48 protein-coding genes and 3 tRNA genes (1 of these 51 running past the window's edge) are annotated in these 57,671 nt (G+C 37.7%); 19 read left to right on the top strand and 32 right to left on the bottom strand.

Going from position 1 to position 57,671, the window contains the following annotated elements; translation table 11 throughout:
- From dnaB to tgt, 4 genes are all read right to left on the bottom strand, one after another.
- Positions 1 to 642, bottom strand: partial view of a replicative DNA helicase gene (gene dnaB / locus BUA71_RS15020; RefSeq protein WP_072881218.1) — the beginning only. Its footprint begins 921 nt before the window's first position; 642 of the gene's 1,563 nt are visible here — the first part of the coding sequence; it begins with the start codon at positions 640 to 642; its stop codon lies beyond the left edge, outside the window.
- Positions 643 to 809: 167 nt separating this feature from the next.
- A complete protein-coding gene (locus BUA71_RS15015; protein ID WP_072881235.1) occupies positions 810 to 1,763 on the bottom strand; it encodes an acetyl-CoA carboxylase carboxyltransferase subunit alpha in 954 nt (317 codons plus the stop codon).
- Between the two features lie 221 nt (positions 1,764 to 1,984).
- Positions 1,985 to 3,061, bottom strand: coding sequence for an LptF/LptG family permease (locus BUA71_RS15010; protein ID WP_072881216.1), 1,077 nt, complete (start codon positions 3,059 to 3,061; stop codon positions 1,985 to 1,987).
- Positions 3,062 to 3,065: 4 nt separating this feature from the next.
- Positions 3,066 to 4,196: a tRNA guanosine(34) transglycosylase Tgt gene (gene tgt, locus BUA71_RS15005; protein ID WP_072881214.1), complete on the bottom strand. Its 1,131-nt coding sequence runs from the start codon at positions 4,194 to 4,196 to the stop codon at positions 3,066 to 3,068.
- Positions 4,197 to 4,659: 463 nt separating this feature from the next.
- Here tgt and BUA71_RS15000 point away from each other — a divergent pair, with 463 nt between their 5' ends.
- The 3 genes from BUA71_RS15000 (at position 4,660) to BUA71_RS14990 (ending at position 7,339) form a co-directional block, all read left to right on the top strand.
- Complete coding sequence (locus BUA71_RS15000) at positions 4,660 to 5,508, top strand: transketolase (RefSeq protein ID WP_072881212.1); 849 nt, start codon at positions 4,660 to 4,662, stop codon at positions 5,506 to 5,508.
- 134 nt (positions 5,509 to 5,642) lie between these two features.
- Positions 5,643 to 6,596, top strand: a complete 954-nt coding sequence (locus tag BUA71_RS14995; RefSeq protein WP_072881210.1) for a transketolase family protein — start codon at positions 5,643 to 5,645, stop codon at positions 6,594 to 6,596.
- Between the two features lie 149 nt (positions 6,597 to 6,745).
- Entirely contained in the window at positions 6,746 to 7,339 is a 594-nt protein-coding gene (locus BUA71_RS14990) for an outer membrane beta-barrel protein (RefSeq protein WP_072881208.1), read from the top strand.
- A gap of 432 nt (positions 7,340 to 7,771) precedes the next feature.
- On the opposite strand, the gene BUA71_RS14985 is transcribed toward BUA71_RS14990, so the two are convergent.
- Positions 7,772 to 8,677: an FKBP-type peptidyl-prolyl cis-trans isomerase gene (locus BUA71_RS14985; protein WP_072881233.1), complete on the bottom strand. Its 906-nt coding sequence runs from the start codon at positions 8,675 to 8,677 to the stop codon at positions 7,772 to 7,774.
- A gap of 81 nt (positions 8,678 to 8,758) precedes the next feature.
- Between BUA71_RS14985 and BUA71_RS14980 the strand changes: the two genes are divergently transcribed.
- From BUA71_RS14980 to BUA71_RS14970, 3 genes are read left to right on the top strand one after another with little or no spacing between them, the layout of a single operon-like run.
- Positions 8,759 to 9,154 (top strand): RNA-binding S4 domain-containing protein, encoded by a 396-nt coding sequence (locus tag BUA71_RS14980; protein WP_072881205.1) that lies wholly within the window; start codon positions 8,759 to 8,761, stop codon positions 9,152 to 9,154.
- Positions 9,138 to 9,731 carry a methyltransferase domain-containing protein gene (locus BUA71_RS14975; protein WP_072881203.1) on the top strand — a complete coding sequence of 198 codons (594 nt, stop codon included), beginning with the start codon at positions 9,138 to 9,140 and terminating at the stop codon, positions 9,729 to 9,731. Before BUA71_RS14980 ends, BUA71_RS14975 begins: the two co-directional genes overlap by 17 nt.
- Positions 9,732 to 9,771: 40 nt before the next feature.
- Complete coding sequence (locus BUA71_RS14970; RefSeq protein WP_072881201.1) at positions 9,772 to 10,272, top strand: phosphoribosyltransferase family protein; 501 nt, start codon at positions 9,772 to 9,774, stop codon at positions 10,270 to 10,272.
- On the opposite strand, the gene BUA71_RS14965 is transcribed toward BUA71_RS14970, so the two are convergent.
- On the bottom strand, positions 10,264 to 10,785 hold the full coding sequence (locus tag BUA71_RS14965; RefSeq protein WP_072881199.1) for a shikimate kinase: 522 nt from the start codon (positions 10,783 to 10,785) through the stop codon (positions 10,264 to 10,266). The two genes, BUA71_RS14970 and BUA71_RS14965, sit on opposite strands and share 9 nt — an antisense overlap.
- 123 nt (positions 10,786 to 10,908) lie before the next feature.
- On the opposite strand from BUA71_RS14965, the gene BUA71_RS14960 reads away from it, so the two are divergent.
- From BUA71_RS14960 to BUA71_RS14950, 3 genes are all read left to right on the top strand, one after another.
- Positions 10,909 to 10,981: transfer RNA gene (locus BUA71_RS14960), tRNA-Lys, on the top strand.
- Positions 10,982 to 11,154: 173 nt separating this feature from the next.
- Positions 11,155 to 11,227 (top strand) — tRNA-Lys (locus BUA71_RS14955).
- A 349-nt stretch (positions 11,228 to 11,576) separates the two neighbouring features.
- Positions 11,577 to 11,660: transfer RNA gene (locus BUA71_RS14950), tRNA-Leu, on the top strand.
- An 86-nt stretch (positions 11,661 to 11,746) separates the two neighbouring features.
- Here BUA71_RS14950 and BUA71_RS14945 read toward each other — a convergent pair.
- Entirely contained in the window at positions 11,747 to 13,126 is a 1,380-nt protein-coding gene (locus BUA71_RS14945; protein ID WP_072881197.1) for an aldehyde dehydrogenase, read from the bottom strand.
- 2 nt (positions 13,127 to 13,128) lie between these two features.
- The gene (locus tag BUA71_RS14940) at positions 13,129 to 13,932 is read right to left on the bottom strand and encodes an SDR family oxidoreductase (RefSeq protein WP_072881195.1); all 804 of its coding nucleotides are present in this window, start codon (positions 13,930 to 13,932) and stop codon (positions 13,129 to 13,131) included.
- A 104-nt stretch (positions 13,933 to 14,036) separates the two neighbouring features.
- On the opposite strand from BUA71_RS14940, the gene BUA71_RS14935 reads away from it, so the two are divergent.
- The 5 genes from BUA71_RS14935 (at position 14,037) to BUA71_RS14915 (ending at position 18,966) form a co-directional block, all read left to right on the top strand.
- Entirely contained in the window at positions 14,037 to 14,930 is an 894-nt protein-coding gene (locus tag BUA71_RS14935) for a MerR family transcriptional regulator (RefSeq protein WP_072881193.1), read from the top strand.
- 6 nt (positions 14,931 to 14,936) lie between these two features.
- Complete coding sequence (locus BUA71_RS14930; protein ID WP_072881191.1) at positions 14,937 to 16,403, top strand: phytoene desaturase family protein; 1,467 nt, start codon at positions 14,937 to 14,939, stop codon at positions 16,401 to 16,403.
- Positions 16,400 to 17,239 (top strand): phytoene/squalene synthase family protein, encoded by an 840-nt coding sequence (locus BUA71_RS14925; RefSeq protein ID WP_072881189.1) that lies wholly within the window; start codon positions 16,400 to 16,402, stop codon positions 17,237 to 17,239. The genes BUA71_RS14930 and BUA71_RS14925 overlap by 4 nt, the downstream gene beginning before the upstream one ends.
- Before the next feature lies 1 nt (position 17,240).
- A complete protein-coding gene (locus BUA71_RS14920) occupies positions 17,241 to 17,708 on the top strand; it encodes a sterol desaturase family protein (RefSeq protein ID WP_072881187.1) in 468 nt (155 codons plus the stop codon).
- Between the two features lie 121 nt (positions 17,709 to 17,829).
- Positions 17,830 to 18,966: a lycopene cyclase family protein gene (locus BUA71_RS14915; RefSeq protein WP_072881185.1), complete on the top strand. Its 1,137-nt coding sequence runs from the start codon at positions 17,830 to 17,832 to the stop codon at positions 18,964 to 18,966.
- Between the two features lie 13 nt (positions 18,967 to 18,979).
- Here BUA71_RS14915 and BUA71_RS14910 read toward each other — a convergent pair whose 3' ends face one another.
- The 6 genes from BUA71_RS14910 to BUA71_RS14885 form a co-directional block, all read right to left on the bottom strand.
- The gene (locus tag BUA71_RS14910) at positions 18,980 to 19,858 is read right to left on the bottom strand and encodes a restriction endonuclease (RefSeq protein WP_072881182.1); all 879 of its coding nucleotides are present in this window, start codon (positions 19,856 to 19,858) and stop codon (positions 18,980 to 18,982) included.
- Between the two features lie 37 nt (positions 19,859 to 19,895).
- A complete protein-coding gene (locus tag BUA71_RS14905; RefSeq protein ID WP_072881180.1) occupies positions 19,896 to 20,462 on the bottom strand; it encodes a TlpA family protein disulfide reductase in 567 nt (188 codons plus the stop codon).
- A gap of 251 nt (positions 20,463 to 20,713) precedes the next feature.
- The gene (locus BUA71_RS14900; RefSeq protein ID WP_072881178.1) at positions 20,714 to 22,981 is read right to left on the bottom strand and encodes an aconitate hydratase; all 2,268 of its coding nucleotides are present in this window, start codon (positions 22,979 to 22,981) and stop codon (positions 20,714 to 20,716) included.
- A gap of 321 nt (positions 22,982 to 23,302) precedes the next feature.
- Entirely contained in the window at positions 23,303 to 24,256 is a 954-nt protein-coding gene (locus BUA71_RS14895) for an AAA family ATPase (protein ID WP_072881176.1), read from the bottom strand.
- 10 nt (positions 24,257 to 24,266) lie between these two features.
- Complete coding sequence (locus BUA71_RS14890; protein ID WP_072881174.1) at positions 24,267 to 25,724, bottom strand: peptidylprolyl isomerase; 1,458 nt, start codon at positions 25,722 to 25,724, stop codon at positions 24,267 to 24,269.
- Positions 25,687 to 26,553, bottom strand: a complete 867-nt coding sequence (locus BUA71_RS14885; protein ID WP_072881172.1) for a peptidylprolyl isomerase — start codon at positions 26,551 to 26,553, stop codon at positions 25,687 to 25,689. The genes BUA71_RS14890 and BUA71_RS14885 overlap by 38 nt, the downstream gene beginning before the upstream one ends.
- A 256-nt stretch (positions 26,554 to 26,809) precedes the next feature.
- Here BUA71_RS14885 and BUA71_RS14880 point away from each other — a divergent pair, with 256 nt between their 5' ends.
- Positions 26,810 to 27,337 carry an OmpH/Skp family outer membrane protein gene (locus tag BUA71_RS14880; RefSeq protein ID WP_072881170.1) on the top strand — a complete coding sequence of 176 codons (528 nt, stop codon included), beginning with the start codon at positions 26,810 to 26,812 and terminating at the stop codon, positions 27,335 to 27,337.
- 67 nt (positions 27,338 to 27,404) lie between these two features.
- On the opposite strand, the gene guaB is transcribed toward BUA71_RS14880, so the two are convergent.
- The 13 genes from guaB to ggt all read right to left on the bottom strand — a co-directional run bounded on the left by guaB (position 27,405) and on the right by ggt (position 47,026).
- Positions 27,405 to 28,877 carry an IMP dehydrogenase gene (guaB, locus tag BUA71_RS14875; protein WP_072881168.1) on the bottom strand — a complete coding sequence of 491 codons (1,473 nt, stop codon included), beginning with the start codon at positions 28,875 to 28,877 and terminating at the stop codon, positions 27,405 to 27,407.
- A 91-nt stretch (positions 28,878 to 28,968) separates the two neighbouring features.
- Positions 28,969 to 29,955 carry an ABC transporter ATP-binding protein gene (locus tag BUA71_RS14870; protein WP_072881166.1) on the bottom strand — a complete coding sequence of 329 codons (987 nt, stop codon included), beginning with the start codon at positions 29,953 to 29,955 and terminating at the stop codon, positions 28,969 to 28,971.
- Position 29,956: 1 nt separating this feature from the next.
- Positions 29,957 to 31,618 carry an ABC transporter permease gene (locus tag BUA71_RS14865; RefSeq protein WP_072881164.1) on the bottom strand — a complete coding sequence of 554 codons (1,662 nt, stop codon included), beginning with the start codon at positions 31,616 to 31,618 and terminating at the stop codon, positions 29,957 to 29,959.
- The gene (locus BUA71_RS14860; RefSeq protein ID WP_072881162.1) at positions 31,599 to 32,648 is read right to left on the bottom strand and encodes a Fe(3+) ABC transporter substrate-binding protein; all 1,050 of its coding nucleotides are present in this window, start codon (positions 32,646 to 32,648) and stop codon (positions 31,599 to 31,601) included. The genes BUA71_RS14865 and BUA71_RS14860 overlap by 20 nt, the downstream gene beginning before the upstream one ends.
- Positions 32,649 to 32,755: 107 nt before the next feature.
- A complete protein-coding gene (locus BUA71_RS14855; RefSeq protein ID WP_072881160.1) occupies positions 32,756 to 35,188 on the bottom strand; it encodes a TonB-dependent receptor in 2,433 nt (810 codons plus the stop codon).
- Entirely contained in the window at positions 35,169 to 36,533 is a 1,365-nt protein-coding gene (locus BUA71_RS14850) for an HTTM domain-containing protein (RefSeq protein WP_072881158.1), read from the bottom strand. The genes BUA71_RS14855 and BUA71_RS14850 overlap by 20 nt, the downstream gene beginning before the upstream one ends.
- A 7-nt stretch (positions 36,534 to 36,540) precedes the next feature.
- Positions 36,541 to 37,650 carry an imelysin family protein gene (locus BUA71_RS14845; RefSeq protein ID WP_072881156.1) on the bottom strand — a complete coding sequence of 370 codons (1,110 nt, stop codon included), beginning with the start codon at positions 37,648 to 37,650 and terminating at the stop codon, positions 36,541 to 36,543.
- A gap of 59 nt (positions 37,651 to 37,709) precedes the next feature.
- Entirely contained in the window at positions 37,710 to 38,912 is a 1,203-nt protein-coding gene (locus tag BUA71_RS14840) for a DUF4856 domain-containing protein (RefSeq protein WP_072881154.1), read from the bottom strand.
- A 128-nt stretch (positions 38,913 to 39,040) separates the two neighbouring features.
- Positions 39,041 to 39,904: a hydroxymethylglutaryl-CoA lyase gene (locus BUA71_RS14835; RefSeq protein WP_072881231.1), complete on the bottom strand. Its 864-nt coding sequence runs from the start codon at positions 39,902 to 39,904 to the stop codon at positions 39,041 to 39,043.
- A 166-nt stretch (positions 39,905 to 40,070) separates the two neighbouring features.
- Positions 40,071 to 40,685 carry a LysE family translocator gene (locus tag BUA71_RS14830; protein WP_072881152.1) on the bottom strand — a complete coding sequence of 205 codons (615 nt, stop codon included), beginning with the start codon at positions 40,683 to 40,685 and terminating at the stop codon, positions 40,071 to 40,073.
- A gap of 64 nt (positions 40,686 to 40,749) precedes the next feature.
- Positions 40,750 to 41,781: a quinone-dependent dihydroorotate dehydrogenase gene (locus tag BUA71_RS14825; protein WP_072881150.1), complete on the bottom strand. Its 1,032-nt coding sequence runs from the start codon at positions 41,779 to 41,781 to the stop codon at positions 40,750 to 40,752.
- 219 nt (positions 41,782 to 42,000) lie between these two features.
- Positions 42,001 to 44,871, bottom strand: coding sequence for a TonB-dependent receptor (locus BUA71_RS14820; RefSeq protein ID WP_072881230.1), 2,871 nt, complete (start codon positions 44,869 to 44,871; stop codon positions 42,001 to 42,003).
- Positions 44,872 to 45,325: 454 nt separating this feature from the next.
- Positions 45,326 to 47,026 carry a gamma-glutamyltransferase gene (gene ggt, locus BUA71_RS14815; protein WP_072881148.1) on the bottom strand — a complete coding sequence of 567 codons (1,701 nt, stop codon included), beginning with the start codon at positions 47,024 to 47,026 and terminating at the stop codon, positions 45,326 to 45,328.
- Positions 47,027 to 47,119: 93 nt separating this feature from the next.
- Here ggt and pepT point away from each other — a divergent pair, with 93 nt between their 5' ends.
- Positions 47,120 to 48,373 carry a peptidase T gene (gene pepT / locus BUA71_RS14810; protein ID WP_072881146.1) on the top strand — a complete coding sequence of 418 codons (1,254 nt, stop codon included), beginning with the start codon at positions 47,120 to 47,122 and terminating at the stop codon, positions 48,371 to 48,373.
- 91 nt (positions 48,374 to 48,464) lie between these two features.
- Here pepT and BUA71_RS14805 read toward each other — a convergent pair whose 3' ends face one another.
- The 5 genes from BUA71_RS14805 to BUA71_RS14785 all read right to left on the bottom strand — a co-directional run bounded on the left by BUA71_RS14805 (position 48,465) and on the right by BUA71_RS14785 (position 52,366).
- A complete protein-coding gene (locus tag BUA71_RS14805; RefSeq protein ID WP_072881144.1) occupies positions 48,465 to 49,100 on the bottom strand; it encodes a hypothetical protein in 636 nt (211 codons plus the stop codon).
- A 291-nt stretch (positions 49,101 to 49,391) separates the two neighbouring features.
- Positions 49,392 to 49,718 carry a preprotein translocase subunit YajC gene (gene yajC / locus BUA71_RS14800; protein ID WP_072881142.1) on the bottom strand — a complete coding sequence of 109 codons (327 nt, stop codon included), beginning with the start codon at positions 49,716 to 49,718 and terminating at the stop codon, positions 49,392 to 49,394.
- 3 nt (positions 49,719 to 49,721) lie between these two features.
- Complete coding sequence (locus BUA71_RS14795) at positions 49,722 to 50,186, bottom strand: DUF1573 domain-containing protein (RefSeq protein ID WP_072881140.1); 465 nt, start codon at positions 50,184 to 50,186, stop codon at positions 49,722 to 49,724.
- 49 nt (positions 50,187 to 50,235) lie between these two features.
- Entirely contained in the window at positions 50,236 to 51,180 is a 945-nt protein-coding gene (gene nusB / locus BUA71_RS14790) for a transcription antitermination factor NusB (RefSeq protein WP_072881137.1), read from the bottom strand.
- 82 nt (positions 51,181 to 51,262) lie between these two features.
- Complete coding sequence (locus BUA71_RS14785) at positions 51,263 to 52,366, bottom strand: Glu/Leu/Phe/Val family dehydrogenase (protein WP_072881135.1); 1,104 nt, start codon at positions 52,364 to 52,366, stop codon at positions 51,263 to 51,265.
- Positions 52,367 to 52,501: 135 nt separating this feature from the next.
- Between BUA71_RS14785 and BUA71_RS14780 the strand changes: the two genes are divergently transcribed.
- The 3 genes from BUA71_RS14780 to BUA71_RS14770 all read left to right on the top strand — a co-directional run bounded on the left by BUA71_RS14780 (position 52,502) and on the right by BUA71_RS14770 (position 57,465).
- Positions 52,502 to 54,259: an ABC transporter ATP-binding protein gene (locus tag BUA71_RS14780; RefSeq protein WP_072881133.1), complete on the top strand. Its 1,758-nt coding sequence runs from the start codon at positions 52,502 to 52,504 to the stop codon at positions 54,257 to 54,259.
- Positions 54,260 to 54,334: 75 nt separating this feature from the next.
- A complete protein-coding gene (locus tag BUA71_RS14775; protein WP_072881131.1) occupies positions 54,335 to 54,715 on the top strand; it encodes a PUR family DNA/RNA-binding protein in 381 nt (126 codons plus the stop codon).
- 233 nt (positions 54,716 to 54,948) lie between these two features.
- Positions 54,949 to 57,465, top strand: a complete 2,517-nt coding sequence (locus BUA71_RS14770; RefSeq protein ID WP_072881130.1) for a M14 family metallopeptidase — start codon at positions 54,949 to 54,951, stop codon at positions 57,463 to 57,465.
- The last annotated feature ends 206 nt before the right edge of the window (positions 57,466 to 57,671 follow it).

Here is a 57,671-nt window from a genome sequence, read left to right as displayed (position 1 = left end):
ACCAGAGGTTAATTTATCTAATTTATCGAACCCGGAAGGCACTCCACTTAAACCTTCTTTATTAGAAATTTCCTCAATTCTATTTTTAGCCTGGATCACTAAACTCTGTGCAGTTTCTGTTGACTTTTGAATATTACCCTGGGTAACTTCATAAAGTTTAGCCTCTGCACTATCTAAAAGATCAAAAACATCTGTAGATTCATCATAAGCTTCTTCAATTATTTCATTGGAAATTTTAATTAAGCTTCGTTGAATGTATTTCTGAAGAATAATGCGCGCATGAAACTCAATATGCGCTGAGGAAGATACTTTTTGCGTTAATTGAATAAGGTAATAATCCCCTCCAGATTTTTCAAAATTGCCATCCTTCTTCAATTGGTTAGAAACGGTTAATAAGTCTATCGCTTCTGTGTTTTCGAAGAGTTTATGAATGGCTTCAAAAATTAGTTTATGGGAGTTTTTATAGAAAGCATCGGCCGTGAGAATATCTATAATCTCATCTACGCCTTTTTTATCTATCATCATTGCCCCCAGCACAACTTCCTCTAAATCAACAGCTTGAGGAGGGAGTTTTCCCTTCTCAAGACTTATAACGTTGCTTTTTTTAGCAGAGAATTGTTGCGGGGCGGTCATTTTTTCCATACTACTAAAGTATAAAATTAGTTAAGAGCATCTTAATAAAATTGGGTTAACTTAATTAACCGGTAATCAACATTCTAGCTGTTGATAACTTATTTTTAGTGTTGATAAGCGCAAAAAAAACCGAAACCAGGGTTTCGGAAATTTTAGAACTTATGTGAGCGAAGCCTTTAGCTTTTAAAAACGCCCATTTCCAAATACTTATCCATTCTTTTATTTACCAATTCGTTTGGTGATAAGTTTTTAAATTCAGCATAGGCTTTTGAAATGGCTTTTTTAACATTGTCGTAATTTTCTTCCTTATTACTATGTGCACCACCAATGGGTTCTTTTATTATACCATCTATAAGCTTTTGCTTTTTCATATCTTTTGCCGTAAGTTTTAAAGCTTCGGCGGCTTGTTCCTTATATTCCCAGCTACGCCACAGGATAGATGAACAGGACTCTGGCGAGATTACAGAGTACCAGGTATTTTCCAACATCATCACCTTATCGCCAACGCCAATTCCCAGGGCACCACCACTGGCACCTTCGCCAATAATAACTACAATAATTGGTACTTTAAGCCGGGTCATTTCCATGATATTTTTAGCGATAGCTTCTCCCTGCCCGCGTTCCTCGGCTTCCAGACCTGGATATGCTCCTGGAGTATCGATAAAAGTGACTACCGGTAGCCCAAACTTTTCAGCAGATTTCATTAAACGCAAAGCTTTTCTATAACCTTCGGGATTGGCCATCCCAAAATTTCTGTACTGCCTGGTCTTGGTGTTATAGCCCTTTTGTTGACCTATGATCATAAAACTTTGATCATCTATTTTTCCCAAACCACCAATCATCGCTTTATCATCTTTTACATTTCTATCCCCGTGAAGTTCTAAAAATGTATCTCCGCAAATAGCTTTAATATATTCTAAAGTATAAGGACGGTTAGGATGCCTGGAAAGCTGAACCCGCTGCCACGGCGTTAGGTTCTTATATATTTCCTTTCGTATTTCCTGTAATTTCTTTTCGATCTGTTTGCAAGTAGCCGTAACATCTACATCACTTTCTTCCCCTATGTTACAGGCTTTATTGTACTGTTCTTCCAACTCTTTAATGGGTAATTCAAAGTCTAAATATTCCATAAGTTGTTCTCGTTTGTTTTTATTAGCCCACAAATATAACAAACTTTAAAACGAAGAATTAGGCTGAAGGAGTATTAATTTTTCGGAAATTTTTGAAGTAATTATTTCCAGTCTTAAACCGCCTTGAAATTGGAATCGACAAAACAAATGCTTACAGACTTGTTCCTATGAACATTATTTATCTAATATCTATAGACAATTTAAAAATCCCATTTAAGAAACTATCGCTTCGCTTTAAATAGCAAAAACACAGCCAAAATCCCAAAACTAATATTTGGAAACCACACCGCAATTAAGGGAGAAAAGGTAGATTGCTCGGCCATAGTTCCAAAAACTTTATCGAAAAAAATAAAAATAAAAGCCAGGGTAATTCCTACAGCCAGGTTTACTCCCATCCCACCACGGCGTTTTTTAGAAGAGACTGCAACGGCAATAATAGTAAGAATAAAGGCAGATACTGGGGTACTCCATCTTTTATAAGCCACTACTTCATAGCGGTTTATATTTCCAGACCCCCGCCTACGTTCCTGGGCAATAAACTCGTGCAATTCACTATAATTTAAAGTTTCAGCAACATAAGTTTGTGGCGTAAGCTCGCTAAATTCAAATGGAAGAATTGTATCTAATTTACTCTGATGAAGAATAATATCTTCGTCTTCCCCAATTATACGTTTATCGACATTAGTTAAGGTATAAGTGGTATCTTCTTCATTAAACTCTAAACGAGAAGCGCTTATTTTAAACTCAAGCTCATTATCTTTAAAATGTTCTAATGTAAAGTTCCTGGCAGACTTAGCCCGAGGCTGAAAGTGACTTGCATATATTACCTCATCATCATTTATTTGTCGGTAAACATCACTGGTTTCCTGGGTTTGTGCATTCTTTTTTAAATATTCATATTTAAATTCATTGAAACCTTTACTCGCTTTGGGGGCCAGGAACATCGCTAAAAATAAAGCAAAAATACAAACGAGCATAGCCCCAACCAGGTAAGGTCTAAGGAATCTCCAAAAAGAAACCCCGCTACTCAAAAAAGCAATAATCTCGGTATTATTAGCGAGTTTTGAAGTAAACCAAATAACCGATAAAAAAAGAAAAAGTGGAAATAATAAGTTAGCGAAATAGATTGTGAAATCTACATAGTAAAGTGCAACTTCAATAAAAGGAACTTCGTTATCGAGAATTTTTCCAATTTTTTCTGCTAAATTTACTATAATTCCAATAGGAACAAAAAGCAGGAGCATAAGGAAGAAAGTTCCTAAATAGCGCTTTAATATGTACCAATCTAATATTTTCAAATTCTTAGAGGCGTTTATCCATTTGTTTTACCATCATATTCTTCCAACTTGTAAAATCTCCTGCTAAAATATGTTTTCTGGCTTCTCTAACCAACCACATATAAAAGCCAAGATTATGAATAGTGGCAATTTGCTTGCCAAGAAGCTCATTTACACTAAATAAATGTCTCACATAAGCTTTACTATAATCGGTATCTACAAAAGTAATTCCCATTTCGTCTATGGGTGAGAAATCATCTTCCCATTTTTTATTTTTAAGATTTATGGTCCCGTGTGCGGTAAACAGCATCCCATTACGGGCATTTCGGGTGGGCATAACACAATCGAACATATCTACCCCCAGGGCAATATTTTCCAAAATATTTATTGGCGTGCCAACCCCCATTAAGTAACGAGGTTTATCTTCTGGAAGAATATTGGTCACCACCTCGGTCATTTCATACATCTCTTCGGCCGGTTCTCCTACCGAAAGTCCGCCTATTGCATTTCCCTCCGCACCTACCGAAGCAATATATTCCGCAGATTGTTTTCTTAAATCTTTATAAGTACTTCCCTGCACTATGGGGAACAAGGTTTGGTCATAACCATAAAAAGGATCTACTTTTTGTAGGTGGTTTACACATCTATCCAGCCATCTATGCGTCATATGCATAGAGCGTTGGGCATATTTATAATCACAGGGATAGGGAGTACACTCATCAAAGGCCATAATGATATCGGCACCTATGGCACGCTGAATTTCCATTACATTCTCTGGCGTAAAGGTATGCATAGAACCATCGATATGGGATTTAAACCTCACCCCTTCTTCCTTTATTTTTCTTCTTGCTGAAAGGGAATATACCTGGTAGCCACCGCTATCGGTTAGAATATTACGGTCCCAGTTCATAAATTTATGCAACCCGCCGGCTTTTTTTAAAATTTCGATTTTTGGCCTTAAATAGAGGTGATAAGTATTCCCTAAAATGACATCTGGGTTTATGTCTTTCTTTAATTCCCGTTGGTGTACTCCTTTTACAGAAGCTACAGTGCCAACAGGCATAAATATGGGGGTTTCAATCTTACCGTGATCTGTTGTAATAGTACCTGCGCGTGCCTTACTACCGGCATCGGCACCTAATAAATCAAACTTCATATTGCTATTTAAGTGAGCGCAAAGATACTTAAATAAACCACCAAGGGGCAAATCCACGAGGTATTATATAGAAGGATTATTTTGATTTAAGGCATTACCTCGTCCAACATAAATCTCCATTATCGTGTAAAAATGAACCCACTTAAACATAACCGGAATTTATAATTCAGTTTATTTTCATCGGTTTTTAAAGTTCCCAGGTCAAAAAATTAAAACGGAAACGTGCTGAATTCCTTCAAATACGATAAATTTCTTCGGAATAAAACAATCAAAAACTTAAAGTGATTACACTAGCCAGGGATATTAATTTATAAACTCATTCTAAGCCAATTATCACAGCAGGATTTAAAAAATTGTTAGTTACTTTTTAAGATTTCTTAATAACTGCCAGGCGCCCACTTTGAGAAAGCTATTTAATACCCTATTTTTGTCGTAATTAATTTAACAACACAATTTTACATTAATGTCAAAAATCAAAGAATTAGAAGATTTTGCCACCCAGGTACGCCGGGATATCTTAAGGCAGGTACACGCGGTGAATTCAGGTCACCCGGGAGGTTCTCTTGGCTGTACAGAGTTTTTTACAGCTTTGTACCAGGGCGGGGTTATGGAGCATAAGCCAGAATTTAATATGGACGGGAACGAAGAAGACCTGTTTTTTCTCTCCAACGGTCATATTTCTCCTGTATTTTATAGCGTTTTAGCCCGTAGTGGTTATTTCCCGGTTGAAGAATTAAAAACTTTTCGTCATATCGATTCCAGGTTGCAGGGACACCCAACGACTCATGAAGGTTTACCTGGTATTCGGGTAGCTTCAGGATCACTGGGCCAGGGAATGTCTGTTGCACTTGGTGCAGCTCAGGCCAAGAAATTAAACCAGGATGATCATTTGGTTTTCTCATTGCACGGTGATGGGGAATTACAGGAAGGTCAAAACTGGGAAGCTATTATGTATGCCGCTGGTAACAATGTAGATAACCTTATCGCTACGGTAGATCTTAATGGCCAACAAATTGACGGCAGTACAGAAACTGTATTACCTATGGGCAATATGAAAGCTAAATTTGAAGCTTTTGGCTGGGATGTAATGGAAATTGAAGATGGCAATAATATGCAAGCGGTAATAGACGGCTTAAACGAAGCTAAAACCCGCACCGGAAAAGGAAAACCGGTTTGCGTGCTTATGACTACCGTGATGGGGAATGGCGTAGATTTTATGATGCATACCCACGCCTGGCATGGAAAAGCGCCTAACGATGAACAACTGGAAACTGCCTTAGCGCAAAACCCTGAAACTTTAGGAGACTATTAAAGAAATAGCCCCTCCTAACCTCCCCCAAGGGGAGGAATTCAGGATTCGAGAAAATTACTATGAAAATACAAATTATTAATATTTAAAAATAAACTCAGCTCCCCTCCTTTGGAGGGGCTGGGGGAGGCTTTTTTATGAAAATATATACAGATACAGGAAAGAAAGATACACGATCTGGGTTTGGCGCGGGGCTTACAGAGTTAGGCAAAACCAATCCTAACGTGGTAGCCCTTTGTGCAGATCTTATTGGCTCTTTAAAAATGCAGGATTTTATTGATGAAAATCCCGAACGCTTTTTCCAGGTGGGAATTGCCGAAGCAAATATGATGGGCATGGCAGCCGGTCTCACCATTGGTGGGAAAATTCCGTTTGCAGGGACTTTTGCCAACTTTGCCACCGGAAGAGTTTATGACCAGATTCGCCAATCTATTGCATACTCAGGAAAAAACGTGAAAATTTGTGCATCCCATTCCGGGGTTACCCTTGGGGAAGATGGTGCTACCCACCAAATACTGGAAGATCTTGGATTAATGAAGATGTTACCGGGAATGACGGTTATCAATACCTGTGATTTTAACCAGACAAAAGCAGCTACCATTGCCGTAGCAGAACACGATGGCCCAGTTTACCTTCGTTTTGGTAGGCCAAAAGTTGCCAACTTTACTCCTGAAGATCAAAAATTCGAAATAGGAAAAGCAGTACAACTTTATGAAGGAAACGATGTGACAATCATCGCAACCGGCCATTTGGTATGGGAAGCCATACAAGCGGCGCAGCAGCTTTCAGAAAAAGGCATTAGTGCCGATGTGATAAATATTCACACCATTAAACCTTTAGATGAAGAAGCTATTATTAATTCAGTAAAGAAAACCGGATGTGTTGTTACTGCTGAAGAACATAACTACCTTGGTGGACTTGGGGAAAGTGTAGCTCGCACCTTAAGCGAAAATCTTCCCGCTCCACAAGAGTTTGTAGCTACACAGGACACTTTTGGCGAAAGCGGTACCCCAGATCAGCTTATGGAAAAGTATGGGCTAAATGCTAATGCTATCATTAAAGCTACAGAAAAGGTCCTCAAGAGAAAATAATATTTTTAAAAAAAAATTTATTTGGCTGTTTTAAAACTACATAACGCTTTTTAGCAAAATGTAGTTTTGAAACAGTCTTTTTTTTGCAACTCGTAAGAATATCGCGTCATATTTTGCGTTATTATAAACTAATACAAAAACAATCTACAATGAAAAAATTAATGTTTATCGCTGTACTCGTGGTTTCTACACTTAGCGCAACCGCCCAGGAAGTGGACTTTGGGATTAAAGGTGGTTTTAACTATGGTGCAACCGGTGACCTAAAAATGGAAAACGCTTCGAATGACCTGGGAGACATTATTGACGGAAAAGAAAAGTCTGGTTATCATCTTGGTTTTTTTAGCCGTCTTGAAATTTTAGGTATATTTTTACAGCCAGAATTAATGTACACCCGGCTGAATACCGAGTATAAAGACTTTGATTATAAAATTGATAAATTAGATCTTCCGGTGTTGGTGGGTGTAAATGTTTTTGGCCCGTTAAATATTAAAGCCGGACCTTCTTTTCAGTATATTTTAAGCAATGATTTAGAAAACACAGAGCTTAAAATTGGAGAGGTAGAAAATGATATCACAGTAGGATATCAATTAGGTGTAGGTGCAACGCTGGGTAGCTTGGGACTCGATTTGCGCTATGAAGGAGCCTTTAGCGATAACACTGCTTTTAGCGAACAAGCCAGTGAAAATTTCCAAATTGACTCCAGACCTTCACAATGGATCTTGAGTTTGTCCTATGCTTTTTAAATAAGTAATATAGACTTAAATAATTAGGCTTAAAGCTTAGCGATACTTCGCCACAATTTCACCGGTAATTTTTATCTTGAAATTGTGGCTTTTTTATTTAATTATCCAGAATAACAGATCTTTAATTTCACCACCAGGACAGGAAACCACCCAGACATACAAAGATGCTCTTGCAGTTTTTTCTTAGGATTTTGGAGTCTTTGTGATTCTCTGTATCTTAAAAAAATAAGCCCTTCATAAAATATTTAAAGAATAAGATTGGATGCAAAAAAAGTAGCCACTAATTCGAGAATTAGTGGCTACTTTATAATGAGTATCTGGTGCTCTGCTTTCAGCTAAATAAAGAAACCTCAAAAGGCTATTCGTGTTCTTCTTACTTACCGAAAACAAATCACTTTACTTTTAGATAAACGATTCAATTCAGATGCCTTTCTATTGAAAAGTATCTGCGTCCAGGTAATCTGGTGTACCATTTTCATTAGCATCCGGGAACTCTAAACTTCCATCTTGGTCAATAATTATTTCGTCGCGGGTTCGCGTACCATCACCATCATCATCTGCATCTGCATAATTTGGTATACCGTCCCCATCGGTATCATCGTCTCTAAGATTTCTGTTTTCATTTAGATCTTCCATCCAACTTGGAATTCCATCTCCATCGTGATCGGCTTCATTAACGCGATATAAATTGACATTAAAAATTAAAGGACTATAGGCCGGAATACCGGGTTGGCTCGAAGAAAAATAACCTAATCCTGACGGAAAAATAAAAGCACCAATTCCGTAGTCATCAGAAAATGTCACGGTGTTATCTGGATTTACGGTATAACCTGTAGCTCCTTTAAATTCCACAACACCTTCAGAAAAACCTTTTACCAAAGTGGTAAGATCAAACCAAATGGGGGTAGAAGTATTATCAAAAGAACTAAGGTCTAAAAGGTCACCGCGGTAACTCACCAGGGTAGAGTCTGAGAATTTTGGTTGCTCTCCCTCTCCCTCTCTAACTTTAAGCACATACATTTCATACTCTACCTCTTCGTAGGTAATGGTCTTCTTTATTAAATTCTCTTCTTCAGAAAGTGGAGTTTTATCGGCATTATCCCCGGCGATACTATCAAAACGCACCATATAATCGAAATCTTCCGAAGGATTTTCAAACTCCTCATAGTTATAGAAATGAGTGTCGAGGAAATTGTTAATAGAGTCGGCATCTGCCATTTCCTGTTCTTCCCTGTCGCGTTCTTCAATGGTATTACTTCCGCCGTCATCATCGTTGTTGCAGGAAATAAAAGTAAAGCCTAAAATAAAGCTAAGGATAAAAATTCTGTTTAATTGCATTGTCTCTAATTTTGGCGCGCAAGATACAATAATCTTGTATTTTTGTTCCATGATTAACGCAGATTTAAAGAAGAAGATTTTATGAGAGTGGATAAATTTCTATGGTGCGTAAGATATTTTAAAACAAGGAGTATTGCCACCAATGCCTGCAAGAAAGGACACGTGAAAATTGACGGCAGCAGCGTTAAACCTTCTAAAGAGGTTTTTCCGGCCGATAAGATTACGGTTCGAAAAAATCAAATAAATTATCAAATTGAAGTTTTAGACCTCCCTCCCAGCCGGGTTGGTGCAAAACTGGTAAATCTTTACCTGGTAGATAGGACCCCAAAAGAGGCCTTCGAAAAACAGGAGCTTCTTAAATATTCTAAAGATTATTATCGTAAAAAAGGTACAGGCAGGCCTACCAAGAAAGACCGGCGCGATATAGATGAATGGTTTGAAAACACAGATCCCAATCCCGATGACCTCAAATCTTAGTTTTTCTCCTGAATTCTGGTCTAAAAAATACGACAGCGACAAAACCGGTTGGGACGTGGGTGAAATTTCACGGCCGTTAAAAGCATATATTGATCAATTAGAAAATAAGGAATTAAAAATTTTAATCCCTGGTGCCGGAAATTCTTATGAAGCAGAATATTTATTTCTGAATGGATTTGAAAATGTTTTTGTCGCCGATTTAAGTCAAAAACCTTTGCAAAACCTTAAAAACCGAGTTCCCGGTTTTCCGGAAGCCCAATTGTTAAATTGCAACTTTTTTGATCTTGAAGATAAATTTGACCTTATCCTGGAGCAAACGTTTTTTTGTGCTCTCCCGGTAAATTCGAGACCAAATTATGCTAAAAAGATGCACGAATTATTAACCAAAGAAGGCGTTGTAGCTGGATTATTTTTTAATTTTCCGCTCACTGAAAACGGCCCTCCCTTTGGAGGAAATAAAGAAGAATATTTGTCCTATTTTAGTCCATATTTTGAGATTGAAATCCTGGAGCCCTGTTATAACTCAATTAAACCCAGAAAAGGTAATGAATTGTTCTTTAAATTTAAAAACCGGTAAATTTCTATTAGACAGCTATTCCATTTAAAAATTAAAATTTATGAAAGAGCATATACTTATTTTAGATCATCAACAAATTCAGCATAAAATAAAGCGAATTGCCTATCAAGTTTACGAAAGCAATATTGCTGAAAATAAGATTATTCTCGCCGGGATTTCGAAAAAAGGCTATCAACTCGCTTTGGAATTAAAATCGGCTTTAGAAATTATTTCACCTTTAGAAATAGATTTATGCGAGGTTAAGATCAATAAGAAAAACCCATTAGACAAGATCACCACTTCTTTGGCGAGCGATGCTTACAAAGACAAATCGGTGATTTTGGTAGATGATGTGCTCAACTCTGGCACCACCTTAATTTATGGTGTGAGGCACTTTTTAGCAGTGCCCCTTAAACAATTTAAAACTGCCGTGCTGGTAGATAGAAACCATAAAAAATATCCCGTTAAGGCCGATTTTAAAGGAATTTCACTTTCCACTTCCTTAAATGAAACCGTAAAAGTAGATCTCACCAAAGGAAATTTTAAAGCCGAATTACTTTAATTTTTCGGTAATCTTTGTTACCACTTCCGCAACGCGTAGTTCATCTACTTTAATAATAATTTCCGATTGATTGTAGTAAAACGCGCGTTCAAAGAGGTGTTTTCTTATAAATTCTTCTAGTGCTTCGCGGGTTTCCAAATGGCTAATTACCGGTCTTTGCAATTTTTCATGGAAAAGTCTTTCGGTCAACACCGCTACCGAAGCACTCAAATAGATTGTTTTTGTATTTTCCTGTTTATTGATGATCTCAAAATTATCACCGTAGCAGGGAGTTCCCCCTCCCAGGGAAATGACCATTTTATCTTTTTGGGCTAAAATATCTTCCAGAATTTGTCTTTCCAGTTTTCTAAAATATAATTCACCCCGTTCTTCAAAAATAGTATTGATCTTTTTGCCTTGCATCAATTCTATTTGATCATCTAAATCTACATATTTGTATTTCAGTATTTTAGCGAGTTCCCTACCCACTACAGACTTACCGGAACCCATATAGCCCGTTAAAAATATTTTCATCGTTAAAGTACTTATAATTAGGAAGATTCAAAACTAATATAAATTTATCTCAATTTCGCCTTGATAAATAAATTAATGCGTGTATATTTGCACCCGCAATCGCAAAAAAGATTGTGACAAAAAGATCTGGTAGCTCAGTTGGTAGAGCATCTCCCTTTTAAGGAGAGGGTCCTGGGTTCGAGCCCCAGCCAGATCACAAAATTAAGTTCTTATTGTGTTAGGCGAGAAGTTGATCCTGAGCGAAGCCGATAGGCGAAGTCGAAGGAAGCCCCAGCCAGATCACAGAGATGGATGGGCGAGAATCCCGAGTGCTCGGGACCAGCCAGATCACAAAATTAAGTTCTAAGTTACATATTGAAAGTTTTTAAAGATCTGGTAGCTCAGTTGGTAGAGCATCTCCCTTTTAAGGAGAGGGTCCTGGGTTCGAGCCCCAGCCAGATCACAGAGATGGATGGGCGAGAAGCATGTGCTGAGCGCAGTCGAAGTAAGCCCCAGCCAGATCACAAAGTTAAATTCAGATTTTGTTGGGCGAGATGTTTATCCTGAGCGAAGCCGATAGGCGAAGTCGAAGGAAGCCCCAGCCAGATCACAAAGTTAAGTTCTGATTGTGTTAGGCGAGAATCCCGAGTACTCGGGACCAGCCAGTTCACAGCTTTAAAATTCCTACTGTACTTTAAAACTCGTAAACTTTACGAAATTTATAAGATTACAGCTCTGTAAAAAGTTCACGATCGCTAGAGATCAATTTTATTTACTACAGCCCTTTGGAATTTATTCCAGACTTGTTTTAAGCCCGGGTGCTGGAACTGGTAGACAGGCATGGTTGAGGGCCATGTGTCCATTAGGGCGTGCGGGTTCGACTCCCGCTCCGGGCACTTTCTTACTTTATAATTAATTTACATAAACTTATTATCTCTTTATAGAATTTTCCTTATTCAATTTTTAAGTTTTCTAAACCTCTTTATTTTCCAATAATTTTCTTTATCAGGCTAAAAAATTTATAAGGCGGATATTTTACAGGGATGTCCAACTTTGTCGAAGAACTCATTACCCCTCTTTCATGTGTAAAGGCCAAAAAACTTTCTTTACCGTGGTATTTCCCCATTCCGCTATTGCCAACGCCACCAAAGGGTAATTTATGGTTAGCCACGTGTAGCAAAGTATCGTTAATACAAGCTCCGCCAGAACTGGTTTGGTTTAAGACTTTGTTTGCCGTTTTGTTATTTCCGAAGTAATATAAAGCCAGCGGTTTTTCATTATTATTAATGTAGCTAATTGCTTCCTCTAATTCGGTAAATTCCATCACCGGTAAAATTGGCCCAAAGATTTCATCTTGCATTATTTTATCTTCCGCTTTTACTTTATCTAAAATTGCAGGCGCTATATATTTGTTTTTAGCATCCGTTTTTCCGCCGTAATAAGCTTCGGTATCAAGATAAGTTTTTAGTCGCTCCATGGCTTCTGCATTCACAATACGACCGTAATATTTACTGTCTTGTATATCCTCTCCCAGGAACTGCTCAAAAGAGTTCTTGATTTCCTTTAGTAATTCAGCTTTAACTTCCCGGTGTACCAACAAATAATCTGGTGCAATACAAGTTTGTCCCGCATTAATAATCTTTCCCCAGGCAATGCGTTTCCCGGCAATTTTTAGGTTGGCCGATTTATCTACCACGCATGGACTCTTTCCCCCTAGTTCTAAAACAACCCGACTTAGATGTTCTGCGGCGGCCTTCATCACAATTTTACCAACCCGCGGGCTGCCCGTAAAGAACATGATATCAAAAGGATGTTTAAACAATTCCTGATTCACCTCTTTGTCTCCCTGCATCACTTTAACATAGGAAGAATCAAAAATTTCAGTAATCATTTTTTCTATCACCAAAGCTACATTGGGAGTATCTGGAGAAGGTTTTACTATCGCGCAACAACCTGCAGAAATCGCTCCAATTAGTGGGTTTATTGCTAATTGGAAGGGATAGTTCCACGGTGAAATAATTAGGGCTACCCCCAGTGGTTCTTTTAATATTTTAGAACGGGAAGGCTTTAATTGCAAAGGTGTTCCCACTTTTTCTGGTTTTGTCCAGGTTTTTAAATTTTTTAAGTGGTAGGAAATTTCTTCTATAAGCAAACTTGTTTCTGTAAGAAAAGCTTCTTCCTTAGATTTATGCAAATCCTTCCATAAAGCCTCATTGATTTCGTTTTCGTACTTAAGAATAGCATTTTTCAACTTTTTAAGTTGCTCCTTTCTAAAATCCAGTTCTTTAGTTTTATGGCTGGCAAAAAAATCTCGTTGCGCCTTAAAATAACCTGAAATTTGAGTAATTGATGTCTCTTCCATCGCTAATTATTTCTTCCTTTAAAATTATCCATAGTCTTATAAACCCCTATAATTTGACCTACAAACCAATCATAAAACCAAATTGGGAAAAGCCCCTGTGCAAATCTTATAAAACGCATACTAAAAGGTAAACTCAAATGAATTTGGTTCTTTTCTATAGCTTTTATGATTTTCTCTACCACTTTATGTTGATCTAAAATAGGTATTCTGGATTTCACCCCGCGAAACATCCCGGTATTGATGTAATAAGGGGTTATAGTACTCACCTTAACCCCTGTTTTAAGCTGCTCCATTTCCAGTCGTAAACTATCAGACCAACCGGTGGTAGCCCATTTGCTACCGGCATACACTGCCAATTTGGGATTGGAAACCAAACCCGCCAAAGAGGTTATGTTACAAATATGACCAGACTTTCTTTTTATCATTTCAGGTAAAAAAGCAAGTGTGAGTTGCATGGGAGCTACGCTGTTTACCATCATAGTTTTATTAATTTCTTCTGAAGAAAACTCGTGGAAATATCCTCCGTAAACTATGCCCGCATTATTAATAAGAACATCTATACTTCCAACCTCATTTTCCACTTTCCTGGCCATTTCTTTTACGCGCCCGGTATCGCCAATATCCACAACATAACCCTGCACCTCCCCCCACGACTCAAATTCATTAATAGTTTGTTCCAGGCCCGCTTTATCAATATCCCATATCACCAATTTCCCGCCGAGCTCCAGTACTTTCTTGCTCAGTAGCTTTCCTATGCCAGAAGCTCCCCCGGTAATAAGCACAAGTTTAGATGAGATTTTAGTCATAATTTATGTTGTTTAACTTTTTAACTAGTCCATTAAACATTTTAACATTTAAATAGATTATAAAATGTTTAACTTTAATTAGATTTGACTATCATAACCAACCTATGGAACAAATAAAACAAAATTTCAGTATAAAAGACCTTGAAAATTTAAGCGGAATCAAGGCACATACCATAAGGATTTGGGAGAAAAGATACAAAATTTTAACTCCTAACCGAACCTCTACGAATATTAGGACTTATGATAATTCCAATCTTCAGAAGATTCTAAATGTGGCCTTTCTCAACGAAAATGGTTATAAAATCTCAAGGATTTCCAAATTAAGCGATGAGGAAATTTGTGATATGGTGCAAAATATCTCTGCCAGTTCCAGTCGGGAAAACAGGGCGCAAAACGCCTTTCAATTAGCGATGTTAAATTTTGATGAAGAATTATTTAACAAGACTTACAACGACTTGATTAAGGACAAAAGCTTTCGTGAAATCTTTTCCCAGGTTTTTATGCCTCTACTCGAAAAAGTGGGATTTCTATGGCAAACCGATACCATTAAGCCTATTCATGAGCATTACATTGTAGATCTTATTAAACAAAAAATGTATTTGAATATTGCTGAAGCTAAAGAAAAGCTACCGGCAACCACTAAAAATCTTTACGTATTATTCCTACCGGAAAATGAGATTCATGACCTTGGGATAATTTATCTATATTATGAATTAATTTTAAACGGGAATCAAACTATTTACCTGGGGGGCAATTTACCTGTAACAGATCTTAGCTACCTCCTGGAGAGGCGTGAAAAGATAAATTTTGTTAGTTACTTTACTACCAGACCAGAGAATGTTGAAGATTATATAAATGATTTTAAAAGACAGATTGGTGATAACAACGATTACAAGCTTTTGCTATTTGGTCATAAATTGAGGAGCCTGGAGCATAAAAGGTTACCAGATTTCGTCACTACACATACTAATCTAAATCAATTTGTAAGTCAGCTATAAAAATTTATGAAAAAAAATATTGCTATTATTGGATCTGGTTTTGCTTCACTTGCAGCTGCCTGTTACCTGGCTAAAGATGGTCATGGCGTAAAGATTTATGAAAAAAATTCAGAGATTGGTGGTCGTGCGCGACAATTAAAGAAAGACGGATTTTGTTTTGATATAGGTCCTACCTGGTATTGGATGCCAGATGTTTTTGAACGGTTTTTTGCAGATTTTGGTAAAAAACCTTCAGATTATTATGAGTTGGAGAAATTAGATCCTGCCTATAAAGTTTTCTTCGGAAAAGGAGATAGTATTACCATAGGTGACAGCTTAGAGAAAATTTGTGCTGCGTTTGAAGCGGAAGAACCGGGAAGTTCTTTAAAATTAAAACGCTTTATAGCTGAAGCTAAAGATAATTACAACATCGCTATTAAAGATTTAGTGTACAGGCCCGGCGTATCCCCCATGGAATTGATCACGCCCACTACTGCCAAAAAAATAGGACAATTTTTTAGCACTATTTCTAAAGAAGTTAGAAAAGAGTTCGACAATCCCAAGCTGGCGCAAATCCTGGAATTTCCGGTTTTGTTTCTTGGTGCAAAAGCAAGCAATACACCCGCTTTCTATAGTTTTATGAATTATGCCGATTTTGGTTTGGGCACCTGGCACCCCAATGGCGGAATGTACAAAGTTATTGAAGCTATGGAAACCTTAGCAAGATCTTTAGGTGTAGCATTTCAAACTAATGCAGCGGTTTCTAAAATCTTCGTTGAAAATGACGCTGTCACGGGTATGATGGTTAACGATGATAAAATAACTGCCGATTATATTCTTAGCGGTGCCGATTATCACCATACCGAAACACTTTTACCGGCTTATAAAAAACAGTATAAAGAATCTTACTGGGAGCAAAAGACCTTTGCCCCATCGGCCTTATTGTTTTTTGTAGGTTTCGATAGAAAAATTCAAGATGTATCGCATCACACACTTTTCTTCGATTCTAATTTTGAAGCACACGCCAGGGCAATTTACGATGATGCAAGCTGGCCAGATGATCCGCTTTTTTACGCAAGCTTTCCTTCAGTAACAGATGCTTCAGTTGCCCCCAAAGGTAAAGAAGCTGGGATATTTCTAATTCCACTTGCACCAAATTTAGAAGATACGCCAGCATTGAGGGAAAAGTATTTTCAGAAGATCATCACGCGTTTTGAAAATCTTACCAATCAAACAGTTAGCGATAGGATACTGTTTAAAGAATCTTTTTGTGTAAAAGATTTTAAAGAAGCGTACAATTCCTACAAGGGTAATGCTTATGGTTTAGCAAACACGCTTTTACAAACTGCCTTTTTACGGCCTAAGCTAAAAAGTAAGAAAGTACACAAGTTATTTTTTACCGGGCAGCTAAGTGTCCCCGGTCCCGGAGTCCCTCCTTCCCTAATCTCGGGAAAGCTCGCTGCGGGGTTAATTCAAAAAGAAATTAAGCTATGAAATCTATTTTCGATCAGGTCTCGAGAAGTTGCAGCAAAGTGGTAACCCACCATTACAGCACTTCGTTTTCTACAGCGACTAGAATGCTTGCCCCGTCTATTCGCAAGGATATTTATAATATTTATGGTTTTGTGCGCCTGGCCGATGAGATTGTAGATACCTTTCATCATTATAATAAAGAGCAACTTTTTAACGATTTTGAAACCGATCTTTACAAGGCTGTTGAAAATAAGATAAGTTTAAACCCAATTCTAAATGCTTTTCAGGAAACGGTACATAAGTATAATATTGATGAAGCACTTTACCGTTCTTTTATGAAGAGTATGCGATTAGATTTGCATAAATCTGATTATCTTAGTGTGGCCGAATATAAGGAATACATTTATGGAAGCGCAGACGTGGTGGGCTTAATGTGTTTAAAGGTTTTTGTAAACGGGAATCGTGACAAATACGAAGCTTTAAAAGCATCGGCGATGCGCCTGGGTTCTGCTTTCCAAAAAGTTAACTTTCTAAGAGATTTAAAGGCCGATTTTGAAGAACTTAGTCGAAGCTATTTTCCAGGTACAAACCTGGAACGATTAGATGAAGTAAGTAAGCAAAAAATTATAGCCGAGATTGAAGAAGATTTTAAAGAGGGTTTAAGCGGAATTGCACATTTACCTGTTGAAGCCAAATTTGGAGTTTATACAGCATATATTTATTACAGGAAATTATTGCACAAGTTAAAAAAAGTACCTTCTTTAGAAATTAGGAATAGTAGAATTAGGGTTTCCGATTATCAAAAAGCAGGCTTGCTTGCAAAATCTTATATTTCTTATAGACTAAAATTTATTTGAAATGAACATATTAATATGGATTCTGGTTTTTCTGGGTACTTTTGCCGCTATGGAAGGTATGGCCTGGTTTACGCATAAATATATTATGCATGGTTTTTTGTGGAGCTTACACAAAGACCATCACCACAAAGATCACAGCCATTGGTGGGAAAGAAATGATTTTTTCTTTATCTTTTATGCCTTTGTAAGTATTGGTTTTTTCCTGCTATGGCGCTATGATATCTTATGGATAGGATTACCCATTGGTTTAGGTATTTTAGCTTATGGAATTGCATATTTTAGTGTGCACGATATTTTTATACATCAACGCTTTAAATTATTTAGAAATGCCAATAACCGGTATGCGAAAGGTATAAGAAGGGCACACAAAATGCACCATAAACATTTAGGGAAAGATGATGGAGAATGTTTTGGAATGCTCTTCGTACCTTTTAAATATTTTAAAGAATCTAAGCCCACGAAAAAATAAAGAAATGAATTGGTGATCTGCTATCGATAAAAACAAAATTCACATTTATAGCGTTTGATAAGTTTTCGTTTTAACTCGGTGAAAATAACTAATAATCTTAAAAAGCTACCTGCAGCAAATTATGTTAGGACCCACATATTTTTACGTAATCATAGGCGGAGGGCTAGCTGGCCTACAACTCGCCCGGCAACTTAGCCGGGATGTTTTTTTTAAAGGAAAAAAAATTGCAATTATAGATTCAGATTTTTCAGTGCCTATAAAAACCTGGTGTTTTTGGGAAAAAGGCACGGGAAAGTGGGATAAACTTGTTTCCAAATCCTGGAAAAATGGGGATTTTTATGCTGCTGAAGAAAAAGTAGATCTAAATTTATCACCTTATTCCTATAAAATGATCAAAGCTGCAGACTATCACCAACAGCTAAAAAAAGAATTGGAAGAATCTGGTGATATCGTATTTATAACCGATGAAATTACAGAAATAGACCAGGTTACCCTTAAAGCTAAAGGCAGAAATGGAAACTACGGTGCCACGCATTTTTTTGACAGCCGGGTAGATCCTGCCTATTTAGAAAGCAAAAAACACACTACAATCTTTCAACATTTTAAAGGTTTGGAGGTCACTACCAAAGATCCCATTTTTAATCCTGAAGTTTTCACCATGATGGATTACCGAATAAAATATGAGAATGCTACTAGCTTTACTTATATACTTCCGGTTTCCAAAAATAAAGCTTTAGTAGAACATACATTTTTTACACCATTTTTAACTGAAGACAAGGTGTATGACGATTTACTGGAAAAGTACTTTCAGAAGATTCTAAAAACCGATGATTACAACATTGAAAGTACCGAAACGGGCGTCATTCCCATGACCGATTTCCCTTTTGAAGAGGAAAACACCCTGCAGATTACAAAAATAGGCACCGGCGGCGGATGGGTAAAAGCCTCAACGGGATATTCCTTTAAAAATACAGAAAAGCGTATCACCAGGATTATAGAGAATATTAAAAGTGGCAATTTGCCTGGTGAAAACCTAATTAATAAAAGATTCAGGAAATACGATGCTATTTTTCTGGATGTGCTCGCCCAAAATAATCACAAAGGAGAAGAAATTTTTAGTAAGTTTTATAGCAAAAACTCACCTCAGGATATATTTAGGTATTTAGATGAAGAAACCTCTATTCCTGAAGATCTAAAGATTATGTTTTCGCTCTACAGCTTCGATTTTATAAAATCCTTTTTTAGAAAAGGTATATAATACCGAGTTAGTATCATATTTTCGAGAACCACTCGGGAATTATTGCAACTTCTTCGATGAGTTCTGTTTTTACTCCAAGATTAAATTCTTTCAGTTTATCACACAGCATTTCTCCATCAATTAAATCAATTGGAGGAGCTCCGTCCCTAGATGCTTCTTTAATTGCTTCTCTTGTGAAATTACCTGTTGTTATAAAAAGTCCTTTATCCGCTCTTCCTTGCATCGCTCCTCTGAAGTCTCTTACATCTCCCGATCCAACCGCACCTTTATATCTTTTTGATTGAAAAAATACGTGAAAACTTAAAAAACCATTTATTCTCACAATTCCCTTACCATCAATTCCACCATCGCCAGATTTCCCAGTTACTTCCACCTGAACAAATCCACTTTCTCTTAAAATTCTTTGACATAACCTTTCAAATGCCGAAGGCTCTATTTTTAAAATAACAGAAATTAAATCTTCTTTCCAGTCAATTTGGTCTTCAACCTCTTCTTCGACTTCAGATTCTACTTGTTTTTTTGATTTTTTCTTCTCTACTTTTGGCTTTCGTGTTAATTCTCTGACAGTTTTTAAAATATGGGCAGAATCCAATTTTGAGGTGTCTATTTCGTTATCAACTAATGCCCAGACTCCACGAGAGGAATTATCTATTAGCCCATATTTTTTCAGATAAGTTCTAGCCCAAGCTAATCTGTACTCCACTTTAGTTTGAACTCCGTTTTCGTCGTGTGGTATTTCCATAATTTCCTCATCATACCCGGCCACTTCATATACTTTTTCATTTATTTCATCGATGGAACCAGAACCTCCTAAGAGTTTCAATGCCTCCAAAGTAGGAATCATCATCTCGTCATGGGTTGGTACTTTATCGTCAACTTTTTTTCTTCTCATTTTATTTTTCAATTTTAGATATTAGATTAGCTTACAATTACTCCTTTGCTAAAAGCTGTTCTAAAGTATTTCTAAAATTTTGACTATTCCAATCGGCGGCGCCTACTTTATTTATTACAATTGCACCTTTTTTATCTATCACGAAAGTTGTGGGTAGCGTGTAACCGTTAAGGGGTTTAGGATCTGCCGAAAGCATTCTGTAGCTGTTAAATCGGTAACCTTTTCGCTTTAAAAAATTATTGGTGGTTTCGTGATCCTCACCAGAAATAAAATAAAATTTAACCCTATCCCCATAATCGGAGTATAGTTCCTGAAAGCTGGGCATTTCGGCAATACACGGCGGACACCAGGTCGCCCAATAATTTACAATAATTACTTCTCCCTTAGCTTCAGAAAAATTCACTTTTTTACCATCTTTTGTTTCCAAAGTCCAATCATAGCTTTCTAACATTTCCCTTTCTTCTTCCGCAGTTACCGAAGGGCTAAAAGCGATAAGCTTATTAAAAACAATGGCAATAGGTTTTCTGGTTTGTGGAATGAGCATTACCAAAATAATTACGATAAAAATGATATTGGCCCACTGGTTACTAAAGAGTTTTTTCATAACATCGTTTTAAAACACAAAGATACTTAAGAATAAACTTCCCCGGGGCAAGGCCACAAGGTATTATATAGAAAAATTATTTTGATTTCGAGGCATCCCTATAGCTATCGAGACTCGGCATTTAGTTTTCGGTTATCGAGCAAACTATGTGCATAAAAAAAGAGACCGATTAAAACTTAAGAAATCACGTTTCCTTCTAGTGAAAATCTTGTTTTAATCGGCCTCAATAATTCTAAGCCACTTTATTTATACTAAGCAGCGTTTTCCTTCTTAATCAAGTTTAAGGCAGAACCTTCTTTATACCATCTAATTTGTGTATCATTATAGGTGTGGTTTGTCTTAATAGTGTCTTTGCTGCCATCAGCATGGACTATTTCTACAGTAATCTGCTTGTCTGGCGCAAAGTCTTCCAGGTCAATAAAGTTGAAGGTATCATCTTCCTGAATTAGGTCATAATCTGCTTCATTATCGAAAGTAATACCTAACATTCCCTGTTTTTTCAGGTTTGTTTCGTGAATACGGGCAAAAGATTTTACCAGTACTACTTTTACTCCCAGGTGACGTGGCTCCATAGCCGCGTGCTCTCTGGAAGAACCTTCTCCATAGTTGTGATCTCCCACAACTACTGTTGGAATTCCTTCTTTTTTGTATTCCCTTTGTACCGCCGGTACACCATCATACTCACCGGTAAGCTGATTTTTCACAAAATTGGTCTTCTTATTATAAGCATTAATAGCTCCAATAAGACAGTTATTAGAAATATTGTCTAAGTGACCTCTGTAACGCAACCACGGCCCGGCCATAGAAATATGGTCTGTAGTACATTTTCCAAAAGCTTTTATTAACAGTTTTGCACCGGTTAGGTTTTTACCATCCCATGGTTCAAACGGCGTCAATAATTGTAACCTATCACTATCTTCGGCTACTTTAATTTCAACAGAACTTCCGTCCTCATTTGGCGGCACATATCCGTCTTCTTCTACAGCAAAACCATCACTTGGCAATTCGATTCCGCTTGGCTCATCGAGCATTACCTCTTCCCCATCTTCATTCATTAATTTATCACGGGTAGGATCAAAATCTAAACGTCCTGAAATTGCAATTGCTGCCACCATTTCGGGCGAACCTACAAAAGCGTGCGTATTTGGGTTACCATCGGCACGTTTTGAAAAGTTACGGTTAAATGAGTGTACAATCGTATTCTTTTCATCCCCTTTTCTATCACTTCTATCCCATTGGCCAATACATGGTCCACAGGCATTAGTAAAAATTGTCGCATCAAGATCCTCAAATATCTTTAGCAAGCCATCACGTTCTGCAGTGTATCTAATTTGCTCAGAGCCCGGGTTGATACCAAAATCTGATTTTGCTTTAACCTTTTTATCTACGGCCTGTTTTGCAATAGAGGCTGCTCGCGTAAGATCTTCGTAAGACGAGTTGGTACAGGAGCCTATCAAGCCCCAATCTACATTAATTGGCCAGTCGCCTTCTTTGGCTTTCGTTGCCATTTCTGAAATAGGTGTAGCCAAATCTGGTGTAAACGGTCCGTTTAAATGTGGTTTTAATTCTGAAAGGTTAATTTCAATTACCTCATCAAAATGTTGTTCAGGGTTTGCATAAACCTCATCATCACCGGTTAGATGCTCTGCAATTTCTTTTGCAGCATCGGCAACATCGGCACGACTGGTTGCACGCAGGTAGCGATCCATAGAATCGTCATAACCAAAAGTTGACGTTGTTGCACCAACTTCGGCCCCCATATTACAAATAGTTCCTTTTCCGGTAGCCGACATTGAACGGGCGCCTTCTCCAAAATATTCTATTATTGAACCGGTACCTCCCTTTACAGTAAGGATTCCGGCCACTTTTAAAATTACGTCTTTAGCCGCAGTCCATCCTGAGAGCTTTCCGGTTAATTTAACACCAATAAGTTTTGGGAATTTTAATTCCCAGGGCATTCCGGCCATTACATCTACAGCATCGGCACCACCAACACCAATGGCTACCATCCCAAGTCCTCCGGCATTTACAGTATGAGAATCGGTACCAATCATCATTCCACCCGGGAATGCATAATTTTCAAGTACCACCTGGTGAATAATACCTGCACCGGGTTTCCAAAAACCAATTCCGTATTTATTAGAAACAGATTCAAGAAAATCAAAAACCTCACTACTGGTTTTATTGGCCGCCTGCAAATCTATTGCAGCTCCCATTTTGGCCTGGATAAGGTGATCACAGTGAACAGTTGTTGGTACTGCAACGTTCTTTTTCCCCGCTTGCATAAACTGCAATAGCGCCATTTGTGCGGTTGCATCCTGGCAGGCAATCCTATCGGGTGAAAAATTCACATAATCTTTTCCTCTTGTATAAGCTTCCTTTGCAGCTCCATCCCACAAATGTGAATAAAGAATTTTTTCTGAAAGGCTTAAAGGTTTTCCAACCACCTCACGTGCTGTATTTACACGTTCGGCCATTTGGCTGTACACCTTCTTAATCATATCAATATCGTATGCCATGTTTTTGTGTATTTAGTTCTCAAAAAGTCCCGCAAATTTAAGAATTTAGACTGGGATTTAAAAATAAGAAGCGATTGTCAGAAATAAGTGAAAATAATTTTATGATTCATAAAATTTAATGACTTAAAATCAACAAATACGAATTAGCGTTTTGAAAATTATGAATTTCGTAAAAATTAGTTTTTAAAAACGGAAAAAAGAAATGCGTTTAACCTCTAGAATTAGAATTTAAACCGATTCTTGATAAGGTTAGTGGGTGTTTGTGGGCTAGTTGTTTAGGGCTTGGGGGATTGTTTTTGAACTTTGAACCTTGAACTTATTTCAAAATAAATCCTCAATTATTTTTTCTTCGGAAATACCTTCTGCTTCGGCTTTGTAGTTTTTTATGATCCTATGTCTTAAGATTCCTACGGCTACGGCTTGCACATCTTCGATATCTGGTGAGAATTTTCCGTTAACGGCGGCGTGTGATTTTGCGGCCAGGATAAGATTTTGAGAGGCTCTGGGCCCCGCACCCCAATCCAGGTAATTCTTTACAAATTGAGGAGCTTCAGGACTATTTGGCCTGGTTTTCCCCACCAATCTTACCGCATACTCCACCACATTATCGGCCACCGGGATTCTTCTAATGAGCTGCTGAATTTCTACGATTTCTTCCGCAGAAAACAGCGCTCTTATTTTCTGTTTTTTATCTGAAGTTGTATTTTTTACCACGTTCACTTCTTCTTCAAAACTGGGATATTGAAGCAGAATAGAGAACATAAACCGGTCTAATTGTGCCTCGGGTAAAGGGTAGGTTCCTTCCTGCTCTATAGGGTTTTGCGTGGCCAGTACAAAATATGGGGTGGCAAGTGCGTGATGGTGTCCAGAGACCGTTACCGAGCGTTCCTGCATCGCCTCAAGCAAAGCTGCCTGGGTTTTTGGTGGCGTTCTATTAATCTCATCGGCGAGCACGATATTGGAAAACACAGGACCTTTTATAAATTTAAAACTTCGGTTTTCGTCCAGGATTTCTGCGCCAAGAATATCGCTTGGCATTAAATCTGGCGTGAATTGGATTCTTTTAAAATCCAGGCCCAAAGCTTTAGAAATGGTATTTACCATTAAAGTTTTGGCCAGGCCGGGAACACCAACCAACAAAGCATGTCCTCCCGAAAAAACGGAGAGCAGGATCTGGTCTATTACCACATCCTGCCCTACAATAACTTTGGCAATTTCCTTTTTTAAATCCTGGTGCTTTTCTACCAGTTTTTCTACAAGAGCAACATCAGACATTTTTAAACCGCTATTTTTTTAACCAGTTACTGGTATATTCACAGTTTTTAAATTTACCGTTTACTTTAATATAAGTATCACCAATTTTTTCCTTTTGCCATTCTTCTATCGCCTCCAGCTGTTTATCACGCAATGCCAACTCTTTAATTTTAGTGAAATCTGTGGCATAATTTGCTTCGTGCTCCGGGATTCTTTTTACCACTTTCAGCAATTTAAATTTAGGTCTTCCCGTTCTATCCTGCTCCCTTATTCTTAAGGAAACTTCCCCTTCTTTTAAATCACCTACCTGGTCGTAAAGCTCAGGGTCAATTTTGGTTAATTCGAATCTTGTATCGCCGGTCCTGGGGTTAATTAATTTCCCCCCATCGCTACTGGTTTCCTTTTCGTCTGAAAATTCCCTGGCAGCTTCAGCAAAATCCAAAACCCCTTCACTAACTCTCTTTTTAATACTATCTATTTTCGCTTTTGCTTCTTCCACCGAAGCGTTGGTTACATCTGGAATGAGCAAAATATGTCTCAAATCTACGGTTTGACCCCTAATGCGATCTACCTGGATAATATGGAAACCAAAATCTGTTTCAAAAGGCTCACTTACTTCTCCCGCTTGCAAGCTAAACGCAACATCTTTAAATTCTTTAATATAATTGTCTTTTCTGGATAAGCTTATACGACCACCGTCCCTGGCGCTCCCGGGATCTTGTGAAAACAATACTGCTTTGGTAGCAAAACTTGCGTCGTTATCCAATACATCTGCCCTAAAATCATTTAAGCGATCTATTACTTTTTGCTTTTCACTTTGCGGAACTTCAGGTTCAACAATTATTTGAGAAAGTTCAACTTCCTCGCCAAAAACGGGAAGTTCGTCTTCATCAATGGCTTCATAATAAGCTCTTACTTCTTCCGGGGTAATTTCTACCTCTTCTACAATTTTTTGCTGCATTCTACTGGCTAATTGCCGTTGTTTGTTCAACTCAAAAAGCTCACTTCTAAATTCAGCTTCATCTTCTTTATTATAGAAATCTAAAACCTTTTCCATAGAGCCTACCTGTCTTACCATCTCAGATATTTGCTGATCTATGTAATTGTTTACTTCAGCATCCATAACAATGATACTATCCTGAATGGCGTGATGGGCATATAATTTATTTTCCATTAATGAGCCGGCAAGCTGGCAATCGGTAACATCGGCGGTGGACATGCCCTGGCTTTGCATATCTTTATACATCATATCTACATCGCTATCCAGAATAATAAAATCGCCAATCACAGCGGCGATCCCATCTACCTTCTTTCTATCTGATGAGTTTTCTGTAGCTTTAGTGGCCCGGGCGATTTCGTCCTCCGGTTGTATCGAAGTACTATCGGTTACAATTACTTCCTGCGCCATGCCAGAAAAACCAAAAATCATAGCCATCAAAAAGCCGGAAGTTTTAATTATAGATTTCAAATTGTTCTTTTTTAATTGCATCTTTTGTAATATCTTTTTCTAATTCTTTTATTAAATTCAGCTTTTGTTTATTGAGCAAAATCTTCTTAATGGTAGGTTTAGCATACTCTAATGGAGATTCCTGCCCACGTTCTAAAACATCATTAATAAAAATCAAATATACGCTTAATGAATCTTTCACCTCAAGAAAATTAGATTTCTTTAAAAGATTACTCCTATCTTCCGCTGTTAAAGGTTTTATTTTATCGTAAACCGTCTGCAGCTTTACCCAAACCGAATCGTTTAAAGAGTAATTTTTAAACTGTAAAGAAAGTTTATTTAAAGCAGCTCTATCCTCTTCGTTAAAGCGCTTAATTCGCTCTTTTATTTCATCTAAATTAGAATTATCTTTTTCCAGGCTTATATACCTCAATTTCACTAAATTCTCCCCCAACTTAAAATTATCCTTGTGATCTTTAAAATAACTTTCCAGTTTTTCCTCTGTAATATTCGTATCTAATTTTGGGGTAACTACCGCCGAGGTATAAGCCGAAGTATATAATTCATTTCTATAATTTTCAACCAGGTCATTAAACTCCTTTAGTTTGCTTTGCGGAAGATTTAACCTGGCACGATCTATTAATAATTTTTGGGTGGCCCAACGATTTATATAATTAGACACGATAAGCGCGCTGTCTTCTTCTGAAGTGTTTTCATTAATCAACGCGTTGATATCTTCTTCGTATAAATAAGATTCATTCACCCGTACAACCACTTTCTTTTCTTCAGAATTTTGAAAATACGAGCAGCCTGTTAGTAAGCAAAGTCCCAACAGGCAATAAAAATAACCGCGTAATATTCTAAAATTCATCAGTTTGCTTATAGCAATTTATGTACCATTTTAAAATAGGAAAGCACATAATTCACTAGCACAAAAATAAGAAAAGCTTAAAGCCCTACAAGCTTATCTACACACAAATTATTGGAATAATTGGTTCAAGGTTTAAAGTTCCAGGCTTAAGGTTTAGACAAAATCTGATTAATACATCAGATTGAAATAGTTTTTCTTAAAAAAATATGATTAATCGAAACCGGCTTTTATATTTGCTAAAAACAAAACTCTTATTATGATACGTAACAGCTTCTTAATTTTCTTTTTATGCTTTAGCCTTTTTGCGAGCTCGCAAACAAAAGTAGGCACTATTGATGCCGATTATATCTTAAACCAAATGCCCGAAATGAACCAGGTAAAAGGTGGTCTGGAAGATTATAATAAAGAATTACAGGGGAATTTAGATCAAACCATAAAACAGTATGATACTTTGGTAAAAGATTATCAGTTAAAAAACAAAGACTTTAACGAGGAAGAGCGCCAAAGTAAAGAAGGTGAAATTATTGAGCTGGAAAATCAAATAAAAGGCTTTCGTCAAAGAGCCCAGGTAATGATGCAAATGCGTAGAAATGAGCTTACCAAACCGCTATATCAAAAGATTGACGCAGCGATGAAAGAAGTGATTCACGAGGAAAACTTCACTCAAATTTTTCACGCGGGCGGCAATAGTTTAGCATTTTCTGCCGAGAAATATGATATTACTAAAAAGGTGATGAGAAAATTAGGACTCAAAATTCCAGAAGAAATACCGAGCGAAGAATAAACTGTAAATAGATTAGCTATTAAACCTCACGGTCTCGAAAAACATCGAGACTGTGAGGTTTTTTGTTTTATCTACTATAGTTGGGAGATTCATTGGTAATTGTTACATCGTGCGGATGACTTTCGTGAATTCCAGAGGAAGTAATTTTTATAAACTTAGCTTTCTCTTTTAAAGTGGCTACATCTTTTGCACCGCAATACCCCATCCCGGCTTTTAAGCCGCCAACAAATTGATGGATGCTTTCTTCCAATTCCCCTTTATAAGGCACACGCCCCACAATACCTTCTGGCACCAATTTCTTAATATCATCTTCCACATCCTGAAAGTAACGATCTTTGGAACCTTTTTGCATGGCTTCTACAGAGCCCATACCGCGGTAGGATTTAAATTTTCTACCTTCATAAATAATCGTTTCCCCGGGAGATTCTTTGGTGCCGGCGAGTAAAGAGCCCAGCATCACACAATCGGCACCCGCAGCTAGTGCTTTTGGAATATCCCCGGTATATCTAATTCCGCCATCGGCAATAACAGGTACACCAGTACCTTTTAAGGCTTCGACTACTTCCAGCACTGCCGAAAATTGCGGAAATCCAACGCCGGCTACTACCCGTGTTGTACAAATAGACCCCGGACCAATACCTACTTTTACCGCATCGGCACCGGCATCTGCTAAATATTTGGCAGCTTCAGCAGTAGCAATATTTCCCACCACCACTTCCAGATCTGGAAACTTAGTCTTTACGTCTTTAAGTACAGTTACCACGCCGCGGGTATGCCCATGAGCGGTATCTATAATAATTGCATCTATCCCTGCATTTACCAGGGCTTCGGCTCGTTCTACGGCATCATCTGTAACACCAATCGCCGCTGCAACACGCAATCTTCCGAAGCTATCTTTATTGGCATTTGGTTTTAAAGTTAGCTTGGTAATATCTCTAAAAGTAATAAGGCCAACCAATACATTTTGGTCATTTATTACCGGTAATTTTTCAATTTTATTTTCCTGCAAAATATCTTCGGCTTCATCTAAAGATGTTCCTTCGGCCACAGTAACGAGGTTTTCGGTAGTCATCACTTCTGCAATTGGCCGGTGGTTGTTTTTTTCAAAACGAAGGTCACGGTTGGTTACTATCCCCAATAGCTTGCCTTCATCATCAACAATGGGAATCCCGCCAATGCTATGTTCACGCATACTTTCTTTGGCATCAAATACTTTTGCTGAGATAGGTAAAGTGACAGGATCTATAATCATTCCACTTTCTGCCCGTTTTACTTTACGCACTTTTAAAGCCTGCTGTTCTACAGTCATATTTTTGTGCAAAACACCAATACCACCTTCCCTTGCCATCGCAATAGCCATACGGGATTCTGTTACCGTATCCATGGCCGCAGAAACTATGGGCACGTTTAAAGGTATATTTTTAGTGAATTTTGTCTTTATACTTACCTTTCTAGGTAATACTTCAGAATAGGCCGGAACTAGGAGTACATCGTCATAAGTAAGACCTTCCCCCAGTATTTTGGAATTGTGTGCGATCATAGCAATTAAAGATTAATTGCGTGCAAATATACATTTTTTATCACAGAAATTAGTTTAAAATAATTTCTATTCAGAAAATTAGTTTAGAAGCTTAGGTGGCAAACTCCAGAACATCGGTAGAGTTAAACCCTATTTTTATATGATCTGCTACATTATCATCCTGGGTTACTACAGAAATTTGATGTCCGTTATCCAATTTTAGCAATAGATGAGTAGTGTTGCCCATAAAGGTTTTCTTAAGTACCCTGGCGTGTGTTACATATTCACACTCCTTGTTAATACTAAGGCTTTCATTGCGAATTGCGTGGCAGCAATCTGCATTTAAAGGACAATCGAAAGCAGTTTGCAACTCCTGGTTTAGCTGAATAGTGTTTCCAAAAAGGGAGGCTACATAAACCGAATTTGGCTTGGTATATAAATTTGATGCCTGGTCTTTTTGGATTACTTTTCCATTTTGAAGAATAAGAATTTCATCGGCCACAGAAAGGGCGTCCTGGGTATCGTGTGTTACAAAAATTGCTGTAACACCGGTTTTTTTAATGATTTCAAAGACCTGGTTACGCAATTGCATTCTAAGCATAGCATCTAAGTTGCTAAACGGCTCATCTAAAATAAGTAAAGAAGGATTTGGCGCTAACGCTCTTGCCAAAGCTACACGCTGTTGCTGTCCTCCAGAAAGTTGATGAGGATAGCGTTTTTCTAAACCACTTAAGCCCACCAGGTCTAGCATTTCTAAAGCCCGTTGTTTTTTGTTTTTTAAATTAGAAATTCCATAACTCACATTTTTCAATAAATCGAAATGCGGAAATAAAGCATACTCCTGGAATACAAGGCCTATCTTGCGCTTCTCTGGCGCGACGAGCTTCTTAACCGAAGAAAGTTCTTTTCCACGAAGCACTATACTGCCGGCATCGGGACGCTCCAAACCGGCAATTAGCCGAATAAGAGTGGTTTTTCCGCTTCCACTTTCACCCACAATCGCGCAAACGGCTCCTTCTTTTACCTGGAAAGAAACATCTTTTAAAGCAAAATTTTTGCCCTTATCGAAGCTTTTAGAAATGGAATTTATGCTAAGCATATTACTCTTTTATCAATAATCTATTTAAAAATATCACAGGAATTGTAGCCGTGAAGATAATAAATAATGAAGGAATTGCAGCCTCCATAACCATTTCGTCACTTGCATACTCAAAAGCTTTCACCGCAAGGGTATTAATATGAAAAGGTTTTAAGATTAAGGTTAACGGCAATTCTTTTAAAACATCTATAAACACTAAGATTATTGCGCTTAAAATTCCTGTTTTTATTAGTGGAAACTCTATTTTAAAAAAGGTTTTGAAGTTACCCACCCCCAACATTTTTGAGGAATCTGGAATACTGTCACTTACTTTTAAAGCCGTAGATTCTATAGGATTATAAGCTACTGCTAAAAATCTAACGCTATATGCATAAACAAGCGCCACCAGGGTGCCATTAATCAAAAAGCCGGTTTCTATGCCAAAAACAGTATCCATAATATTAATAAACCATTTATCAAAAGTTAAGGTAGGTATCATAATACCAATAGCTACCACCGCCCCCGGGATCGCATAGCCCAGGATACCCAGTTTTGAGATGCTTTTTATTCCCTTTACACTACTCCACTTTGCGAAATAAATAAGTAAAGTAGCAAAAAGAACCGTCACTATTGCGGTTATTAACGCAATCCCAAAACTTTGCAGTGAAAGCAAAATAAAGTTTAAGTCAAATACCTTATGAGCCGTTAGAAATGCCCAGTAAATCAATTGCGCTACGGGAATTAAAAAACCTAATAGCACAGGAATTAAAACCAGGAAAAATCTAAACCATTGCATTAATGGCGCACCTACTTTTCTATGAATGTGCCTTGAAGCTTTATTTCCGGTAACCTGCATATTCCTTCGCTGCCATTTTTCAAATAAAATAAGTGCAAAAACCATGGAAATTAATAACGCAGAAAGGTACACTGCAGTTTCTGGCTCTTCTAATGAAAACCAGGCTCTAAAAATCCCGGTGGTAAAAGTATTTACTCCAAAATACTGTGCAGCACCATAATCATTTAACACCTCCATAAGTACCAAAACAAGACCTGCAACAATAGCGGGCCTGGCCAAAGGTAACATCAGTTTAAAAAAGGACTTAAACTCCCCTACTCCCAGCATTGTTGAAGCTTCAAGTAAATTACCAGCCTGGTTTAAAAAAAAAGCTCGCGAACTTACATACACATACGGGAAAAGAGAAATACTAAGGACAAAAGCCAGCCCAAACTTATTCATGATATCTATTCGAATAAATTCGAAATCTAAAAAACGTAGTATTAAGTTAAGACTTCCGCCGTAATCAAAAACTCCCGCATAAGCATAAGCAACAATATAAGAGGGAATAGCAAGAGGCAGGATAAGCAGCCATTCCAATTGTTTTCTAAATGGAAATTCAAACCGGGCAACCAACCAGGCACATCCTACGCCCATGATGAGGACCAGGATACTACAACCAAAAATTAAAAAGACAGAGTTTCCAATATAATCTGCCAGCAAATTATCCACCAGGTGCCACCAGGTTTCCCCGGGACCTTCCAGAAGTTTCACTGCAATGGCAATTACAGGTAACGCAATAAAAAGAACGATGGCCAACGTAAGTATTGACCATCGATTAGTATCCCTTTTAAGTCGTCTTAACCTGGATTTTATTGAAAACACCTCATTACTTCCAGCCGGCTTCATCAAATAATATTACTGCTTTTTTATTGTTTTCTCCAAGTTTAGATAAGTTGAGCGTATCTTCCTTAAATTCTCCCCATTCCTGCAATTGTGGTGCGGACGAAACTTTTTCGTTTACCGGGTATTCGTAATTGGAATGAGCAAATACCTTTTGAGCATCTTCAGAAATTAGGAATTCAATAAACTTAATCGCATTTTCCTTGTTAGGTGCATATTTCGCAACCCCAGCTCCACTAACATTTATATGGGTACCGCGCCCATCCTGATTAGGGAAGAATAAACCAACCTTTTCTGCAGTTTCAACCTCTTCCGTATCATTTGAATTGAGCATTTTCCCTACATAATAAGAATTAACAACAGCGAGATCACCTTCTCCGGCAACCACCGCTTTTATTTGGTCCCGATCGCCCCCTTTTGGAGAACGAGCCATATTTTCTACTACGCCGGCGGCCCATTTTTTGGCTTCTTCCTCACCATCATGAACTATGATAGAAGCCATCAAAGACTGGTTGTAAATATTACTGGAAGAACGAATCAATATTTTATCTTTCCATTTATCTGAAGCTAAATCTTCATAGGTTGATAATTCACTTTCTTCTACCCTATCTTTAGCATAGGCAATAATCCGTGCCCTTTTTGTAAGACCAAACCAATAATCGTTGGCATCTTTAAGGTGTGATGGAACTTTTTCTTCAAGGATGTCTGATGATACGGCTTGCAAAAGATCATTACTTTTAGCCCTTTCTAACCGTCCCGCGTCTACGGTAATCAAAACATCTGCCGGAGATTGTTCGCCTTCCATAGTCATTTTCTGAATAAGTTCATCGGCGCTAGCGTTGATTATATTAACATTAATCCCGGTTTTTTCTTCAAACTTCTTAAACAATTCCTGATCAGATTCGTAATGCCTATGGGTATAAACATTTACTTCTTGTTCAGTTGAAGCTCCTGTTTCAGCCTCATCTTTCTTATCAGAATTTTTGCAGGAAAACAGTACGCTAATACTGAAAACCGTTAAAATTAATTTTTTCATTATTGTGTTTTTAGATTTATGCAAATATAATTATTTAGAATAGGTTTAAATAAAAATTCCGAAGAAATATGTGCTTTGATTGACTTGACAATTACTATAAAAATTGATTAGAATTTAAACTGAAGGCTTGTGTACCAACTAATGGGTTGCGCGGGAATAATCCCGGGTCCCGGGTAGCCGGTTGCCCTTCTTGTAAAATAAGAATTATCTAAAAGATTGTTGATACCCGCTTCGAGCTTAAACTTTCCGAGACTATAGGAAGTCGAAAAATCCAATATCCCATAGGCAGGAATACTTCCCTCAATTCCGCGCTGATTATCATTTACATCTTGCGGCGCATTGGTAGCATCGGTATATTGTTTAGATAAATAAGTATATTGGAACCCAGCCAGGAAATTGGCATACCCAAAATTAAGTCCGGTTTTAAGGTTTACAGAAGGAATAAATTCTACCTGGTTACCTTCTACATTATTTTCTTCGGAAGCCGTATATTCTGAATTTGTAAAAGCGGTATTCACAAAAAGGTTTAAACGATAATTCTTAGCCTGTTTAAAAAATGTATTTTTTAGGTCCCAATCGGCAAAAGTTTCTAAACCGTAAATAAAAGCATCACCGATATTCCCACGTTTTCTAATTATAAAACCATCTTCCACCCCCAATACCTCTCCAATTCTATCCTGGTACCATAAACCAAAAATACTGGCATCATAGGAAACATATTTCTCGATCCTTCCTCTAATCCCAAAGTCTGAAGTAAATCCTTTTTCTTCAGATATATTTGGATCTACAACAAAACTGGGGTTAACTACGCGAATATCACTAAAAGTAACCGAGCGGTAATTTTGTGAGAAATTTCCATATAATTCGTTGTAGGTATTCAGGTTATAGGTTGCGCCAACTCCCAATAATGCAAAGCTTCTTTCCAGGTCTTTTTCCTCTTCCCGGGTTTCGTTGATTAAAGGATTACCGGCCAAATCGAGGATAATTTCTTTATAAGCCCCGTTCGCCTTTGTATTTATATATTCAATCCTGAAACCGGGAGTGATGGAAAGTTTATTGGTAAGGTTAAAGATATTTTCTCCAAAGAATGCCAGGTTTTTATTGGGGAAATTATAATCGGATTGTCTTGGGTAATTTGGAAATTCGTCGTTAGTAAAGTTAAATTCAGGTTTGGCCGAAGTGGTTCCAGGCCCTTGTTTTTGAAAGTTATTGGCATCATAATATTTGCTACCCACCAGTAAAATTGACTCATCATTAAATAGCTTGTACCTGGTAAGCAACCTTGCTTCTGCACCCCAGTTAGAGAAATCGTCAACCAATAATTCCCGTGGCGCAGTAAGATCGTCGGGTTGGGACACACGATTTTCCCTAAAACCAACCGCTTTCCGCGAAGCATCAAGTCCGAAAACATTTAAACTGAAATCTATTCTATTAGAAAACCGATGCTTAAATTTTAAGGCATATAAATTCCAATTTACATCAAACCAGTTTCGCTCCCGGTTGCTATAATCGGGATTTTTATAAAACTGCGCATCGGTAAGTCCGCCGGGTTGCTGGGCCAGGTAATCTAAATAGGTATATTCAAAAGCAAGCTCGGTATTTTCGTTAAATTTCCAGCCTAAATGCGCAAAGAAATTATGTGAATCATATTCAGAATTCGGCCTAAAACCCTCTCCGGTTTTATAATTGTAATAGGTATAATAATTAAACTTCCCTATGGTTCCCGACAAACTATTAAAACTGGTAAAAAGATTATAAGAACCCACAGATTGACGGGAGACAATTTCCAGTTTTTTATTGGGCGGGGCCTGTTTGAATTTAAAATTTATAAGTCCGCCAAATTGCGTTCCATATTGCAAGGAGGCTGCGCCGCGAACCACCTGAATTTCCCTTAAAGCTTCCGGCGGTGGTGTATAATAGCTTTCAGGATATCCAAGCACATCGGCAGAAATATCGTAACCGTTTTGCCGGGTATTAAAATTTTGGGTGCGGTTGGGATCGAGGCCGCGCCCACCAATATTTAATTGAAGCCCCGCATCACCATTATCATAAATATTTAAACCTACCACCTGATTATAAATCTCCCGGGCATTATTTGCCGCCAGGTTTCCCGAAACTTTATCCAATAATACCACCTCGCTTTTTTTACCGGCGTAGATCGCAGTGCCCTCTACTTTTCTGAGTTTTCTTAAAGCAAAAAGCTGTTCCCTTCTGTTGGTGATCATCACTTCGCTTAAACTTTCGGCCAGGGGCGAAAGGCTAAAATCCAGGTTTAAATCTCCATTTATGCTAATTTTTTTGTTTAAAATCGCATATTCATAGCTAAAAACAGCGAACTCATAAACACCTTGATCAAGGTCTTCAACTTTAAAATTCCCATTTTTATCGGTCTTCACGACTTCCGATGCTGTTTTATTCCAGACTTCAGCATTAGGAATCGGTTTACCGGTTGCTGCTGAAGTTATTTTTCCGCTAAGCGTATGTTGCGCTTGTACTAACGAAACCAAAAAAAATAATATACTAAAGACCTTTAATTTCATCTTTGAAGGGTAAAATGAATGTTTTGTGTTTAAAAGAGTCCGCGAAATTAAGCAAATTAACTTCCGGGTCGATGTATGGAGCACTCTTTCTGCCGTTGAGGGCCACATAGTTTTCTACGTAGATTTCAATATTTTCGTGACCATCTTTTTCAAAATGATCGGCTAAAAAATGAGCATATTCAATAATAAAATCGGGCTGAAAAGACATTTGTTTTTCCTGAAAAGGAGTAAGAAAATCTGAGTTATTCACATAAAAACGGCTTCCGGTTTCAGCATTAACTACTTTAAATTCAGCATAACCGGCTTTTTCCATAAGCATTACCCGCCAGGAGAACCTAAAACCTTCCTCAGTCCAGAATAGTTCCCCCGGATACAATAAATACCGCCACGGAAATAAAATTTGAACGATAAAAAAAACAGCAATTATCCCCAAGCTCAGTTTTTTCTGAATTGCGGTAAATTGGTAGGTTTTCAAATTATCAAATCTTTGTTTCGATATACTGAACCATTTCGAGATAAAATTCAATATCCCGTGGTGAACCTGCGGACTAAAAAATATCAAGGCGCTAACGATCATAATAAAGGGGAACATGCCGATGGGAAAAAGTACCCGGGTAAGCACGTGAAAAATTATGACCAGTAAAAAAGCAACAAAACGGGTTTTTTTCCACAGCAATAAAAAAGGTATCGCAAGATCGTAGAACATTCCGCTCCAACTAAAAGCATAATGCAGCCATTCCTGTTGCAAAAGATCGCCCAGAAAAGGCAGGTCGTATTTTGACGGCAACCAGATTTTTAACGGCATTGCCCTAAACAGCCAATCGGAATTTATTTTTGCCAGTCCGGCATAGAAATACACAATTCCCAACAATAATTTTATGGCATCAATACACCATTTAGGTATTTTTTGAAAAGCTTTTGCAGGATTTTTCCAGGCATCTACTGAAAAATAAACGTTGGCCGGTAAGAAAATCATTAGAAAACTCAGGATGCTAATAAAATAATAATGGTTTAGGTAGGTGGTTTTATCCATCAGCTCGATATAGGTAAAACTGAGAAAAAACAGGATAATGGCCAGGTGGTATTTATAGCCGGCGGCCACCAACAACGCGGCAATACCACAAAGAATAAAAATAAGATAGGTATAATCGCCCAGGGGTTTTACCCATTCAAATCCGTAATAAGAAAAAGAGAATTTTGGCGTGATATATAATTTTTCAATCCAGCCGTTTAGCCAAAAACGCACTATGCTCGCAAACATCATAAGCCCAAAAAACAAACGAAAAACCGCCAAAGGGGCGGCTTCCGTTGTTGTTTTTAGATATTTGCGGGGAGAAAATTGCATCAGACACCTAATCTCCGTCAGAATCTACATAATCCACGCTTATGGATAGTGCCTGCATCATATCTACCTTTAAGAGCACCACTTGTTTTTGCAATTCATCAAAAGCAGACAACATTTTAGTGTTATCGGTTTCCACCTGGTTTTTTAGATTTTCATCCAATTCTGAACTTTGGTCCCTAATTGCTGAAAATTGATTTGCTATAGAAGTAGTTAAATCTAAATCTGAACGCTCTTCCATATATTCCAAATATTGAAAATAACTGGGCCCATTACCTTCTTCATTCAGTTTAACGCCATAATAAAAATCTTCGAAGCTACTAAAAGCCTGTAGGTAAAGGGTTTTTGAAAGGTTGCCGGCGTAAAGTGCCTCTACATTTCCGGGAGCTGGAGAACCGGTAAAAGCACCGGCAGGATAACCAATTTTCCCAGACCTGAGTATTTTTTCATAATACATTACATAATCATTGGTAAACCTATCTACAGAACCTGTACTGGAAGAACTGGTATTACTTACAAAAGTATCGCGGTAGCCACCCTGCCAGGAGTTTGTAACTTCAGCCGTTAGTGTATTTATGCGTTCGGCAACCGAAACTAAATAATTAAGGTGTTCGGGATTTGCGGTAAGGAATTCCAGGGTTTCTTCTGCGCTACCTTTAGAATATAATAAATAGTCTAAAGCCGGAAAACCTTGTTGTGCGAAGCTGGAAGGCAATTCAAGATTATAACTCCCAGAAGCTATTTTAGACTCAAGCCCTTCCTCATTAAGCGGATAAGTATTAAGGAAACTGCGATAATTTATTTCTTCCGCTTTTCCAATTTGAAACATTTCAACGGTTTGAAATACCTGGTAAGCTACTTTATACTGGGTACGCAGCAGCATCAGTTCGGTATTACCCGGGGTTTCAGCAAAAGCATTTGCGATTTCTTCCAACTTTTCAGTTTGTTCCTGAAAATTTTCGAATGATGGAACAATAATATTATCGGCCCAATTTGCCAGCATTTCCCCCCTGTCAAAATTATCCTTCCCGGTAGAATCGCCATCCCCGGCGTCATCGTCTCCCTGACAGGCAGCTAATATTAAAGTAGCAATTAATAAGAATTTTGAAATCGTTTTCATAGTTATACTCTTAAATTAAAAGCCGAAGTTAACCTAAGTCAACTTCGGCCAATTTTAAATTATGCTTGCTCAACAGAAAAACCGAAGGCATTTGAAATTTCTTCAGAAATAGTGTCAAGAGTCTCAGGAGTTACATCCCAAAAACCATTGTCTTGCATTAATTGATCCAGGTAATTATTTACGTTATCAGCTGAAATATAAGGCGATCCCGTTTCAGGATTATTAGTAAACCTAAGGCTATAGATAAATCCATAAGCTTCGGAAAGCGCATGAAAAGCTGCTCCATAATTATTTTCGGCTAAAGAAGATTTCCCAGCCTGAAGATAATGTACTCCTCTTACCGCCATTGTTTTTGAAATATTCTCACGAATAATGGCAACCTGCTCATCGCGAACATTATAATCTCCGGCAACAATAGCTGCTCTACCGGTTTTAAAAGCTTCAAAAGTTTCTTCTGCAATTCCTGCGAAATCCTCATCTGCATCAACACGTCCCAGGTAATTAAATAACAAGTGATCATCACTTTCGTTTAAAACAGAGTTAGGGTTAGCAGTAAGAATAGAAGGATTTCCGTATAGGTAACCATAAGCTTCGTCCCACTTATGCTCCATCGTGGTGTAAACTTTTTCCTCTTCTGTGATTTCGGCATCATTGTTTGCCCTGTTATCGGCTTCATCCAAAACTTCCTGAGATAGGTAGTTATTTAAGATTTGATCGGCCAATAAACCTCCAATTAAACCTTTTGCGAATGCCTGGTTTAACTCCAAACCTTTTTCATTCACATATCTTACCCTTTCTCCCTGCGCGATTTGCCCTGCCTTTCCGGCTTCGGCCAATTCATCTTTATTAGCCGCTACTGTATTAAACTGCTCAGAAATATAAGAGTCGAAATCGCTTTTAATCTCTGCGCTTTCAACTGTATTTGATGAAAAATATAATTTTGAAGCCGCTACTTTAGATTTTACGCTCTTCGAAGACTCGTTAAGGCTTGCTTTTTCAAAAGGCGAGTTCTCGTTTGAAAACATATTGAGCAGGAGCTCTTCACTTCCATTCTCAAAATCGTTGAAATTAGCAAGAATTTCTGAAGTCATTTCAAGCCTTGTAGTCTGGCCGGGATAACTAATTGTGGTACTACCATCCCTTTCAAAACTATAAGTTGCAGGAACTTCTAATTGGGGATTGTTTGGAATGTTGTCATCATCAGATGAACACGAGGCAAGTGTAAGCCCGCCCAGGATTGCTGAGAAAAACAGCTTTTTCATATTAATTTATTTAGATTGATTAAAACTAATTTCAGCAAATATAAAAACACTGTTTAAGTAGAACAAACTTATTTAGATTAATTTAAAATAACATTTATAAATCTCTAAAATCGGATTGATAAACACAACTAATGATAAGCTTGAAAAATTTTGGAGGCTTCGTTGTAGGCAGATTCAAAACTGGTCATTTTAATATTAGAATCGCACTTCTTCGAATTAAAGTAAGAAAGCATTTTTTCTGACGGCATATTCCCGGTAAGTTCATCTTTAGCCATGGGGCAACCGCCAAATCCCTGGATAGCCCCATCAAACCTGCGGCAGCCGGCTTTGTAGGCAGCGTCTATTTTTTCGTGCCATTTTGCCGGGGTAGTATGCAAATGTGCGCCAAATTCGATTTCGGGATATTCAGGTATCAAATTAGCGAAAAGATAATCGATAATTTTTGGAGTTGAGGTACCCACAGTATCAGATAAGGAGAGAATTTTTACGCCCATTTTAGAAAGCTTTTCAGTCCACTCCCCCACAATTTCCACATCCCACGGGTCGCCATAGGGATTACCGAATCCCATAGAAAGATAAGCCACAACTTCTTTATTTGTGCGATTAGCAATTTCCAGGATCTCACTTAAGGTAACCACAGATTCTGCTATGGTTTTATGGGTATTTCGCATCTGGAAGTTTTCAGAAATAGAAAAAGGATATCCTAGATAATCGATTTCCTCGTGTACCGATGCATCATTTGCGCCACGGGTATTGGCTACAATAGCAAGCAATTTACTGCTTGTGTTAGAAAGATCTAAATTAGATAAAACCTCGGCAGTATCTACCATTTGAGGAATCGCTTTTGGCGACACAAAGCTTCCAAAATCTATGGTGTCAAATCCGCAGCGTAACAAAGATTGAATATACTGTACTTTTTTATCGGTAGGAATAAATGTTTTAATTCCCTGCATCGCGTCCCGCGGACATTCGATAAGTTTTATTTTATCCATGGGCTCAAAGATAGGAAAAAGAAAAAAACCAAAGCCCCACCCGGCCTCCCCAAAGGGGAGGAGAAAAATCCCCCTTACGAGCCCCCTGCCCCCGAAGGGGGAGAAAAATACTCTCACTATCAAAAATATCGATTACTTGATTCCCCCTTTGGGGGTTTGGGGGCCTTTATAGTAATATTAGAACAGCAATTCCTATAAAAACCACTATTTGCAACCATTTTAGAACCACAGCCGAGTGTTTATGTCTTTTTAAATAAGTAGAAATTTTACCGGCCATAAGAGCCACAGTGCCAAATATTAAAACTGTTTGCAACAAAAATGCTGCACCCAAAATATAAAACTGAATTACCGTACTCATCTCTTCACTCCAAAGAAATCCGGGAAAAAAAGCCAGAAAAAAGATTGTAACTTTAGGGTTTAAAACATTCATTATAAACCCCTTTTTATATAGAGAAAAGTAAGTTCTATGTTTTATTCCTTTTGCTGAATAGGCTATTTCGGCTTCACTTCTATAAACCTGCCAGGCGAGATATAAAAGGTAGGCAGCTCCAAAAAGTTCAATAATTAGAAGAAGGGTTACAGAGTTTCTAATAATAGCAGAAACTCCAAAAGCAACCAGACTGGTATGAATTATGGTACCGGTAGCCAAACCAAGAGCAGTAACTATTCCGGCTTTTTTACCATTGGCCATTCCCTGTACCATTACATAAATAATATCCGGTCCCGGGAATATGGTAAGCGCCATGGAGGCCGTTAAAAATGGAATTAATTGTTCTAACAAATTTTATTTTCTTTCCAATTCTAACATAGAGAACTTCGATTAAATTATTTTACACACGATTTCTTTAGTGTTCTTTTTTCTGTTGATTTAAAATTGTCTTATTTATTTCCTTGATCAATCCCGGACCTTCATAAATAAAACCGGTATAAAGCTGCACTAAACTAGCCCCTGCCTGCAATTTTTCCATAGCATCTTCGGCACTATGAATGCCTCCCACTCCGATAATTGGAAAAGCCTTTTCACTTTTTTCAGAAAGAAACCGAATTACTTCGGTGGCCCGGTCTTTTAAGGGTTTTCCGCTAAGTCCGCCGGTCTCATTTTTATCTTTAGCCTGCAAACCATCTCTGGAGATTGTGGTGTTTGTAGCAATCACTCCGGCAATATTAGTCTCTTTTACAATGGCTATAATATCTATGAGTTGAGAGTCGGTTAAATCTGGAGCTATTTTTAATAAAATCGGTTTTGGTTTGGGTTTTTCAGCATTTAAAGCCTGCAAAGTATTTAACAAATTGGTAAGCGGCTCTTTATCCTGAAGTTCCCTAAGGTTTGGGGTATTTGGAGAACTTACGTTTACCACAAAATAATCTACGTATTCATAAAGGGCGTGAAAACAGGTTATGTAATCATCTACGGCATTTTCATTGGGTGTTACTTTATTTTTCCCAATATTTCCACCAATAAGTACATTTTTATTTTCTTTTAAGCGGGCTACCGCGGCTTCCACTCCTTCGTTATTAAAGCCCATCCGGTTTATGATCGCCTGGTCTTCCTTCAATCTAAAAAGTCGTTTTTTATCATTTCCCGGCTGGGGTTTTGGCGTAAGTGTACCAATTTCTATAAATCCAAAACCAAGATTGGAAAGTTCCTTGTAGAGTTTTGCATCCTTATCGAAACCGGCTGCCAAACCTACCGGATTTTTAAATTTAAGTCCGAAGACTTCCCGCTCCAGGTGTGAATCTTCCAGCTTAAAATTCTTTTCTATATACTTTTGAAAAATTTTAGTTTGACCAAAATTTTTAAGGAATTTAAATGTAAAATGGTGTACCCACTCGGGATCGAATTTAAAAAGGATGGGGCGAATAATAGTTTTGTACATGGACGCTTGGTTTTTGCAAAAATAACCTAATTTGGAAAGTCTTAAAATTACTACCCTATTATTTTATTTATTAGTTTCATTGTTCTTTCAGCTTATACTCAAATAAAAAAGTAGCTGTCTAAAACAAGAATTTCTAATTGTTTTTGAAGTTAAATTAACTTCAGTTAACTAGAGATATTCCGTTTTAAACAGCTACATTAAATCTTTAGGTAGGCTATATTACTTTAGATTTATACTTAACCTGGCAAATAAGAATCTTCCAGAAAAGCCAAACTGCTGGGCGCTTCGAGACCAATCAAATCTTCCGCTGCTCCGATTTCCAAAAGCAGGGCCTGCAGCTTCGGGATAAATATCAAAAATATTATTGGCGCCCAGTGTTAAGGTTAAAGATTGGGTTGCTTTAAAACCTACAGAAAGATCGGTAATAACTTTACCATCGAAAACCTGTTGACGTGCGGGGTCTGAAATTGCTTCAGTAACTTCTCCAAAATAAACATTTCTAAGAAAGAAGTTAAATTTCCCGGTCATAAGATTATTGCTTAAGTTGAGTTTTGTCCTTGGCACTGCTTCCTCTAAATAAATACGGCTATCTTCAGGAAAATAAGTATCTACCAATCCTGCACGCTCTAATTCTGGAGAGGCTTGAATATCCCCAACCTGCTTCGTCTTGGAGAAAGTAGCAGCCAGGTCTGATTTTAACTGGGTATCCTTTCCAAAATAAGCATTGTGGGTGATTACAGCATCTATTCCTTTAGATTCGGTATCAATAGCGTTTGCAAAAAATGCAGCTGCAGTAGCATTGGCCTGCGATAAAAGTTGATCTAACTCTGTGCCTGTTCCCGGACCCCTAAATTGGCCGGTATAAACCACGCGATCATCAATGGCGACAAAATACCCATCTACTGTAAAAGAAAGATTTGCATCTGGAATTTCTGCCGTTACCCCTACACTTACACTTTGGGAAGTTTCTTCTTTTAACTCTGGAATACCCAGTAATTTGGCGGCGCGGCTATCGTTAGAAAAGGTTCCTACTTCTACCGGTACCCCTTCATCATTAAAAATAGTTGAGGTAGAATTAAAATTCAATTGATGTAAAGAAGGTGCCCTAAAACCAGTATTAGCTGCAGCCCTAATATTCACATTTTCACTTAGTTTATAACGAGAAGACAACTTAAAATTCACGGTAGAACCGAAATCTGAATAATTTTCAAACCTTGAGGCGAAAGTTAGCAGGAATTTATCTGTAAAATCTGCTTCTACATCAAAATAACCGGCCACGCTGGTTCGTTCCCGGGCAACTTCATTTTGAGGACTAAATCCCGGAAAAACCTGAGAACCCCCCGCTCTGGAATTTCCGAAGAAATCTTGTGCGGGAATTTGATCGGCACTTGTGATCACCTGTCCATCTTCTGTATATTGCTCGTAAGAAGCTCTTTCGCCCGCCGTAATTTCATACTTCTCCCAACGATGTTCTGCACCAAAAGCTAAATTGAGCCCCTGTAAAACATCATCGTAATATTGGGAAATATCAAGGTTTGTAGTGTTTTGTGCGAAAGAAAATCCCCCGGCATCAAAGGTTGTTGCAGTGGCACCTTCTAAGGAGGCATTGGAAGTATTTGAGATTACATAATCAAATTTATTCTTACCGTAGGTATTGCTAAAATCCACATCCCAGTCGCCAACCATACCTCTTATACCTACAGCCAGGGACTGGTCTTTTATTTTTGAATTTATTTTTGGTAAAAATCCGTTGGGATAAATAGGTGTGTAGGTTCTACTTTGATTTGGTAAGCGATAGAATCCCGCAGCTTCCCCTTTTCTCGAGCTAATTCCTGCAAAGGAATAAAGTTCTGTTCCCCCATCATCTACTGGTAAAGAAAGGTTTGCAAAGAACCGGCCTCCACGCAAGGCAGATTGCCCTACTCTCATATTATAATCACTTCTCTGTTGTCCCCGGGCATCTAATTCAGATTCGGTGACATCCATACCAAGTAAATCCTGAAGCTCTGTTCTATTTGCTGCGGAAGAAATTTCATTCTTAAAATTGGCATCAAAATAAGAAACCTGCTGCCCAAACTGCTTAATTTGGCTATCGCTTAAATTACTAATATCGGCTCCATTGTCTAGCCCTATACGCTCTATTGCATTGTATGCATTAAAAATGGAACCTTCCCATTCTCCCATACGGTTGTAAGGTTCGCGATAATCGAAATCACCCGAAAAATTAACAAAACCTCCTTTTTCTCCCAGGGCAATACCATAACTTGCAGCCACATTTACCGTTTCGCCATCTACACCCCCCGTTTGTTTGTTAGCATTTTTAGAAAAATTTGCTCCCGAAGTTACATTGAGGTTTAATTCTCCCACTTCTTCATTGAGTACAATGTTTATAACACCGGCAATGGCATCAGATCCATATTGGGCAGCTGCACCGTCTCTTAAAACCTCAACTCTTTGTATAGCGGCGGCCGGGATAGCATTTAAATCTGTCCCTACACTTCCTCGACCAAAAGAGCCGTTTACATTTATTAGAGAAGAGTTATGTCTTCTTTTACCATTTATAAGTACCAGCACCTGGTCTGGCCCCAAACCTCTTAGGGATGCAGGATCAATATGGTCTGTTCCATCTGCAATGGTTTGAGTGTTAGAAGAGAACGAAGGCGCCACATAATTTAGCATCTGGTTTAGGTTAACCTGTGGTACCGCTGTAGAAATGTCCTGGATATCGAGCACATCTACGGGCACAGCCGACTCTACAACGGTTCGACTTCGACTTCTGGAACCTACCAAAACCACTTCACTTAACGAAGTTCCAGCCACCATCTGTACATTAATTGTGGTGTTATCGATTTCAACTTCTCGAGAATCGAAACCAACAAAAGTAAAAACCAGGGTTTGTCCTATCGTAGCATTGATAGCATAATTTCCATCAAAATCGGTCACAGTACCCTTATTTGTGTCTTTAATAGCTACCGACACCCCGGGCAGTGGTTGGGATTGATCATCGGTTACGGTTCCCGTAATTTTTTGTTCCTGGGAAAAAACCAGGTTTCCTAAAAAAAGAATGCTAATCATCAGGTAATTTCTCATCATAATCCATCATTTTTTGGTTAACAACACCTTAAAGTTAGCCATTTCAAGCACTTAACAATGAATTAAGAAAATTATTTCACAACCGTTTCGATTATTTTTAAGGTATTTTATCTGGGAAAATATTTTTTACTTGATAGATTAATAATAACGAAGGAAGATTTATATACTTCTTATATTGTAGACCTACTTCAAAAGTCTAAACTTTGCTATTTGATAATTTATTCTTTTTTTGAAAAATTTTAAAATTTAACAACTTGAGACAATTATTTTTCTGAAATTTTCCGTTTTCACCTATTCCTTCCTCTTTTTACGCTCTTAAAAGATAATTAGCTCGAAGCAAACTCACTATATAATATAGAGAAGGAATATTCTAATTTCGAAACAACCCGATAGCTGATAGCTACCGGCACGAAGCATTTAATTCTCGATTATTGAGTAAACTTCAGGAGAATTAATATCCTTTAGCAGCATCATCACCTCTTTTATCGGCTCCACCTTCCAGGCGGCCGTCTGGTAAGACCAGAATTGCATCTACTTTACCAATAATCCTGGATTCCCCCTCATCTATATGATAACCTTTATTTTTTAAAGCATCCAGTAGGCTCGCATCAAAAGAATTGGGTTCAAAAAGAATCTCATCTGGTAGCCATTGATGATGAAAACGGGGCGCATCTACCGCTTCCTGCATGCTCATATCAAATGCTTCTACATTGAGAATGGTTTGTAGAACCGAGGTAATTATAGTAGAGCCACCGGGAGAGCCAAGGGTCATCCATAGTTTGCCGTTATTTTCTACAATTGTAGGCGTCATAGAACTTAACATCTTTTTACCCGGCGCAATAGAATTTGCTTCAGCACCCACCAAACCAAACATATTTGGCACACCGGGTTTAGAGCTAAAATCGTTCATTTCATTATTCAGAAAAAAGCCCAATTCTTCTATATACAGCTTAGAACCATAGGCTCCATTTAAAGTGGTAGTTACTGCAACCGCATTTCCAAACTTATCAACTATCGAATAGTGAGTGGTCTCATCGCTTTCGTAGCCAGGAATTTCACCATAGCTAATGCTGGAAGAAGGGGTTGCATTATCAAAACTAAAATTACCCATCCTTCCAGAAAGATAAGCATCACTTAAAAGTGTATCTACAGGAATATCAACAAAATCTGGATCTCCCAAATAGAAACTTCTATCGGCATAAGCTCTTCTTTCAGCTTCAGTTAACAACTGAACCGTTTCAATAGAGTTATGTCCATATTGCCTAAGATTAAACGGTTCTAATGATTTTAAAATTTGCCCCAGCACAATACCACCGCTAGAGGGTGGCGGCATAGAATATATGGTAAGATTGTTATATTTTACCTTAATAGGATCTCGCCAATGGGTTTCATATTGCTGTAAGTCTTCCAGAGTCATAATCCCATCATTCTCCTGCAGAAATTCAAGCATTATTTTACCGGTTTTACCCCCATAAAATTCTTCTTTACCATGGGTTGCTATTCTTTCCAGCGTTTTGGCAAGCTGCATATTTTTAATGGTATCTCCTGCTTTATAAGGTTTCGCAAATAAGATAGTATCTTTATTCTCCTGAAGAAATAAATCCCGGTAATTAGCCAGGGTTTTACTTTGTTTACCGGTCACCACAAAACCTTTTTTTGCTAAAGCGATTACTGGTTTTAAAATTTCTTTCATAGGCATTGAACCCATTTTTTTATGAGTGGCAAAAATCCCGGCAACGGTGCCCGGCACACCCACGGCCAGCGCGCCCAGCCTACTTTTTTCAGAAATAACATTACCGTCTTTATCCTGATACATGGTTTTAGTTGCCGCCAGTGGTGCTTTTTCTCTGTAGTCTAAGGAACCGGTTTCGCCATTTGCTTTTCGATAAACCATAAATCCGCCACCACCTAAATTGCCGGCAAAGGGATACGATACTGCCAGGGCCATTTCGGTAGCCACCATGGCATCAAAAGCGTTACCACCGTTTTTAAGTATTTCCAGGCCAATTTTAGAAGCTTCTTCTCGAGCCGACACCACCATAGCGCTATCGGCGGTAACTCCTAACTTAGTGGTTGAAGAATTATTTAAGGTTTCAGCATTCTTGCAGGAAGCGAAGATTAAGATTACGAAAAGCAGTAATAGTTTTTTCATAAGGATAAGGAATAGCTATTTGGGTTAATTATATTTGCCTATATTATTTCGACAAAATACTTCTTAAATTTCGAAAAATAAAGTCCAACCCAGATGATTGATAAAAAAAAGATTATAGATCGCTTTATTAGCTATATAAAAATTGATACCCAAAGCGATCCTGAAAGTAAAACTACTCCAAGTACAGAGAAACAATGGGATTTAGCCCGCAAACTCGCAGAAGAACTAGCAGAGATGGGCATGGAAGAAGTAAGTATTGATGAAAATGCTTATGTAATGGCCAGCTTACCCGCCAATGTTTCACACCAGGTACCGGTGATTGGATTTATTTCTCATTTTGATACTTCGCCAGATTTTAATGCCACTAATATTAATCCACAGATTATTGAAGATTATGATGGGAAAGATATTGTTTTAAATAAAGAGCACGATATTGTGCTTTCTTCGGAATATTTTGACGACCTAAAACAATATAAAGGACAAACTTTAATTACTACCGATGGCACCAGCCTCTTAAGTGCCGATGACAAAGCCGGAATCACCGAAATAATGACGGCTATGCAATATTTATTGGAGCATCCAGAAATTCCGCATGGGAAAATCAGGGTAGGCTTTACGCCCGATGAGGAAATAGGACGTGGTGCTCATAAATTTGATGTGAAAAAATTTGGGGCTGAATGGGCTTACACGATGGATGGCAGCCAAATTGGTGAATTGGAGTTTGAAAATTTTAATGCTGCCAAAGCGGTGATTAGCGTTCGGGGAAAAGGAGTTCACCCCGGCTATGCCAAAGATAAAATGATAAATAGCCAATATATTGCCGTAGATTTTATTAACTCCTTACCTAGATTAGAAACCCCGGAACACACTGAAGACAGGCAGGGATTTTTCCATTTAAGCGATATGAAAGGTGCTGTGGAAGAAACTATTCTAGAATACATCATAAGAGATCACGATTTAAATCAATTTGAAGCGCGAAAACAAATGATGCAGGATTTAGCTTCAGAAATTTGTTCACAATACAACAGCGATTGTATAGCTGTAGAAATCACAGATCAATATTTTAATATGCGGGAGAAAATTGAACCGGTAATGCATATTGTAAATCTGGCTGAAAAAGCAATGGAAGCGGTTAATGTTAAACCGCTTTTAAAACCCATTCGTGGTGGTACAGACGGGGCACAATTGAGTTATATGGGACTTCCCTGTCCCAATATATTTGCCGGCGGCCATAATTTTCACGGTAAATATGAGTATGTACCGGTTGAAAGTATGCAAAAGGCCACAGAAGTAATTGTAAAACTCGCCGAATTGACTTCAGAAGAATTCAAAGAGAACGATCTATAATTCATCTAACATTTAAATAGCTAATCCAGGATTTATAAAATAAGAAACCCGCTTTTAGAGCGGGTTTCTTATTAGAATTCAAATTGTATTTCTACATATTCTCATCTCTCATGTTGTCTGTTTTAGACGCAGGTAAAAATATTTGTACCCCAAAATTTAAACCTAAAGAATGTTGGTAGGTCGTGTTACCACCACCTACTAAGCCGTTGTACTTAGCTGAAGCTTCTAAAGCAACACTTTCGGTTAAAAAATAAGAATAACCGGGACCTACGCCAAATGCGAAACCATTTGTAGTTGGTCCATCCTTAATATTAACTCCGGCAATACCCGCATTGGCTTCCATAAAAAAGCGACCGTGTTTCAATAAGTTATCCACACCACGTTCTCCCGGGCTTAAATAATATCTTGAAAGTGCCTGTACTCCATAAGTTGTAGTTTTTGTTGAAACTCCATTATTCTCTGGAGATTTTGTAAATCCTAAATTTACCACACCACCAAGTAAAAAGTTATCACTTACAAAATAACCTATTTTTGGACTGATACCTACATTAAAGCCTGCACCATCGTTAAGTCCAAAATTAAATCCGAAGAGACCATTGCTACCGGTATTTACAATTCCGCTCCCAATATCACTTCCCAACATTAAATTTCCTTCCTGAATTTGCGCATTAGATATTCCGGTAAATCCAAGAAATAAAACTGTACTAAAAAATAATAGTTTTTTCATAATTCACAATTTTAATGGAGTCGTCCTTTTAAGACCACTACCTAGTTATTTTTTTGATTAATTAAATTCAAAGATAGTCAGCTATTGCCGCGCGCACTGGCTATTTCACATACTTTAATACTATTTTAAATAAACTTTACCAATAGTGGAAGCTTACAAGAAGAAGAGAAATTGTGACAGGTTACAATTATTAACAGCGTGTTTTTATCTTTTTTATAGCTTTAAAATCAGGAAATAAAAAAGCCTTTCGTTAATTGAAAGGCTTTTCTTTAGGTATTATAAAGCAGAAATTTATTTTTTCCCTTTAACGGCTTTGGTCTTATTATCTTTTTCAGACTTTGCCGGTTCATTGAGTTTTTTACTCATTTCCATAGAGATAGAAGAACGGTCGAAAGTTATTTTTCCTGCTCCGGTTTCAATAATTACTGCATTGTTTTTTTCGCTAAAATCAACAATTTTGCCATGCATACCACTCTTGGTCACCACCCGGTTACCACGCTCTAATTCGGCAGCAAAATTACGTTCTTGTTTAGCTTTTTTCATTTGTGGACGTATCATAAAAAAATATACAACCACAAACATTAATATTATTGGGGCAAAATTAGTTAATTGTTCCATTTACTAACTGGCATTTTCTTCAGTTTCAACAAAAGCTTTAATCCTAAGACGCTCAGATCCATTTTCGGTATTGGCAGTTACAGTAACTGTTTTTGTTACCTTACCTTTTCCAGAACCGTTAAACTTCACCAACATTTCCCCAGATTCTCCAGGTTGGATAGGTTCTTTGGTATAAGAAGGCACGGTACAACCACAAGTACTTTTAGCATTTGTAATCACTAATGGCGCCTGGCCTGTATTTTTGAAAGTAAAAGTATGCTCCACATTTTTACCTTTAGGAATAGAACCAAAATCATGCTCAGATTTTTCAAATTCCATAGTTGGATAAACGGTAGCCTTTGCATCACGCTCTGCAGCGCTTTCTACATTTTCGGCTTTCACTTTCTCTGAGGCGTTATTGTTGTTGTCTTTACAGGAAGTAAATAGCAGCGCCCCCACTGCGGCTAACATTAAAATTCCATTTTTCATCATATAATAAATTTATAATTTAATCTTTAAAAATAAGAAAAAATATTCACTACATAAGGCCACGCCCTACTTTATTTAATTTCTTCTCCTCTTTATACTCCTTAGAAAGTTTATCCAGCACTCCATTGATAAAAATGCTGCTTTTTGGCGTACTGTACTCTTTCGCTAATTCCAGGTATTCATTAATGGTAACTTTTACCGGGATAGAACTAAATTTTAAAAACTCACAAATAGCCATTTTAATAAGGATCATATCGATCTCTGCTATACGGTCCCTATCCCAATTTGGAGTTTTGCCTAACATTTCTTCAGCAAGCATCTCGTCGTTTATGTAAGTTTTTCTGAATAACTCTTTAGCAAAGTCTTTATCATCTTCACTCTTATATAATTTCCCCAGTTTAAGTGTTTCGGCCGAGCCTGGTTTTAACTTCTGAAGAAACTTAAGCACTGCTGTATTCACCAGGGGCAAATCATCTATCCAGGTAAGTTTGCTGTCTTCCAGGTAATCGTATAACTTATCATTGGGTGCTATTATTTCTTTAAAAACACTAATAATAAAGGCTTTGTCCTCTTTAAAATTAGATTCCCGCGAAGCCATGTAGTTTTGATACAGCTCGCTTTGTCTTAAATCGTCCCAAATGATTTGCGCGTATTCATCGTCTCTTTTCCAATGAGTAATCTTGCGGCTCTCCAAAGCATCCTGTAAACTTTCATTGTTTTCCAGAATACTAAAAACAGGATTTTCAACAAATTTTTTATTGGGATCTTTATCCTCGGTTGTCGCGAGGTGCTTATGTTGTGACCTTTCTAAAAAGGTTTCGGCCTTTGTTTTTATTTCTGCAATTAGGCTTAATTGCAACAGGAAAAGATCGTACATCTCTTCCATACTTTTTAACAGGAACCGTTCTTCGGCACCTAAATTATTATTTTGGCTTTGGTTAAAGGCGTAAAGGGATTGCATAACTTTAACCCGAATATGTCTTCTTGTCAACATTAGTTTTAAAGAACTTTTTAGCATTAGAAAAGGCGAAAGAAGATTCTTTCGCCCTGCAAAAATACCAAACTTTTGAAATTGACTACTTCAAATCACGATTTTTTCTGTCGTCAATTCTTTGTTGCGCGATTTTCAAGGCTGCATAATGCGAGGTCATCTCCTCTTTATCTGCTTTGGCTAAAATCTCTAAGGTTGTATTGTAAATATTTTCGGTCTTTCTTATGATCTCCTTTTTATCATATTTCTCTAATTCAGCATAAACATTTATAATTCCGCCGGCATTAATTAGAAAATCGGGAGCGTAAACAATACCTCTTTCTTTAAGGATCTTTCCGTGTGTGGCTTCATCTGCCAATTGGTTATTTGCAGCCCCGGCGATAACCTTCGCTTTTATACGTTTTACCGTATCGTCATTAATAGTTGCACCAAGGGCGCAAGGTGCATAAATATCTACTTCGGCATCATAAACATCTTTACCTTCAAAGATATTGGCATCATATTTTTTCTTAACCTCCTCTAGGCGTTCCTGGTTAATATCACTTATATAAACTTTGGCGCCATTTTCAGTTAGGTGTTTTACAAGAGTTTCCCCAACGTGACCAATCCCTTGTACCAATACTGTTTTTCCTTCTAAATTATCGGTTCCAAATTTATGTTTTGCAGCAGCTTTTAGCCCCATAAACACTCCATAAGCGGTAATTGGGGAAGGATTTCCCGAGCCACCTTTTTCTTCAGAAATACCACTTACATGTTTTGTAACTTCATATACAGTATCCATATCGGCGGTTTCCATTCCTACGTCTTCGGCAGTAATATATTTACCGCTAAGGGAATCTACAAAGCGACCAAACCTCCTCATAAGCTCTGGTGTTTTTTGAGTTTTTGCATCTCCAATAATCACGGCTTTTCCTCCACCAAGGTTTAATCCTGTAATGGCACTTTTGTAAGTCATCCCACGAGATAGACGAAGTACGTCGTTTAAAGCCTCCCATTCACTGGCATAATCCCACATCCTGGTTCCACCTAAAGCTGGTCCTAAAACCGTGTTGTGAATACCAATAATTGCCTTTAAACCTGTATCTTTGTCGTTGCAAAAAACGATTTGTTCGTGATCATCAAAAGAAATTTGCCCAAATACCGGTGCAGATTTTTTAAGTTCATCTGCATTTAAAACATCAACTTGCATATTTTGTTACTTTTTAAAATTAGCGTTTTCATTTTTCTGAAAAACACGATACAAAATTAACGAATATTTTAACAAAGAGGATTCTGAAACGTGTTAAAATAACATATCCTCAAAAAAACTGTCTTTAAAAAATAGATGAAGCATCTAAAACACCTCAATAAATACTTTTTAAAATATAAGTGGAAATTACTTATTGGCCTTGTGATAACTATCGCAGCCAGGATTTTTGCATTGTATTACATTCCACTTATTGGCGATTCTACAGATGCCATTGAACAATATATAAATGGCAAAATTGAAAGCCTGGAAGTTTTAAGAACTGAGCTTGCCATAAATATTGGTCTAATTATAGGTGCCACTTTAATCGCCGCTTTCCTAACTTTTTTAATGCGCCAAACCTTTATCGTGGTTTCCAGGAATATAGAATACGATTTAAAAAATGAAATCTACAAACATTACCAGGAACTTTCCCTTAATTTTTATAAAAAGAACCGAACAGGGGATCTCATGAACCGCATTAGCGAAGATGTAACCAAGGTGCGTTTATACCTGGGGCCGGCAATTATGTACACGGTAACCACCTTTACGTCTAGCGTGGTAGTGCTTATTTTTATGGTGCAGGCCGCACCAGAGCTTACACTTTATACCGTTGCCCCCCTACCGCTTTTGGCCTTCTCTATTTATAAAATTAGTGTAGCCATTCATAAAAGAAGTACTGTGGTGCAACAATACCTATCTAAGCTAAATACCTTTACCCAGGAAAGCTTTAGTGGAATTGCCGTAATTAAATCTTATGGGATGGAAAAAGGAATAAACAGTAGTTTTGTAGATCTTTCCAACGGCAGCCGCGATAAAAACATAGACCTGGTAAAAGTGCAGGCGTTCTTTTACCCTTTAATGGTGTTAATCATTGGGATAAGCAATGTCCTGGTTATTTATATTGGTGGAAATAAATATATAAACGGGGAAATAGCAAATATTGGGGTAATTGTAGAATTTCTTCTTTATGTAAATATGCTCACCTGGCCCATTGCTTCTATTGGCTGGGTAACTTCTTTAGTGCAACAGGCAGATGCCTCCCAGGAGCGTATAAATGAGTTTCTTCAGGAAAATCCAGAAATTACCAATAAAAAAGAAACACCAGATGAAATAAGGGGTAAAATCGCTTTTAAAAATGTGAGCTTTACCTATGATGATACAAATATTACGGCTTTAAAAAACATTTCTTTTGAAGTAAAAAGTGGTGAAACTCTGGCGATTATCGGTAAAACTGGCGCCGGTAAATCTACTATCCTGGAACTTATTGGCAGATTATATGATGTGGAAAAAGGTGAGATTTTGATTGATGATAAAAATATAGAACAGCTCAACTTAGATAGCCTTAGGAATAATATTGGATATGTGCCACAAGACGCTTTCTTATTTAGTGATTCTATAAAGAGCAATATTAAATTTGGGAAAGCCAGCGCTACAGACGAAGAAATTTATGAAGCTGCAAAAAATGCTTCTGTGCATAAAAATATTAAAGGTTTTAGTAAAGGCTACGATACCGTGCTGGGAGAACGTGGCATCACGCTTTCGGGAGGACAAAAGCAACGGGTGTCTATCGCACGAGCCATTATACACAATCCAAAGATCTTATTGTTTGATGATTGTCTCTCTGCAGTAGATACCGAAACCGAGGAAGAAATATTACATAATCTCTTTAAGATTTCCAGAAATAAGACTACTGTAATTGTGAGCCACAGAATTTCTTCTATAAAAAATGCCGATAAAATTATTATTCTTGAAAATGGGGAAATTGTGCAGCAAGGTTCTCATTCCCAATTAATAAACCAAACAGGCTATTATAAAGAACTTTATACTGAACAATTAAATGAAAAAGAAATGTGAAAATTTTTTGCTAGATGTTAAAAATTTTTAGATTTTTGAGCAGTACTAACACAAACTATTTAAAGAATTTATTTTATGAGTGAAAAGGGAATGATGGAGAAAGAAGAAATATTCTCTAAAGTGCTAAGAGCCGGAAGAAGAACTTACTTTTTTGATGTGAGGGCGACCAGAGCCAACGATTATTATCTAACAATCACAGAAAGTAAAAAGTTTACTAACGATGATGGTTCTTTTTTCTACAAAAAGCACAAAATCTATCTTTATAAGGAAGATTTTATAGGCTTTAACGAGATTTTACAGGAAATGACAGATTTTATTCTCGAAGAAAAAGGAGAGGAAGTAATTAGCGAACGCCATAGAAAAGACTTTAAAAAAGAATATGAAACTTCAGAAACCAGTTCGGTTAAAGAAGCTTCTGCTGAAAAATTTACTGATGTAAGTTTTGACGATATTTAAAAAACACAACCAAAAAGTGAGGTGATGTAAACTCACAAATCTAAAATCTATATTTTAAAAATTTGATTTTTCTTAGACTCGCTTTTTAGTATTCATTTTATAAGACAACCGTCCCGAATTTTTCCGGACGGTTTTTTTGTAGTTTATAAAAAGCAGGGGAAGTTCACACGTTACTATAACTTTCAACTTATTACTTAGTATTTTCAACGTTTAAGTTTTAAAAACCACTAATTATGAAGAATATTCTACGTTTTTTAGTTTTTTGTCTCTGCTTTAATGCTGCTGCGCAAGAAGAGGATTTAAGTTTAGCTTATTACCTTCCTCAAGACGTTAATTACAATCCCGAAATCCCCAAACCCCAGGAGGTTATTGGTTATATTCCCGGGGAATGGCACGTGACCCACGACCTACTTTTAAGCTATATGCGTAAACTCGCCAACGCCTCCCCGCGCATTAGCCTGGAAAACCGTGGCAAGACTTACGAAGGTAGGCCATTGGTGCTGTTAACGATTACTTCAGAAGAAAACCATGAAAACCTGGAAGAAATTCGTAAAAACCATTTGGCTTTAACCCAGGAAAACGCTTCTTCGCTAAATACTTCAAAAATGCCCATTGTGGTAAACCAGGGGTTCTCTATTCACGGGAACGAACCCAGTGGCTCTAATGCTGCGCTTCTTGCAGCCTATTATCTAGCTGCAGCAGAAGGTGCAGAAATTGAAGATTTATTAGAAAATACAATAATTTTATTTGATCCTTCATTTAACCCAGACGGTCTGCAACGCTTTGCTTATTGGGCAAACAGCAATAAAAGTGAACACATTAACGCAGATCCTCAAGACCGGGAATACGACGAAGTTTGGCCTGGCGGCAGAACCAATCATTATTGGTTTGATATGAACCGCGATTGGTTGCCGGTACAACTACCAGAATCGCAGGCCAGGATTGGTACTTTTCATAAATGGCACCCCAATATCCTTACAGATCATCACGAAATGGGATCGAATGCCAGTTTTTTCTTCCAACCGGGTATTCCTTCCAGAACGCATCCCCTCACCCCGCAACTTAATCAGGATCTTACCAAAGAAATTGGCAATTATCACGCTTCTGCTTTCGATGAACTTGGTTCTCTATATTATACTGAAGAAAGTTTTGATGATTTTTACTACGGAAAAGGCTCTACTTTCCCCGATATTAATGGCGGAATTGGAATTCTATTCGAGCAAGCCAGCTCACGCGGTCACGCCCAGGAAACCGATAACGGCATACTTACTTTTCCTTATACCATTCGCAACCAATTTACGGCAGCCCTTTCTACTCTGGAAGCAGCTAAAAATATGCGAGAAAAAATTCTAAATTATCAGCGGGAATTCTATAAAAATGCTAGAAATTCAGCTGAAAAAGGAGCCTATGTTTTTGGTAGTGAAAAGGATGCATCCACTGCTTATGAGTTGGCAAAAATCCTGAAGAAACATAAAATAAAACTTTATAAATTAAAGGAAGATGTAAAGAGTAACGGTAAAAGCTTTTTTAAGAACACCGCCTATGCGGTTCCTAAAGATCAGCGGCAACACCGGCTGGTAAAAGCCATGTTTGAACGTAGAACCGAGTTTCAGGATAGTTTGTTTTACGATGTTTCTGCCTGGACCCTTCCATTGGCCTTTAACCTGGATTTTTCAGAAGATATTAAAACAAGGGAGCTTGGCGAAGAAATTCAAGAACTCAAAAAACCGACTATTGAAGCTACCAAAAAGAGCGATTACGCCTATTTGCTTCCGTGGGAAGACTACTATGCGCCAAAAACCCTAAACATGATCCTGGAAAAAGGCTTGCGCGCCAAAGTAGGCATGCAGCAATTTTCCTTAAACGAGCGCTCCTATGATTATGGAACAATCTTGATCCCGGTTCAAAATCAACTTTTAAATTCCGAAGAAATGCACGAATTTCTTCAGGAAGTAGCCCAAAAATCAAACGTACAAATAGACGCCATCAACACAGGACTCACCAGTGGCATTAATTTAGGAAGTAATCAATTTAGAGCTTTAGAGCCTGCAAAAGTTGCATTGCTTGTTGGGGAAGGTATTACATCTTATGATGCGGGTGAAGTTTGGCATTTGTTTGACCAGCGATACGATATGAAAATCACAAAACTGGATACTCGAAATTTCTCGCGATCTAATTTAAGTAGATATACAGATATTATCTTGCCAAACTCCTGGGGCAACGCTTTAAAAGAAAAAGATATAAAAAAGTTGAAAAAATGGGTGAGCAATGGAGGAACCTTAATTGGATATAGAAATGCAGCCCGTTTTTTTAAGCAGAAAGATTTTATGGATTTGGAGGTCAAAAAAGATAGCCTGGTGGCTAAGAATATCAGTTTTGAAGAAAAAAGGGATTTTAGGGGAGCCCAGGGCATTGGCGGAACTATTTTCGAAACCAAACTAGATCTTTCGCATCCTGTAAACTTTGGCTATACTAAAGATAAACTACCGGTTTTTAGAAACACAACAATCTTTATAGAAGCCGATAAACAGAGTTACAATAATCCTATTCAATACACCAAAAAGCCTTTATTAAGTGGCTATGTTAGCAAACCCAGATTAGAGGATATTGCTGAAACCGTACCTTTTAAGCACAGTAGCCTGGGTAAAGGAAATGTTATTTTGTTTGTAGATAACACCAACTTTAGGGCATTTTGGTTTGGCACCAATAAGTTATTGATGAATGCGATTTTCTTTGGAGATGAGATGTAAATTATCACTAGTGTCCGGTAAAGAACCAAGATCGCTTTGCTGCAAGAAAAAAGAGAAAAGACTAAATTGTAACTAGCTAATAATTGTAATCTTTAATATATATTATTCTTCAACCAATAGCGTCCTAAACGATTGAAAAAGAGAAGGGAATTTTTGTTCCTCAAAGTTTACCTTTGAGGTGCACCACAAAAACCCCTTCTCTGATG

The organism is Salegentibacter echinorum (assembly GCF_900129445.1).
GTDB lineage: Bacteria > Bacteroidota > Bacteroidia > Flavobacteriales > Flavobacteriaceae > Salegentibacter > Salegentibacter echinorum.
Note: the sequence above shows the minus strand (reverse complement) of the source record. Positions and strands in the feature narration are given on the sequence as shown.

Bases quoted from the DNA above. Each gene is read 5' to 3' on its own strand.
- BUA71_RS14945 (WP_072881197.1), bottom strand. From the start codon at position 13,126: ATGGAAGAGACATCAATTACTCAAATTTCAGGTTATTTTAAGGCGCAA.
- BUA71_RS14780 (WP_072881133.1), top strand. From the start codon at position 52,502: ATGAAGCATCTAAAACACCTCAATAAATACTTTTTAAAATATAAGTGG.
- BUA71_RS14850 (WP_072881158.1), bottom strand. From the start codon at position 36,533: ATGCAATTTTCTCCCCGCAAATATCTAAAAACAACAACGGAAGCCGCC.
- BUA71_RS14880 (WP_072881170.1), top strand. From the start codon at position 26,810: ATGATACGTAACAGCTTCTTAATTTTCTTTTTATGCTTTAGCCTTTTT.
- BUA71_RS14885 (WP_072881172.1), bottom strand. From the start codon at position 26,553: ATGAATTTTAGAATATTACGCGGTTATTTTTATTGCCTGTTGGGACTT.
- BUA71_RS14840 (WP_072881154.1), bottom strand. From the start codon at position 38,912: ATGAAAAAGCTGTTTTTCTCAGCAATCCTGGGCGGGCTTACACTTGCC.
- BUA71_RS14935 (WP_072881193.1), top strand. From the start codon at position 14,037: ATGGAACAAATAAAACAAAATTTCAGTATAAAAGACCTTGAAAATTTA.
- ggt (WP_072881148.1), bottom strand. From the start codon at position 47,026: ATGAAAAAACTATTACTGCTTTTCGTAATCTTAATCTTCGCTTCCTGC.
- BUA71_RS14820 (WP_072881230.1), bottom strand. From the start codon at position 44,871: ATGAGAAATTACCTGATGATTAGCATTCTTTTTTTAGGAAACCTGGTT.
- BUA71_RS15000 (WP_072881212.1), top strand. From the start codon at position 4,660: ATGTCAAAAATCAAAGAATTAGAAGATTTTGCCACCCAGGTACGCCGG.
- BUA71_RS14865 (WP_072881164.1), bottom strand. From the start codon at position 31,618: ATGAAGCCGGCTGGAAGTAATGAGGTGTTTTCAATAAAATCCAGGTTA.
- BUA71_RS14775 (WP_072881131.1), top strand. From the start codon at position 54,335: ATGAGTGAAAAGGGAATGATGGAGAAAGAAGAAATATTCTCTAAAGTG.
- BUA71_RS14940 (WP_072881195.1), bottom strand. From the start codon at position 13,932: ATGACTAAAATCTCATCTAAACTTGTGCTTATTACCGGGGGAGCTTCT.
- BUA71_RS14845 (WP_072881156.1), bottom strand. From the start codon at position 37,650: ATGAAAACGATTTCAAAATTCTTATTAATTGCTACTTTAATATTAGCT.
- yajC (WP_072881142.1), bottom strand. From the start codon at position 49,718: ATGGAACAATTAACTAATTTTGCCCCAATAATATTAATGTTTGTGGTT.
- BUA71_RS14825 (WP_072881150.1), bottom strand. From the start codon at position 41,781: ATGTACAAAACTATTATTCGCCCCATCCTTTTTAAATTCGATCCCGAG.
- BUA71_RS15015 (WP_072881235.1), bottom strand. From the start codon at position 1,763: ATGGAATATTTAGACTTTGAATTACCCATTAAAGAGTTGGAAGAACAG.
- BUA71_RS14870 (WP_072881166.1), bottom strand. From the start codon at position 29,955: ATGCTTAGCATAAATTCCATTTCTAAAAGCTTCGATAAGGGCAAAAAT.
- BUA71_RS14990 (WP_072881208.1), top strand. From the start codon at position 6,746: ATGAAAAAATTAATGTTTATCGCTGTACTCGTGGTTTCTACACTTAGC.
- BUA71_RS14805 (WP_072881144.1), bottom strand. From the start codon at position 49,100: ATGAAAAAACTATTATTTTTTAGTACAGTTTTATTTCTTGGATTTACC.
- BUA71_RS14970 (WP_072881201.1), top strand. From the start codon at position 9,772: ATGAAAGAGCATATACTTATTTTAGATCATCAACAAATTCAGCATAAA.
- BUA71_RS14965 (WP_072881199.1), bottom strand. From the start codon at position 10,785: ATGAAAATATTTTTAACGGGCTATATGGGTTCCGGTAAGTCTGTAGTG.
- guaB (WP_072881168.1), bottom strand. From the start codon at position 28,877: ATGATCGCACACAATTCCAAAATACTGGGGGAAGGTCTTACTTATGAC.
- tgt (WP_072881214.1), bottom strand. From the start codon at position 4,196: ATGAAGTTTGATTTATTAGGTGCCGATGCCGGTAGTAAGGCACGCGCA.
- BUA71_RS14985 (WP_072881233.1), bottom strand. From the start codon at position 8,677: ATGCAATTAAACAGAATTTTTATCCTTAGCTTTATTTTAGGCTTTACT.
- BUA71_RS14895 (WP_072881176.1), bottom strand. From the start codon at position 24,256: ATGTCTGATGTTGCTCTTGTAGAAAAACTGGTAGAAAAGCACCAGGAT.
- BUA71_RS14910 (WP_072881182.1), bottom strand. From the start codon at position 19,858: ATGAGAAGAAAAAAAGTTGACGATAAAGTACCAACCCATGACGAGATG.
- BUA71_RS14930 (WP_072881191.1), top strand. From the start codon at position 14,937: ATGAAAAAAAATATTGCTATTATTGGATCTGGTTTTGCTTCACTTGCA.
- BUA71_RS14905 (WP_072881180.1), bottom strand. From the start codon at position 20,462: ATGAAAAAACTCTTTAGTAACCAGTGGGCCAATATCATTTTTATCGTA.
- BUA71_RS14855 (WP_072881160.1), bottom strand. From the start codon at position 35,188: ATGAAATTAAAGGTCTTTAGTATATTATTTTTTTTGGTTTCGTTAGTA.
- BUA71_RS14795 (WP_072881140.1), bottom strand. From the start codon at position 50,186: ATGAAAAATGGAATTTTAATGTTAGCCGCAGTGGGGGCGCTGCTATTT.
- nusB (WP_072881137.1), bottom strand. From the start codon at position 51,180: ATGTTGACAAGAAGACATATTCGGGTTAAAGTTATGCAATCCCTTTAC.
- BUA71_RS14835 (WP_072881231.1), bottom strand. From the start codon at position 39,904: ATGGATAAAATAAAACTTATCGAATGTCCGCGGGACGCGATGCAGGGA.
- BUA71_RS14785 (WP_072881135.1), bottom strand. From the start codon at position 52,366: ATGCAAGTTGATGTTTTAAATGCAGATGAACTTAAAAAATCTGCACCG.
- BUA71_RS14995 (WP_072881210.1), top strand. From the start codon at position 5,643: ATGAAAATATATACAGATACAGGAAAGAAAGATACACGATCTGGGTTT.
- BUA71_RS14860 (WP_072881162.1), bottom strand. From the start codon at position 32,648: ATGAAAAAATTAATTTTAACGGTTTTCAGTATTAGCGTACTGTTTTCC.
- BUA71_RS14915 (WP_072881185.1), top strand. From the start codon at position 17,830: ATGTTAGGACCCACATATTTTTACGTAATCATAGGCGGAGGGCTAGCT.
- BUA71_RS14920 (WP_072881187.1), top strand. From the start codon at position 17,241: ATGAACATATTAATATGGATTCTGGTTTTTCTGGGTACTTTTGCCGCT.
- BUA71_RS14975 (WP_072881203.1), top strand. From the start codon at position 9,138: ATGACCTCAAATCTTAGTTTTTCTCCTGAATTCTGGTCTAAAAAATAC.
- BUA71_RS14980 (WP_072881205.1), top strand. From the start codon at position 8,759: ATGAGAGTGGATAAATTTCTATGGTGCGTAAGATATTTTAAAACAAGG.
- BUA71_RS14925 (WP_072881189.1), top strand. From the start codon at position 16,400: ATGAAATCTATTTTCGATCAGGTCTCGAGAAGTTGCAGCAAAGTGGTA.
- pepT (WP_072881146.1), top strand. From the start codon at position 47,120: ATGATTGATAAAAAAAAGATTATAGATCGCTTTATTAGCTATATAAAA.
- BUA71_RS14890 (WP_072881174.1), bottom strand. From the start codon at position 25,724: ATGCAATTAAAAAAGAACAATTTGAAATCTATAATTAAAACTTCCGGC.
- BUA71_RS14770 (WP_072881130.1), top strand. From the start codon at position 54,949: ATGAAGAATATTCTACGTTTTTTAGTTTTTTGTCTCTGCTTTAATGCT.
- BUA71_RS14900 (WP_072881178.1), bottom strand. From the start codon at position 22,981: ATGGCATACGATATTGATATGATTAAGAAGGTGTACAGCCAAATGGCC.